The following is a 55,881-nucleotide window of genomic DNA, read 5'->3' as shown; positions in this document are numbered from 1 at the left end:
GAGGCCAGCGGACGGGAGGACTTCGGTCTCCGCCTGGCGGAGCTGCGCCGCCTGTCCAACCTCGGTACCGTCAGCCTGCTCGTCCGCGAGGAACCGACCATGGGCGATGTGCTGCGGTCCCTGATCAGGTACGAGCGGATGTACAACGAGGCGCTGCGCGCCGGCCTGCGCGAGGCCGGCTCCACCACCACGCTGCACATCGCTCTGGATCTCCCGGGAACGCGGCAGAGCCGCCAGGCCGTGGAACTGGTCGTCGGCGCCTACCATCAGGTACTCACCGACCTGCTCGGCCACCGGCTGCGGTCCAGCCAGGTCTGCTTCACCCACCCGCCCCCCACCGATCTCGGGACGCACCGCCGTGTGTTCGGGGACGATCTGGTGTTCCTGGCGGGCTACAACGGCATCGTGCTGCCCGCACGTGTCCTCGCGGCGCCCAACATCCGGGCCGACCCGGTGTTGCGGCGATACGCCCAGCAGTACGTCGAATCCCTGGCGCCTGCCCTCGACCCGTCCGACACGGAGCGCGTACGGAAGATCATCGAGGTTCTGCTGCCGACCGGCCGGTGCACGGCCGACGAGGTGGCGCGCAGCATAGGCATCGATCGCCGCACGGTGCACCGACGGCTTGCGAAGGCCGGGCAGACCTTCTCCTCCGTCCTCGACGGCGTTCGCACCGACCTCGCACAGCGCTTCGTGGCGGACGGGGGACGCTCGCTCGCCGAGGTGACGCACCTTCTGGGTTTCACCTCACCGGGAGCGTTCTCGCGCTGGTTCCGGGAGCGCTTCGGAACCAGTCCGAGCCGGTGGCGTGGTGATCGCCGACATGCGGCCGGGACGCGGCAGGCGAGATGAGGGCGGACGCTTCCTGAACCCCCCGGCGGACTCGGGCCGTGCCAGGTCGGTCGGAGGTGGTGGGTTTCTCCCAGGGCCGGCGGAGGTCCGCGCCGAGCGGCCGGGCGAGCCGGAGCTGGGTGCGGGCGACGATCAGGATCCAGGTCCAGCGGTCCGCCGCCTCGGGGGTGCGGAGTGAAGCTGCCTGAGGGCCCCTTAGAAGTCATCTCATTCGGTGAGTGCAGGCGCCCCTGAGATCCGGCGGACAGGGGCAGACCGGTCCTCTCAGTGATCAGGTGGATCTTCGAGGCGTACTTGCCCCGGTCGACAGGATTTGGACCTGCGCTCGCCGCGGGCACCGAGTTCATCGAGGGCCAGGCGGTGGAGTTTGGCCCACACCCTGGCCTTCGACCACTCGGCAAACCGCCGGTGAGCCGTGGCTCCGACGGTCCGAACGACGCGGACGGCAACTGCTGCCACGTACAGCTAGACGTGGCCACGAACACGATCGCGGCCAGCATCCCCCGGTCACCGTGCCGGCGCCGCCCGCCGGCACGTCGACGCAGCGGCCGCCGAGGTGAACCGGCTCGTCCGGGTTGAAAACGTTCTTTCCGCTGTGTCCGGCCACCTCCGGCATGCCGCTCGCGACCGACAAGGCGCCCGTTGTCGGGTGTCCCCAAATGGCAAGTCCTGCGTCTCCTTCGGTCAAGCAGCCCAGACCCGTCCAGCTCTACGGTGACACCACCGCAGAGACGCGGCCAGCCACCGGAGGGGGCACACCACTCCCTTGCGCACGTCCCCTTCGGACGGGCCGGTCACAACCGGCTCACCAGGCCCGCGTCCTTGGCTCCGCATCAACCCCTCGCCCCGGTTCGCTGCCCGCACCGCACCTCGCGCGGGTCGCCCGTGACGGGGGTGACCACCGATCCGACAGGAGACGGACCGTGCACTTCCACGACGACTCACTCTTCCCCGAGAACCAGGAAAAGCTGGTGATCCAGGCCGCTCCCTACGGGCCGGAGTGGCTGCCCGGTGACGCCGACGACCTTCCTCTCACGATGGACGAGCACGTACAGGCGGCCGTCGACTGCTACAACGCCGGCGCGACCGTACTGCACATCCACGTGCGCGAGCTCGACGGCAAGGGCTCCAAGCGGATGTCCATGTTCAACGAGCTGCTGGGACGGTTGCGCGAGGCCGTGCCGGACATGGTCCTCCAGATCGGCGGTTCGATCTCATTCGCCCCCGAGGACGAGGGCAGCGAGGCCAAGTGGCTCAGCTACGACACCCGTCACCTGCTGGCCGACCTCACTCCGGCGCCGGACCAGGTGACGATCGCGATCAACACCAGCCAGATGAACATCGTCGAGATCATGACCGACGACGACCTCGAGGGCACCTCGATCGCCAAGCCGGAGTACTACAAGGCCTATCGCGACATGGTCGTCGAAGCCGGCCCGGACTTCTACCTGGAGCACCTGAAGCGCCTGCACGCCGGCGGCATCCAGCCGCACTTCCAGCTCGCCACGCTGGCCCAGCTGGAGACCGTCGAGCGGCTGATCCGGTCCGGCGTCTACACCGGTCCGCTGATCCTCAACTACGTAGCCATCGGCGGCGGCTTCGCCGGTCGCCACCCCGCGGACCTGATCGAGTTCGTCCGCCGTACTCCGGACGGCGCCGTCCTCACCATCGAGAGCTCCATGCGGGCCGTGGCGCCGATGAACGCGATCGGCATCGCCCTCGGCGCCCATGTGCGCGTCGGCAACGAGGACAACCTGTGGCGACGCAAGGGCGAGCGCATGACCACCGTCGAGCAGGTCGAGCAGATGGTCCAGATCTCCGAAGCGCTCGGCCGTGACATCGCCACCGGCGCCGAGGCGAAGAAGATCTACCGGCTCGGGGAGTACTACGCGGACGCCGACGAGACCCTGGCCCGGCTCGGCATGGTGCCCAACCGCCGTCCCGGACAACGCGGTTTCATGCTCCGCGACGTCTGATCTCATCCGTCCGCTTCCGGGCACGCCGCCACCGCACCGGGCCACCGCGTGGTGCTCCGCTCGGCGCGCCCGGCCAAAGGGGCCGCCGGAGCAATCCCCTGACTCCGGCGGCCCCCCTCCTTCCAACCCATTCGCCGCAGCCGCCGTGCCCCCGCACACCCGGCAGGCGTCCGCAACGAACAACGGAGCACTCCCGTGGCACACGCCATCCGCTTCCAGGAGACCGGCGGTCCCGACGTCCTGAACTGGGAAGAGGTCGACGTCGGCGACCCCGGTCCGGGCGAGGTGCGGATCCGGCACGCGGCGGTCGGACTCAACTTCGCCGACACCTACTTCCGTACCGGCCTGTACCCGGCGCCGCTTCCCGCCGGGCTGGGCGTCGAGGCCGCCGGTGTGGTGGAGGCCGTGGGCGAGGGGGTGACGCACGTCGCCGAGGGCGACCGGGTGACGTACACCGGCAGCCCGCTGGGCGCGTACAGCACGGAGCGGGTGATGCCTGCCGATGCCCTGATCAGGCTGCCGGACGCGATCAGCTTCGAGACGGCCGCCGCGATGACCATGCGCGGCCTCACCTCCGCCTACCTGCTGCGCAGGATCCACCCCCTCAAGGCCGGCGACACGATCCTGCTCACCGCGGCGGCGGGCGGTGTCGGTCTCATCCTCTGCCAGTGGGCGAAGCTGCTGGGACTGACCGTGATCGGCACGGTCTCCACCGAGACCAAGGGCGAGCTGGCCCGCGCCCACGGCTGCGACCACGTCGTCCACTACCGGCGCGAGGACGTCGCCGCACGGGTGCGCGAACTGACCGACGGGGCCGGCGTGCCGGTCGTCTTCGACAGCGTCGGCGCCACGACGTTCGCCGGTTCCCTCGCCTCGCTCCGGCGGCGCGGCCTGCTGGTGTGCTTCGGCACGGCCTCCGGGCCGGTGCCGCCCATCGACGCCATGCAACTGGCCCTCAAAGGATCGCTGTTCGTGACCCGGCCCGCGCTCGCCGACTACATCGCGGACCCCGCCGAACGGGCCGAACTGGCCGGCGAGCTCTTCGCCCACGTCGCCTCCGGACGGATCACCGTCGAGGTCAACCAGCGCTACGCCCTGGAGGACGCCGCCCGCGCGCACCGCGAGTTGGAGGCCGGGCGGACCACGGGGTCGTCCGTCTTCGTCCTCTGAACACGCCTGCCCGGCAGATCACCTGACCGCCGTTCACTCCCTCACCAGGAGGAATCCCCGTGGAAAAGACCCTCGCCCCGGTGGAGAGCGCACCCGCGACGGTGCGCGCCCACTCCCTCGGCTCGATCAAGGTCGAGCCGCTGACCTGCACCATCGGCGCCGAACTCTCCGGCGTGCACCTCGGCGACGCTGCGCGCGACAAGGACCTGTTCGCCGAGATCAAGGCCCTGCTCCTCCAGTACAAAGTCCTGTTCCTGCGCGACCAGGACATCACCCGCGCCGAACACGTCGCGTTCGCCGAGCGGTTCGGCGCCCTCGAGGACCACCCGGTGGCCGGCAGCGACCCCGACCACCCCGGCCTGGTCCGCATCTACAAGGACCTCGGCTCGCCCGCCGAGCACTACGAGAACGCCCTCCACACCGACGGGACCTGGCGTGAGACGCCCGCCATGGGGGCCGTGCTGCGCTGCGTGGAGTCACCCCCCGTCGGCGGGGACACCATCTGGGTCAACATGGTCGAGGCGTACCGCCGACTGCCCGACCACGTCAAGACCCAGATCCAGGACCTGCGCGCCCGGCACAGCATCGAGGCGTCCTTCGGCGCCGTCATGCCGCAGGAGAAACGCCACGAGCTGAAGGCCCGCTTCCCGGACGCGGAGCACCCGGTGGTGCGGACCCACCCCGAGACCGGTGAGCAGATCCTCTTCGTCAACAGCTTCACCACGCACTTCGTCAACTTCCACACGCCTGGGAACGTCCGCTTCGGGCAGGACTACGCCCCCGGTGCCCACCTGCTGCTCAACTACCTGCTCAGCCAGGCTGCGGTCCCGGAGTACCAGGTGCGCTGGCGCTGGCAGCCGAACAGCGTGGCCATCTGGGACAACCGCTCCACCCAGCACTACGCCGTCCAGGACTACGGGTCCGCCGTCCGCAAGATGGAGCGCGCCGGGATCACGGGCGACAGACCGTTCTGACCCTTCCTTCAGAAGCTCGCGAGGTGATGACAATGGCGTTTTCCACCACTGAGCAGTCCCCGCCCGAGACGGCCCCCCCGCCCGTCTGGCCGGTGTCCCGGCGTTATGCCTGGGCCGTTTTCGCCTTGAGTTTCGGCCTGCTGCTGTCCGACTACATGTCACGGCAGGTCCTGAACGCCGTCTTTCCCATGCTGAAGGCCCAATGGCTGCTGTCCGACGCGGAGCTGGGATCGCTCAGCGGGGTCGTGGCGCTGGCGGTCGGCGTGCTGGCGTTCCCGTTGTCCTTGCTGGCGGACCGCTGGGGCAGGGTTCGGACCCTGCTGATCGCCGCCACCGTGTGGAGCCTGGCGACGCTGGGATGCGCGGTGTCCGCGGGCTATGGCGAGATGATGACCGGCCGGATCTTCGTCGGCATCGGCGAGGCGGCCTACGGCAGCGTCGGGATCGCGGTGGTCCTGAGCGTCTTCCCGCCCGCGCTCAGGGCCACCCTCTCCGGCGCCTTCATCGCGGGCGGCGCCTTCGGCTCCGTCCTCGGCGTCGCGATCGGCGGCGCGGTGGCCGAGGCGTTCGGCTGGCGCTGGGCGTTCGGCGTGATGGGCGTCTTCGGCCTCCTGCTCGCCGCGTGCTACGGCATCGTGGTCACCGAGAAGCGGCTGCGGCCGCGCGCGGAGACAGACGCGGACACGAGGAAGGCGGCAGGCGGCGGGGCGGCCACCGACGCCCGGCCACAGGCGGACACCGTCGACGGCGCGGCCACCGCCCCGCGCGAGCATCTGCGGGCGCTCCTGCCGCGACTGTTCTCCTCCGCCTCGGTGGTCGGCGCGTACGTCGGCAGCGGACTCCAGCTGTTCATCGCGGGCTCCCTCATCGCCTGGCTGCCCAGCTACTTCGACCGCTACTACCATCTGCCCACGGCGCAGGCCGGCGCCGCCGCCGGGGTCTTCGCCCTGGTCATCGGCGTGGGGATGATCGGCGGCGGGATCGTCTCGGACCGGATCAGCAAAGGGCGGCCGGTCAGGAAGTGGTCTGTCGCGATCGTCTGCAGCCTCGGCTCGATGGTCCTGCTGCTGACCGCCTTCCACCTCCCCACCGGCTCGCTCCAGATCATGACGCTGGCGGCGGGAGCGGTGCTGTCGGCCGGCACGGCCGGCCCGGCCGCCGCCATGGTGGCGAACCTGACCCCGGCGGCCATCGCCGCCACGGCGTTCGCCACCCTCACCCTGGCCAACAGCCTGCTCGGCCTGGCTCCCGGCCCCGCGGTCACGGGCATGCTCGCCGACCGGACGAGCCTGCTCGACGCACTCCGGCTCGTCCCACTCGTCGCACTCGGCGCCACCGTGGCCTTCGTGGTCGGCCGGCACCACTACGAGCGGGATCTGCTCCGCATCACCGGACAGTCCGGGCCGTCCGGGGCGGAGCGCACGCGAACGGAGGCGTCCTCATGACCCGCACCACAACCCCGGCGATCGTGATCGTCCCGGGTCTGCGCGACCACGTGGAGGGGCACTGGCAGACCCTGCTCGCCGGCCGGCTGGCCGAGGCGGGCCGCACCGTCCGCACGGTGCCGCCGCTGACACATGACGGACTCAGCCGCACGGCCCGCGTGGCCGCGCTGGACGAGGTGGTCTCGCGGCTCGCCGGGCCCGTCGTCCTCATCGCCCACAGCGCCGGCGTGATCACCACCGTGCACTGGGCCCAAGAGCACCGGGCCGACGTCCGGGGCGCGCTGCTGGTCACCCCGCCGGACTTCGACACTCCGCTCCCGGAGGGCTATCCCGCCCCCGATGTGCTGGCCGGGAACGGCTGGACACCGGTCCCTCGGTCGGCGCTGCCCTTCCCCAGCATCGTCGCGGCCAGTTCCGACGACCCACTGGGCGGCCTGGACTGCGTCCGTGCGCTGGCCCTGGCCTGGAAGAGCGGGTTCGTGGAGCTGGGAGCCGTGGGGCACCTCAACCCCGCCTCCGGCTACGGCCCGTGGCCGGAGGCGGAAGAGCTGCTCCGCGAACTGGACCCCGCCCCCGCCCCCGGTCACGGCTGAGCCACCGGCCCCCGGCCGGCGACTCCTGGAAAGGCATCGATGAACACCGACACCGACCCCGACCTCCTCTGGTCCCCCGGTCGCCGTGAGACGCAGGACTCCAATGTCGCGTCCTTCCTGCGGTGGCTCGCCACCCATCGGGAGCTGCACTTTTGCGACTACGCCGAGCTCTGGCGATGGAGCTCCACCGACCTGCCCGGCTTCTGGTCCGCCGTATGGGAGTTCTACGGCCTGGACGCCGTGTCCGGCTATGACGAGGTGCTGGCGGACGCCTCCATGCCGGGCGCCAGGTGGTTCACCGGCGCCCGGCTGAACTTCGCCGAACGGTGCTTCGCGCACGCCGCCCACGACCGCCCGGCCCTGGTCTTCGTGGACGAGGACGGGACCCCCGTGGAGACCTCCTGGGAGGAACTGCGCCGGCAGGTCGCGGACGTCGCCGCGGCGCTGCGCCGGATGGGCGTGGGGCCCGGCGACTGCGTGGCCGGCTGGCTTCCCAACCTGCCGCAGACCGTCGTCGCGCTGCTGGCCACGGCCTCCCTCGGCGCGGTGTGGACGGTGTGCTCCCCGGACTTCGGCATGCCCAGCGTCCTCGCCCGGCTGCGGCAGGCACGGCCGGCCGTACTGGTGGCGGCGGACGGCTACCGCCACGGCGGCAAGCGATACGACAAACGCCCGGTCGTCGCCGAGCTGGTGGAGGGGCTGCCCTCCGTACGGCACGTTCTCGCGGTCGGCCACCTCTTCCCCGCGCCGGACGAGCCGTGGGCGCCGCGGACCGACGTACGGCAGCACTCCTGGTCCGCGCTGCCGGCCGCAGAGGGGCCGCTGGAGTTCGCCGACGTACCCTTCGACCACCCCCTGTGGATCCTGTGGTCGTCGGGGACCACCGGGGTGCCCAAGGGGATCGTCCAAGGCCACGGCGGCATCGTCGTGGAACTGCTGAAGGCCCTCGGCCTGGGCGCCGACCTGCGCGCCGAGGACCGCTACCTGTTCGTCACGTCCACCAGCTGGATGGTCTGGAACTTCCTGGTCGGCGGACTGCTGCACGGCAGCACCGTCATCCTCTACGACGGCAGCCCCACGTTCCCCGACGTCCACGGAGCCTGGCGGGTCGCCGAGCGGACCGGAGCCACGATGGTCGGGGTGGGGGCCGCCTACCTCGCCGCCGGGGAGAAGGCGGGCGGGGCCCCGGCGGTCGAACTCGGTCTCGGGGCTCTGCGCTCCATCCTCCAGACCGGCTCGTCGCTGCCGCCCGGCACCTGGCGCTGGGTCCACGACCGGCTCGCGCCCGGTGTCCGGCTCCAGTCGATCTGCGGCGGGACCGACGTGTGCTCCGTGCTGGCGGGCCACTCCCCGCTGCTGCCCGTGCGGGTGGCCCGTATCCCGTGCCCCGCGCTCGGCGTCGCGCTGGCCGCCTGGGACCCCGAGGGGCGGCCGCTGACGGGGGAGCAGGGCGAGATGGTGCTGACTGCGCCCCTGCCGTCCATGCCGCTCCACTTCGTCGGCGACCCCGACGGAGCGCGCTACCGGGACAGCTACTTCGACACGTACCCGGGTGTCTGGCGGCACGGCGACTGGGTCACCGTCCATCACGACCTGTCGGTCGTCGTCTCCGGCCGGTCGGACTCCACGCTCAACCGCATGGGCGTGCGCATGGGCTCCGCCGACCTCTACGCGGTCGTCGAACAGCTCCCCGAAGTCGCGGACAGCCTCGTCGTCGGTGTGGAACGCCCGGACGGCGGCTACTTCATGCCCCTGTTCGTGGTCCCGGCCGGGGGAACCGATCTGGACGAAGCGGTCCGCGAGCGCATCGCGGCCGCCATCCGGCACCGGCTGTCCCCCCGCCACGTGCCCGACATCATCCTGCCGATCGCCGCCGTGCCCCGCACCCTGACCGGGAAGAAGCTGGAGGTGCCCGTCAAGCGCATCCTCCAGGGGGCCCGCGTCGACGAGGTGAGCAGCGCGGGCGCCGTCACGCACCCCGAAATGCTGGCGTGGTTCGCCGAGTTCGCCGGCCGTTCCGCGACGGGCGGGTGAGCCGCACCCTCACGCGGACGACGAAGACGCCTCGGTCCATACCCATGGGCCGAGGCGTCTTCGTCGTCGCCGGCTGGTGGCCAGGAAGCGCGCTCGGGTCGACACCCGACGGGAACCTATGGATCCCCGGAGTGCCGACGGAGTCGTCCGCGGGGGCGGGGGGGACAGACGTTCCAGTCCGCGGCGATGCGCAGCACCGGCACCCCCGCGGGCGGGCGGCGTGCCGGGCGTCCCGTTCAGTATCTCCCCAGTCCTGCCGGCTCCTGCCGGCCCCTCTCGCGACCCACCGGTCCTGCGCCGGGTTCCCTCTCGACGAGGGCCGGTTCCCCGAGGCGCAGGGGAACCGGCGTCATGCCGATGAAGCAGGAGGCGCGGGTCAGCTCGCCGGAGTCGAACCAGGTCCAGGCGCGGTGGCCGGTGATGCGGTCCGGCCGAAGTGCTGCAGGTCCCCGACGCGTGCGGCCGGCGTCCGCAGCCAGGCGCGGAAGTCCGGGCGAGCGGCGTCGGTCTCCCGCCACGAGCGTGCCGCCGGCACCCCGGAGACCCGGCCCTCCCGGTGGGGGCGTGGGCCGGGGTGCCGGCAGCCGGATCCGTCTCGGCGGGGCCGCTATGACAGGCCGCCGCCGAAGACGTATTGGAGGGCCAGGCTGGAGGAGGAGACGACCACCCACAGGCAGGCGCCCAGCAGCAGGGGGCGGGGGCCGGTGCGGCGCAGGGCCGTGAGGTCGGTGGACAGCCCGACGGCGGACAACGCGACGGTGATGAGGAAGACGGACAGCTCCTTGAGGCCCGGATGCACCGGGGCGGGGACGATACCGGCGCTGTTCGCCGCGGCCGCCAGCAGGAAGGCCACGAGGAACCAGGGCACCAATCCGGCCGGCCGCACCGGCGCGGAGGGGGCGGAGCGGGTGCGTCCGGCCAGGAACGCCAGGCCCAGACAGACCGGGATGATCATCAGGGTGCGGGTCAGCTTGACGACCACCGCGTTGTCGACCGCGCCGGGACCGAAGGCGGTGGCGACGGCCACCACGGACGACATGTCGTTGACGGCGGTTCCGGCGAACAGGCCGAAGACCTGGGGATCCATGCCGAGGACGTGGCCGATCAGGGGGAAGACGACGACCGCGGCGATGTTGAAGAGGAAGATCGTCGAGATGGCGTAGGCGACCTCCGCGCTCGCGGCACCGATGACCGGGGTGACCGCGGCGATCGCCGACGCGCCGCATATGCCGGTGCCCGCCCCGATGAGGGTGCGCAGATCGCCGCCGACACCGAGCCGGCGTCCGATGACCCGGGCGGCGAGCAGACAGGCGGCCAGGGAGCCGAGCATGACCGGGAGGGAGCTGCCGCCCACGTGGAGCACCTGGGAGAGCGACAGTTGCGCGCCGAGCAGGGCGACCCCGGCCTGGAGGACGGGTTTGCCGGCCAGGCGCAGGCCGGGCGTGAGGCGGGGGGCCGGTCTGCGGACGGCGGCGACCAGGACGCCGAGGACCACGGCGGTCACCGGACCGCCGAGGACGGGAAGCCGTTCGCCCCCCACCGTGGCCACCACCGCGACGACCAGGGCCACGGCAAGCCCGGGTATCCAGGACCCGCGCACCGGCCGGGCGGCGACCGCCCCGGTCGCGGCGGGGTCGTCCGGCCGGGGGCCGCGGTCCGGGCTGGACCGGGGCCCCCGGGCGTCCCGCTGCTTCCTCACGAGTGCGACTCTCGTCCGCCGCCGTGCCCCGGGGCCGCCTGCTCCGCGACGACGATCTCGCGCTTGAGGATCTTGCCGGTGGCGCCCTTGGGGAGCGCGTCGGTGAAGGTGACGATCCGCGGATACTTGTAGGCGGCCACCCGTTCCCTGACGAAGTGCCGGATCTCCTCGGCGGTGGCCTCCGCGCCGTCCCTGAGAGCCACCACGGCCGCGATCTCCTCGCCGTGGATGTCGTGCGGCACACCGACCACGGCGGCCTCGGCGACGGCCGGATGCTCGTAGAGGACCTCCTCGATCTCGCGCGGGTAGACGTTGTAGCCGCCGCGGATGACGAGGTCCTTCTTGCGGTCGACGATGAAGTAGTAGCCGTCCTCGTCGACGCGGGCGAGGTCACCGGTGTGGAACCAGCCGTCGCGGACGGCCTCCGCGGTCGCTTCCGGGCGGTTGCGGTACCCCTTCATCACGTTCTCCCCGCGGATCGCGATCTCTCCGACCTCGCCCGGGCCCACGTCGGTGCCGTCGTCCGCGACGAGCCGGGCCTCGACCCCGCGGATGGGCACCCCGATCGAGCCGGCCTTGCGGGGGCGGTCCGGGGGGTTGAACACGGCGACCGGCGAGGTCTCCGACAGCCCGTAGCCCTCCAGCACCGTGACACCGAATTCCCGTTCGAAACCGTGCAGCACCTCCACCGGCAAGGAGGCACCACCGGACACGGCGAGACGCAGCCGGGACAGGTCGTGGTCCTCCGGCACCCCGGCGGCGTTGAGCAGGGCCGTGTACATGGTGGGGACGCCGAGGAAGACGGTCACCCGGTCCCGGTGCAGGACCCGCAGCGCCGCGGCCGGCTCGAACCGTGGCAGCAGGGTCAAGGTGGCGCCGGCGACGACGGCGGCGTTGAGGGCGCAGGTCTGCCCGAAAGCGTGGAACAGCGGCAGTCCGCCGAACAGGACGTCGTCCGGCCCGACCCGGATCAGCGTCTCCACCGTCGTGACCGCGTTGGTCGACAGGTTGCGGTGGGTGAGCTCGGCGCCCTTCGGGGTGCCTGTCGTCCCGGAGGTGTAGAGGATGACGGCAGTGTCGCCACCGCCCCGTCCGACGACCTCGGCCATGGGCTCGGTCGCCCGGATCAAGGCCTCGAACTTCGCATCGGTGACCAGGCACTCCACCCCGGTCCCGGCTGCGGCCTTCGCCACCTCCGCCGCGAAGAGGGGAGCCGCCAGAACGATCCGGGAGCCGGAGTCCCCCAGGGTGTGGGCCACTTCGCGGGACTTGAGCAGCGGATTCATCGGGACGACGACACAGCCGGCCCGCAGGATGCCGTAGTAGGCGACCGGGAAGAGAGTGACGTTGGGCATGACCAGCGCGACGCGATCACCAGGCTGGACACCCCGCTCCCGCAGGAGGGTGGCGACGCGTGCGGCGGCGTCGTCCAGCTGGGCGTAGGTGAGGACTGTGTCGTCCTGGCGTACGGCGATCCGGTCGCCGTGAACCCTGGCCGATTCCGCCAGGGCTGCCGCGAGGTTGTTCATTCGTCGTCCGTTCCGTCGGGACCCGAGGGGTGGGTGGTGGGGAGACGGCAGGAGCCGCCGGTGTCGCCGGAGCCGGGGATCGAGGCCAGGTCGCGGGGGGTGACCCCGCCACGGCCGGAGCCGTCCCCGGCGTGCGGGAGGTCACCCCAGAAGTGCGAAGGGAAGTCGCGTCCCTGACGCAGGGTCAGCCAGAGCCGCAACAGGTGGCGCTTGCGTTCGGGCTCGGCGAAGTCCTCGTACTGCGTGCGGGAGTGCAGGACCGCGTAGTTGTTGACCAGCAGCAGGTCGCCGGGCCCGAGGTCGAGGTCCAGGCGGTGCCGCGGGGAGCCTGCCGCCTCGTCGACGAGGTCGAACAGCTCCACGTCGGCCCGCTCCAGACGCGGGACCCCGGAGCTGCGCTGGGCCGACTCCAGGTAGCGGCGGTGGTAGCGCATGCTGAGCTTCCCTCCGTGCCAGGTGGCGAGGGGGACTGCGTGGTAGGGGCGCTCGCCGGGGGCGTTTTCACCCCGGCGGTCGAGGTAGTGGGTGCGGTACAGCCGCTCGACGAGATCGGGGCGGCGCGCCAGGACGGCGTTGTGGACCGCGCCGGCACTCACCAGGGACATACGCGCGCCGGCGCGGGGCGGAGTCAGACACAAGAGCCCGAGCACGTCGGACCCGTCGGTGTGGAAAGGCAGCGCCTGTCTCGTCTGGTAGCCACGCGTGGACGGGTCGGCCAGGGTGCGTCCGGTGTCACGGACGTGACCGAGCATGTGACCGGCCGCGTTCTGCGACACCGGGACGCCCAGGTGCTGCCCGAGCCCCCAGAACAGGGTGCTCACCGCCGCCCTGCCATACCGTTCGACGGGGATGCGTCGGATCAGGACGAACCCCCGGCCGTTCTCCAGCACGTCGACGACGCGTTCCAGCACACCGGCCAGGGTCGGCAGCGGGAAGTCGGCGGCCCCCACCTTCAGCAGCGGGAGATCGCGCCCGCGGACCGCGCACAGCGCGGACTCGAGCTCCTCGATCTGCCCGGGCGACAGCCGCAGAACCCACTCCTCGGAGTCGGCCAGGTCCGCCCCGCTCCAGACGGCCGGCCCCGTGCAGGACCGGCGCAGTACCTCCATCGCGTTCGTGTGCACCGCGGACACATTTCTCCCCTCCGAGTGCCTGACGGATGTCCGATGGAGCGGCACGGATGCCTTGCGCCCCCGCTGTCCCGGCGCCGGATTTACGAGGGATTCACTCCATCGAGAGTGGTGCCACAGTAGGACAGCCCGTGTCGCGATGCTTGACGTGACGTGACGTCTGACTTATCAATCAGGGACACACCCCGGGGAGTGCGCCCATGATGAAACCCCTCGTCCGCAACGCCGCCCTGAGCGGCTACGTAGAACTGAGCCAGTCACTCGGCATCGACCCGCGAGCCCTGATGAAGCGGGTCGGTCTGGACCCCGCCGGCCTCGCGGTCCAGGACCGGTGGATATCCGGCGTGGCCGTGATCCAGCTGCTCGAGCTGTCGGCGGCGGCCGCCGGCCGGGAGGATTTCGGCCTGCTCCTCGCCGAGCGGCGCCGCTTCTCCAACCTGGGGCCCATCAGCCTGGTCATTCGCGAGGAACCCAACGTCCGCAGCGCGCTCGAACTCCTCGTCCGCCATGAGCACATGTACAACGAACTGCTGCACAGCAGACTGTCCGAAGTGAACGGCCTGGCCACACTCAAGGTGAACCTGGAGCCGGGGGAGACGACACCGACCCGCCAGTCCGTGGAACTCGCCGTCGGCGCCTTCCACCAAGTGCTGCGCACCTTCCTCGGCACCCGGTGGCAGGCACTGTCCGTATGCCTCACACACGGAGCGCCGAAGGACTCCGGGAGTCACCAGCGCGTGTTCGGTCCCGTGGTGGAATTCGACGCCGAATTCGACGGGATTGTCTTCTACGCCAGCGACCTCCACACCCCCAACCCCCTGGGGGATCCGATGCTGCGGGCCTACGCACGGCAGTTCTTCGACGCGATCGCGACCTCGCGGGACACGACCGTGCTGGACCGGGTGCGGGACCTGATCGAGGTCCTGCTGCCGACCGGCCGGTGTTCCATCGAGCAGGTCGCCGGCAGTTTGGGAGTCGACCGCCGGACCGTACACCGCCACCTGGCAGCCTCGGGCCAGACGTTCTCCTCCGTCCTCAACGCGACGCGCAGCCAACTGGCGGAACAGCTCGTACCCAACCCCAGGCGTTCGCTGACGGAGATCTCCGGTCTGCTCGGGTTCTCCGCGCCGAGCGCCTTCTCCCGCTGGTTCCGCGAGCAGTTCGGCTGCAGCGCGCGGGAATGGCGCACCCGACGCGCTGAACAGGGCCCGGAGAGACGGTGACCCCGGGGGAGCGCCGGACGGGGCATGCGGGTTGCGCCAAGACCAAGCCCGCGCCGCAGCAATCTTCTGCAGCGTCAGCCCTCAACGCCCCGACCTCATACACCCGTCGAGCAGCGGGCTGGCTCGCAGCAGCCGCAGCCGACCTCCAGGCCCCGGCTGGCAAACTCGCCCTACAGCCCCTGCTCGACCGACTCACGGCCGGCGACCGCTGCAACACTCGACTCGCCGCCAGTGCAGTCACACCATCCGCAGCCGACTCGTCGACGTCGTCGGTGGGGACGTGATGTACGAACCGTCCGGCCACCAGCTCGCAGAAGACGACGTGGTCGAGCCTTCCTCGCCGCCGCGGCCCGCCTGGTCGTCGGCCCTAGCGCGCCCGACCACTTCCACGCCCTCGCTGACGGCCCAGCAAGTTACGAGCTGGGACGCGCCACACAGGGTCGCCGTACCTCATGCGTGATGAACTGTGGCCCGGCTTCGAGACGTTGATCTCGTCTCGGACAAGAGAGAGGGGGAGGGACCGTGGTCCTTGGTGGGGGGACGTGGCAGCGACTGACCGCCGTGGTACTCGTCATGGCGGTGGCGGCCGGGTGTACGGGGCAGGGCGAAGGCGCGGGCGGCGGAAACGGCGAAGACCTGCTGCGGAACCACGACTGGACGCAGATGCCGGGCACCACCGCGGGGAACGGCATCCTGCGGGTCAGCGCATTGGATCGGCACATCGTGGAGCAGGACTCCTCCGGCGGTCAGCCCAACCCCCCGCTGAACCTGGCCGGCCCGCACCTGAGGTCCGATGGCGACTTCACCGTCACTGCGCGCATGTCCGGTGTGGGTGACGATGACGGCGACTCATGGCTGCGGCTGTACGGACGGGTACCGGTCATCTACGACGAGTGGCGGCAGGAGCGGCCCTCGCTCCGCGTCGGCGTGACCGCTGACGGACAAGTGAAGGTACAGATATGGGACGGCGAGGGCGATGAGCCGGCCACCTCCAAGGAGTTCGACTGCGGCTGCTCCGGGACGGTGACGCTCGCCGTGTCGAGCATCGGTGACACATTCCGCGTAAAAGCGGACGGGCGACCGCTGGGAACCGTGCAGGACCCGGGGGTGTTCGCCGAGGGCACTGTCTGGTTCGGTCTGGAGGCGGACGCGGGCGAAGACGAGCGCCGCGAGGGATGGCGTCTGACGCAGCTGATCGCGCGGGCAGAGAGCGGTGACTCGCTCCGCGTGATCAAGGCGCCGCAGCTACGCCAGGAGCAGTCCGACGACTCGCTGCGTGCACGCGCCGCAGACGTGGGGCGGCCGTTCGACGTCGGCGCCGCCCTGGCCGAGAACCCGCTGCTCACCGACTCACGCTACCGGGCGCTCGCGGGGAGCCAGTTCTCCATGCTCACTCCGGAGAACGCGTTCAAGCCACAGTTCCTCCACCCACGCCGGGGCGTCTACGACTTCCGCGACGCGGACCTACTCGTACGCTTCGCCCGCGCAAACGACATGAAGGTGCACGCGCACACCCTCGTCTGGCACGAGGCTCTGCCCAACTGGATGCGGGAGAACGACGACCCCGAGGAGGTGCGCCGGACCATGCTCCGGCACATCGCCATGGTCGCCGGGCACTTCAAGGGAAAGGTCGCGGAATGGGATGTGGTCAACGAGCCCATGTCCGACGACGAGAAGAGCTACACCAACGAAGATCTCGGTCTGCGCTCCGAGCAGAACCCGTGGTTCGAGGCCATGGGCGAGGAGTACGTCGACGAGGCGTTCAGGGCCGCCCACCGGGCCGATCCGAAGGCACGGCTGTTCCTCAACGAGTACGGGATCGAGGAGGAAGGCGAGCGGTGGGACGCCCTTTACGATCTGGTCAGGCGACTCAAGGAACGCGGCGTACCGATCGACGGTGTGGGTTTCCAGAACCATGAGTACGCACCCGGCGACCGCATCGACCCGGAGACCTTCCGCAGCCATGTGCGGGATCTGGCGGAGCTCGGGGTTCAGGCGCGGGTGTCGGAGATGGACGTCCCCATAGGTGAGGACGAGCAGGACGGGCGGCAGACCCAGGCAGATGAGATGGCGGGCAAGCTGCGGGTCTGCCTGGAGGAGCCGAACTGCACCTCGTTCTCCACGTGGGGATTCACCGACCGGTACGGTTCCACCGCCGACACCAAGATCTATCCTCCGCGCACGGCAGATTCCCTGCCGTGGGACGCGGCCCTGCGGCCGAAACTGGCGTACGAGCGCCTGCTCGAGGCCTTTGACGAGGCGTGAGGAATCAAGGTGCGATCTCTCGGTTTGGTGTCGATGGAACTGGATGGCCCCTCGTCACTCGCTGACAGACCTGTTTGGGATCATGCCCGCATGGACTTTGACCTCGCCCCACCCACCGGCGTTGGCCCGTTGCGGATCGGCATGACTCGGCAATTGGCCAACGCGGCGCTGGACTCACTCCGCGATCTCTCCGCGGTCTCGGCGTCCGACCGTCCGGGGCAGCACGTCTTCCGTCCCAGTGGACTGATGATCAGTATCCACTGCACGCGAGACGTGCTCGAAGCCATCGAGCTCGGGAGGCCGTCGACTCAGACGGACCGAGTCGTCTTCCGGGGCCTGGACGTGTTCGCGCTCCCGGCCCGCGAGCTGGTGCAACGCATGGGCGAGTACACCTCGATCGAGGCAGACCCTGACGATCCAGCGTCCTTCGTCGCCTCTGACCTGCTCCTGAGCTTCTGGCGCCCGTTCGCGGCGGACGACGAGCCAGAGGAAGAGCAGGGCTATTTCTTCAGCTCGGTTCTGCTGGCGCGGCCTGGCTACTACGACACCCCTGCTCAGGCTGCGGAGCGACGCCAGCAGAGTTCGTGACGGGCCCGTCAGGAGGCCAGTAGGACTCGTATCCGCAGGAGGCCGAAGCCAGCCCGACCGTACATCTGGCGCTTGATCATTTTGATTCGATTGACGTGGCCCTCAACGACGCCGGAGCTCCAGGGCAGTGCGAGGCTGGCGGTGACGGCGGCGGAAGATGCCCACCACCAGGCAAGATCACCGACGTAACGAAGCACTACTAGGTGCGGTTCGAAGAACTCACCGTGCGGTACCCACAGGGGTCACCGAGCGGCGGGGAATGCCTACTCCTTGACCTGCTTCGGGTCGATCGGAATCTCGCGTGCCGTGTTCTCGGCGCGCTCCTCGGCGCCCAGCTTCAGCGTTGCGGTTCCGCAGCAGCGGTCGTACTGGTTCTGCCAGTCCGTCATGAACGCGTCATAGCTGGACTGGCCGACCAGCTTCAGGTCCGACTCGTCGTTGTGCCAGACGCCGTTGCTCGTCCAGTTCGCGGAGCCGACGAACACGATTTGGGAGTTGACCGCACCCGCGTAGCTGCCGCTGACCGTCATGTACTTGTCGTGCGTGTAGTGCAGGGCGTGGCCGTTCGCGTCGGTTCCGCGGCTGGTGTCGTGCACGGAGATGTTCGGCCGGTCCTTCAGGTAGTTCTGCACGCTGCTGTCGACCTGGCCGGCGGTGAGGAGTATGCGGATCTTGACGCCGGTCTGTGCGAGGCTCACCAGCTTCTTCGGCAGTTCGAGATAGTTCCGGTCGCCCGGCTGCCCGTGAGAGGTCCATTCGAACATGGCTATGTTGATCGTGGCCGGCGCCTTGACGTTGTTCAGAAAGTCGACCCAGGTGTCGCTCTTGGAGCGTGCTTTGGGCCACTGGTAGGAGGGCGGGGACAGTGTCCTGGCCGCCTGGCCGTCGGTGGAGCTGTAGTAGTCGGGCATCAGCGGGCCCGGACCGTTGAGCGCCCCCTTGGCCATGGCGGTGAAGTAGCGGACGTAGGAGTTGTACAGGTCGACGTTGCCCATGACGGTGGCGCTGCTGTTCCACGCGGTATTGGCCTGGGCGGGCGTGGGGTTGGCGCTGCTGACGGTCACGGTCCTGTTCGCGTCGCTCCCGCCGCTGAACATGTAGAACTTCGCGTGCAGGGCGGAGCCGGAATAGTGCGTCAGGCAGCCGCCCGGGCACAGCGCGGCGAAGCTGGAGGCTTGCGGATCGTTGCCCAGCTCGGTGACCAATGACTGCCAGATCGCGTTGTCGCTGTGCACGTCCATCAGCGCCTTGACGATGACGCCGCGCTGATGCGCGGCGATCAGGGCGTTGGCGAAGTCCGGGCCCGGCTGCGTGCCGCCGATTGAGTACATGGCGACGCGTATGGTCTGCCCGCAACTGGCGCTGTTGATCGACTCGATGATCGGGCCCATGACGTTCATCCGGGCGTCGGGGTTCTCCGGGTCGTTGAAGCGAGGACCCGGTGTCGAGGTGAACGTCCGGGACTCGCAACTGAGGGGAGGCTTGGCCTTCTTGACCGCAGCGTGCGCCGGGGTCGGCGACAGCGCGGTGACGGCCAGTGCACTGATCAACGTGAGCGTTCGCTTCATGGACGGGCCTTTCGCTGGGCTGTTGCCGATGACGAGTCGGGCGTTGCTGTGCTGATCGCCCCATGGGTGGTCGCCGAGGCGAGCCCGGCAGCCGGCGTTCGCCCAGAACGTCGCACAGCCCTCCCCGTTCGACCTCCGCCGTGCGGTCGTGACGGAGTGGGCCGCGCCGGCCGAGCCCCCGGCGCGGCGTGAAAGCCCCCGGTCAGGGGCGCTGCCGCGACGTTCGCGGTAAGGACGTGGACGCGTGTCGGGAGCGGGGCCGGGAATGCGCCTGTACTCGGCCATGCGTTGGAATCCTGCGATGGGACCGGGGCAACCCGGTCGATGAAGTGCTGGTCCGTCGGAGCCTGCCCAAAGTTGTTCCATGTATGACCCACTGATCCACTGTTCGGCAAACAGGAGACTCACGAAGGCGTCGAAGGGTTGCACGAGGAGGCAGGAAAGCAGGTACGCAGGCAGGGAAGTTGGAAGTGGGGACGGGCCACGGGAGCGGTGCCGTTCACGAGCGCATGAGGCAGCCGAGTGCGGCATGACGGATGACCAACGAGGCCCCGGAGCAGAGCGATCGAGACCTTCGGCAGCTCGATCGACAGCCCGGGGCCTCGCTCGTTGCGCTGGCCGGGGTCACCTGATCGGGGCCCGCCTCGCGCGCTCGCATGCGTGCCGGGGCGCCGACCCGCTCGGTCCGCGGGGGCTCGCGGGCACGGCCGCTATACGCTCTCGAGGAGGAGCTGGGAGCCGGCTGTGATGAGGCCGGGGACCGTGAAGTCGAGCTTCACTGTGCGCGTGGCTCCGGTGGCGAGGGTGTAGGTGCCTATGGTGTTGCGGGGGACGGTCGGGCGGACGTAGACGGTCTGGAGCTGGGAGGCCGCGCCGTCGACCGAGACGGCCATCGCGCCATTCCAGGTGTTGCCGGGGACGACGGTGGAAGCGGTGACGCTGGAGCCGAAGACGAGCCGTGCGGTGCGGGGCCCCGAGGACGGGTTGCGCAGGGCGATCTCGACCAAGTAGCGGGCGCCGTAGTTGCCCCAGCTGCGCTGGGAGGAGTCGCGGAGGGCGGCGGTGGCGGGCGCTGTCTGGTCCAGGGCGGCCACCTGGCGCTCGGTGGTGTTGAGGGCCAGCCCCAGGTGGCTGCCGGCGGCCGGGACGTCGATCGCGATGCGACCGGTTGTCCATCGGGATGGTCGAGGCCGCCGTCGACGGAGAGTTCGGTACCGGTGACGAAGCTGCTTTGGTCGCCGGCGAGGAAGACGGCGGCCGCCTCGTCGGGCGGAACGTGCACACTCGTTCTGTTCGCTGGCTGTACCGCCGCGTCAGGCCTGCGACTTGCTCGACGAACGTCCGCCCGCCCGCAAGAGGGGTCTTCGCATTGAAGCGCCGGACACGAAGACACAGCCCCCCGCCGTCCCACCACCGGGAGGTCAGCTGGGAACCGCAGGTAGGACCCGTATGCACCCGTCCCGAAGACGTACGGGCTTACGTGCTCGTCGAAGATGACAGGCTCCTCGGCTACGGGGAATTGTGGCTCGACGCCGAGGAGAACGAGGCGGAGCCGGCCCGGCTCACGCGACCGGTCGTGGCCGTCTTCCACACCGGCACCCGCACCGGCTCCTGTCGGTGATCATCAACCCGGCAGACACATCCGATCGACCGGCGGAATGGGCAAGCGGACAGGCCCTAGCCGAGGCGCCTCTGCCGCCGGTAACGGATGATCAGGAAGGTGATCGCAGTCAGCTGGGCGAAGGCCCAGATGCCGAGCTCCACTTCTCCCATGCCCCCGCCGAGTGCTATCAGCGCCAGGGCGAAGACGGCGATGACCGCCACGAGGTTCACGATCAAGTTGCGCAAGGTTCCTGCCCCCATCCACGTCGACTCGCGCTGTGACGAGGATGATCGCAGCCGGCGGGCTCCGCGTAAAGATCTTGGCCGACAGTCATGCATCGCACCCGGACATACCGTCTGGGAGACGCGTCCGGATCGCGCTTGCCGCACCTGCGGCCAGTGAGCATTCTCGGCGTTGCCGCCCAAGGGGTGAGGACGGCTTCGGGACCGGTCATGGCGGCGACGTAGGCGTGGGCGGTGTCGATGGACATCCCGAAGCCGACCGCGATCCGGGCCAGGTGTCGTGATGGCGCAGGTGCACCAGCGCGACGGGCGCGCGCTGGTGCGGCGGGAGTTCGCACCTGCGGTCACCCTCACGGGTGAACGACGAGCATCGTGACCCACTCGACGAGGGTGTGCGGAAGGTCGAGTGCGGCAGGACAGAGCACCAACAGGGCTCCTGTGCCGGTGTGTTGGGACTTCGAACACCTCCACCAACGGAACGGGATCCTCGTGCGTTGCGCCCCTTCCTCGACCTGACCGGCGCCCCCGATCCGCGGCCACGCTGAGAACGCTCAGTGGGTGACGTGGAATTCGTTGCCGCCGGCGTCGAGGAACTCGCCGGGTCCGCGGTCGCTACGGGTGACTTCCAATCGTAGCCTGTTCCGTGTCGTTTTCGGCGCCGCAGGCGGCCCCATCACCAGCGAGACCGTGCTGGTGGGCGTCCGTCGAAGCCGGACGCCCCAGTCGTGGGACTCGACCGCGTGCCAGTCGGCCTGGGACTGCCAGAAGGACGGCTGCACGTAGCGGTCCTCTTCGGCCACGTCGAGGCAGAGCGCGACGAGTCCAGCGTCTGCACGTACTCCGTGATGCGCGGGACGCAGCACGCAGAGCTCGTTGCCCTCCGGATCAGCCAGCACATCCCAGGGGACGTCCCCTTGGCCGATGTCGACCCGCGTCGCACCGAGTGTGAGCAGGCGCGCCACCTCGACCTCCCAGTCCGGCCCCCCGGCCAGGTCGAGGTGGAGTCGGTTCTTGCCCGCCTTCGGCTTGGCCGTCGGCTCGAACCGCAGCCGCAGGCCGTCCGTCCGGCCCCGCGTCGCGTCCTGCCAGACGCGGTCCATACGCGCGACATCCAGCGCGTCGATCACGATCCCTGTCAGCATTCCGTTCCCCAAGCTGTCGAAGGCGAATTCGAGGAACCCTTCCCCGTGCTCAGGCGACCTTGTCGCACAGCGGCTCGACCGAGCCGTGCAGCAGGTCCAGGGTCTTGTACCCGTCGGCCGATACCTCCAGCGTGTACGTGCCGTCCACGGTGTACAGGCCGCGCGCCACGTTCCCCCCCCGTCCTCGCCGAAGCCGGCCAGGATCGGACCGGTGACGTACCAGGTCTGCGAGCGGTCCGCGCGGATCACCACGATGGCCCGGCCGCTCGCGTCCGCGTCGTAGGAGACACCGGTCCCTGAGTTGATCACCCGGACCACCAGCGTGCCCTTGTACTCGACCATCCGAGTGCCGTCCCTCCTCCTGTTGGAGGCCGGCCGGCCCGTCCCCACCGCCCGCCTCGCCGACCTGCTGAAGCACAGCGACGCAGCAGCGGAGCGTCCGCACGCGGTCCCTCAGAGCGTGAGTACCGCTCGTGTGGAGAAGTCTTCGTACATATCCTCTCCGTCCGGTCCGTACACGAACTCGGCCATGTCGGGGTTGCGGTTGGCGGTCGCCAGGGGGAGCCAGGCCAGCAGGTGGCCGTAGCCGCCGCACACCGACTCGCCCCCGTCGCCGCCGTGGACCGCGGTGACATCGCTGGTCAGCTCGGCGCGGTAGGTGTCGTAGGCGATGTGCAGGCCGAAGGCGTTCAGTTCGTTGTGCGGGCCGGTGTCGTAGCCGTAGGGAATGCGGTCGAGGGGACAGTCGTCGCCCCACCGGAAGAGGGTGTCCGCCCCGGCGCCGCAGGCGTGTTCCCACTCGTCGGGGCTGGGCATCCGCAAACCACGGATGGAGAGGGCAGCCGGCAGGTTGGCCGGAGGTTCGGTCAGGGACTCGTCCTCCACGGCCATGAGAACGGTGTCCAGGTGAACGCTGCGGGGAGCGCTGAGGATCCGCGCGAGGTGGGTCCGCAGATCGGGCCCGTAGCCGTAACCCTGCTCCCGGCTCTCGGCGTAGTCGGCGGCCTGCTGTGCGGTCGGCTGCCAGGTGTTGAGGTCGAAGCCCAGGGACACCTGCCCTCCGGGTATCAGTGCGAACTCCTGCCTGTCCCGTTCGACCCGGACGCGGTGCAGCGGTGAACCGAGGTGATCGCTGGCCTCGAAGAGTGACACTCGGCCGCCCACGTGGACAGCGGCATTTTGGGCGATCCTCCGGGCGGTGACCTCGTCGAAGGTCCGCCACAGGTCGAGAGTGAGATCAGCGAGCGACATGGCCGGCAGTGTGGCACGCGGCACTGACACAGCACCGAAGGACGAAAGCCGCCAGGCGAGGGCACCTCGAAACGCGCTGCGCCGCAGCACCGTTGCCCACCGGGCCCGCCTCCGGCAGAGCGAAGCCCTTCGTGTAGGCGAAGCGGCCTGTTGCTTCCGTGGGCTGTCGTGGGGCGGGGTGGTGCCGGGTCTCGGGGTGACCTGGCACCACCCTTCCGCACCTTCGTCCCCGCCGCGCGGCTGGCCTGCTCCCCGCACCCGCGGGGATGATCCATCTCCATGCCGAGAGCTGTGGCGACGAGTTTGGGGTCAAGGGTGATCAACCAGCTCGGCGAGCCGGGTGCTCCGCAGGGTCCGCGGTGGGACGCCACAGGGGTCGAGGACGTCGCTGACATAGGCGGTCGAAGCTCCTACCCGGCCGGATTCGGTGATCTTTGTGACGATCACGTTGGGGTTGTCGTGCTGGCTCCCGCGGTGGGCCAGGCATCGTTGAAGCACCGACCAGCTGGCCGGGGTGATCTCCATCAACGGCCCCAGCTGCCCGCTGAAGGACCGCCTCCAGGCCATCGATCGAGAGAACGACGTGACCTGACCAGCTGCGATCAGGACACCGGATCCTCGCCAGGCGGGATGAAGGCGTCGGCGCCATGGGCATCCTCGACATGCCCCTGAGCATCGACCGTGATGGCCGTCGCCCGCCCCTGGGACGTGATGAGCCAGGCCAGTACCTGTTCCGTCAGCGGCGTTCCCCCTGGGCCCTCGTCCTTCCAGTGCACCCGCCACCCTCCACCAGGCACCGCGGCCACGACCTGGTCAGCTCGCTCCAGGTGGGAGAAGTCCTCGTAGTCCGTCACCGGACGCAGGGCACCACGCTTGGGATCGACGACCAAGGCCGTTCCGGACGTTTGGTCCCAGCCCTCCACACCCACCATGCGGCCGACCTCGGTGTCGGTGCCATTGAAGATCGCGGTCCAGCCGGTCTGATTGAAATAGCGAAGAGACACCGCTCCATCATCTCGAACCACGACGCCCACGCTTCACAGGTCTCCTTGCTCTGCACGTTCATCCGTACGCGGCTCTGCACATAAGCGAGTACGCCGACACCCGGCAACACTTGACCTAAGCCAGCAGCAGGAGCTCACGGTGGCTCTTCCCCGGCCGTCAGCCCGGACAGCCGATGAGCCCGGTCAGCCTGCAAGTCCATCTGCGTGAGATCGGCGTTCCTCCACAGCGCGGCAGAACCTCCGCGATCCGTCGGCTCGTCCTCCAAGTCCCGGCCCCCGTCATCGCGAAAGCACTCGGCTACCACGACAGGACCGCCACCCGCCTGGTCACCGAAGCTGGCGGAACCTGGACGCTCCTGGTGATCACTCGCGGTGACCGCCAGGAGAGGTTCGGCCGTTGCCTCACACGACCGATGCGCGGAAAGGGTCAGTGGGAATGATCTCCGCCTCGTCGAAGAGCTGCTCCAACGCCTCATGCCCCTGATGCCTGCGGAACTCGATCTCGGCGGCCGTCACAGGCAAGGTCCACAGGATGCGGGCATGCCCCCCGGGTAGCGGACAGTGTTCAAGGTCAGGTCCGTGGAGATAGGGCAGGCTGATCAGCAGGTGGTCGCAGTTCGAGCCCGGCACCCATGGTTCACCGATCGGCATGCTGTGCTCCAGGTCGAGCTGATGCCCACCACAGTGGTAGTACGTGATCATGGCCATGAGGTCGATGAACTGCTGGTCGCGGACGTGGGCGGTCATGACGAACTCAAGCCCATGACCGTCCTTCTCCATCGCAGCCCAGCACCCGGCGGTCACATAGGCCCAGCTATCGCTGCGCGGACCGGGGCCGACAACGAGAACCCGCAGGTCGAGCAGAACCTCGCGCCGGTCCGGTCCCAGGTCGCAGATGACGACCTCAACGGAATGCCCCTCGAAGAAAGCACGGACATGTGACTCAACGGCCTCCACGGCCAGCAGCCTTGCATCACTCACCGCGCGATCATGCCAGACCCAATGAACCGGCCCGACTTCTCACCAGCGTCATGGTCCGTGGGCCTCAGCCGCGAATACGCGACATGCGGGCCTACCAGTCCCGAGGCCGATCCCGGGTGCTTGGCAGTGCGACCACGCCGGTCGAGGAGATCGAGCTACACGCGTGCGCCCTGCAGTGGGAGAACTCGCTCGGCGCAACGTTGCCGCCGACGGATCGGACACGCATGCGGAGCCGAGAGTATCAGCGCCGGAATCGGCCAAACACGCGCCCCTGGGCGCCGCCTGACTGTTTGTCCTCGGTGGGCCCCTCAGGCTCGCGTACATCCACGAGTTCCGCCACCGAGACCCGAAAGTCGGCGGAGACATATCCGTGGCTCTTTCTGAAGAGGACGCGGAGTGCCCCATCGGGCGCACGGTAGATCTCCCGCGTGTGATCACGCGCGTATCCGTAGCGGTTGTGTGTCCGGGCCACTTCCAGAGCCAGGTCCCACGCCGCGCTGGCCTCATCACCCGCGGGGATCGTTTTGGCGACCCGATAGTTGTAGTCGCCGCCGACCGACTCCGACTGCTCGATGAGCACGAACCATCCTGTGGCCGTCATCAACATCCCCCCGCACCGCAACCGTAGGCGACCAGAGCCTACTGCCTCAGCCGTGGAGCCTGATCTTGCTGGTCGGGGTGGGTGCGGAGACGGCTGCGGCCGCCGTCGACCATCGCGAGTTGTGTCGACAATCAAAGATCATGCGGTGGCCGCAGGTCACAGCGTAGTGCCTGTCCGGTGGCGGGCGACGTTCGAGGTGGTTGCTGGTCCGCCGAAACCGGGGAAGTGGCGAACTCGCCTTCTACCGCTGCTTCTCACCGCACCCGGTCCCGCGGTCCGATCTGGTGCGCGTGGCAGGGGAAACGGCTGGACAGTGGAGGAGACCTTGCAGGCTGGCAAGAGCCTGGCGGGCCTCAACGAACACCAGGTCCGCCGCTGGACCTCCTGGCATCGGTGGGTCACCCTCGCCATGGTCACCCACGCCTTCCTGGCTCGGCTGGTCCACCTGGCGACGCCGGTACCAAGCCCGCGCCCGCGACTCGCACTACCGACGACGGCATGCAGCCGCACGACCATGAAGATCACGATCTACGGCTGGAGTACTACTCCACTTGACGGGGTGATGTCGGCTGGCGTGGGCCATCGGTCATCTGCGCCGTGGCCACCGACATGGGCCGACCCGCGGTGTGCATACTGTGACCGGCAGAGGAGCCGTCCTCCGACCGAACGGCGATGGGTGGGGCCGACAGCCACGGGCCGGGCCGGACGATCAAGGAGACCAGCGATGGATGTCAAGGAAAGCTGGCACCGCTACGGGCTTCGCCCCGTCGGCGCGGATCTCGACGAGGTCCGTGCACTCCTCAGAGAGCACACGGCGCGTGAGAGACGCGCCCAGGGCGAGGGCGACACAGAGCTGATGAGGCTCTGCTGCTTTCAGCTGTTCAACAGCGGCGACCTCGACGACGTGCTCCTGGTCTGGAGTGCGAAGCAAGCCAGCTTCGACGCAGCGTGCTCGATCGACATCGAATTCCTGCTTGGGAACGGGGTCGACGCGACGAAGGCCTACCTTTCTGCCAACCGTGCACCTGCTGCTGCGGCGGCGCTGGATCGACTGAGCGAGCTCGAGGCGGACGGTGAATTCGAGGACTTCTCAGTGGAGGAGCGCTCCGCCTCCTACGATCGGTACTACGGCGACTGACCAATCTGCAGCGCCGGTCAGTCGTCCGTGATGAGGCCCGTGCCTGCAAGGCAGTTGTCGACGAAATCCGGGCGGTACTGGATCTGCTTGAGCCTGTGCTTCACGGCCCTGGTGATCTGGCCCGGGTCGGCTGCGGCAAGGTTGCCGAGGTCGCGTTTGACCAGCGACCAGATGCCCTCCTGCTGGTTCAGGTCCGGCGCGTAGGTGGGGAGTTGGAACCCGGTGAGCCAGGCGGCATGCGTGGCGATGAACTCCCGCATCCCGGCCGTCAGGTGGAGGCGGACATTGTCCCAGACGAGTGCGATCGGCCCGCCGAGCTGGATGCGGGCACGCACCAAGGGCCGAGACGGTTGTCGGCGTGCCCACGGAGAACGACGACGGCTGCGTGTGGAGTGCCCGCGGTCGGGAGGCTCGGCCCGAGACCAAACGTGGGGTTGGACATCGGGCCGAACGGAGAGCTGCGAGGATTCAAGTGCCTAGCGAAATGAGCATAGAGCTGATCATCAGCCCCGGCAGCGAGCACGTGCGAGTGCAGCTGGCGGAAGCGGCTGCCTGGAGCGTGTACGCGGCGGAGCTTCGCGGAGTGCTCGGAGCCGCGATTGAGGGGAGCGGAGCGGACCTCCTGGAGGTGGGCGGGCTGCTGGTGAGCGAGCCTCTTCCCGAAGAGCACCGCGGCCTGCGCAACGGTGCGGAGGTCCGGCCGCCGCAAGCGATAGCTCTCGTCGATGGGATGGCAGCCGGGCGTGGGCCGTATTGTCAGCTCACCGCACCCGGGAGACTGCAGATCGAGTCGGGGTGGGACGGAGCGGTTCACCTCTTCACGACACCAGCGGTGGCCGCCAATCTGGCGGGATTCCATGGTGAGGGCGTGACGTTCGTGTGGCGAGACGCGGCTCCTGAACCCATGGAGGTCTCGGACCCCATCGACGCCGTCGCGGACGCGGGTTTCTGGGCGAGGGTGTTGGAGGCGTCCGAGCGCCTGACCCTGGTCTGCGAGCGCTGGGCGTACGGCGCCTACGGGTGCAGATGGTTCCGCGTGACGCCGGATAGCACAGCCGAAGTTGCCCTACTGCTGCGGCCGCGCTCGCTGGTTTGCGTGGCCGCCGAGCCGGAGTTGCATCCCAGAACGGAGCTGCTGCAAAGCGGCTTCACCGCATTCGTGGCCCCGCTGCAGCACGGCGAACTGGCTCACCGGCACTACCCCGGTGGGGCCGACACACTCTCCGAGGTCTCGGAGGATGGTTTCTCGCTCATGCTGGCCGATGCGGCGCTGGGCTTCTGGTGCGCCGTCGTACCGGACACGGACGGGGTGGCCAGGGGGCAGTGGGAAACTCCGGGTGATTAGTTGAGGTAGAGAATTCCCGACGGGAACGACCTTGCAACGGAGCACTCCCTCCCGCCACGGTGGCCAGCTCGAAAAGGGTCCCTTTGTGTCGTGCACGGCAGGGGCCGGTCCCTGTGTGGCGTGTCGTTTCTCCGGTACGACCAATCCCCCCACACGGGAGGCGCACAGTTCAAAGCCGGCACACGCCGCCGACAACGTGCCCTTGGCCGACGCTGTCGCCGGCCACCGAGTCCCGTGACGGCTACACCCGAAGCGCCTTCAAGCACTGGAACGCCGGTGATGCCCCGGCCGACGGCTGCAACACCCGCAACAAAGTGCTGCTCGAGGAAGCTGTCGAACCGCCGGCCGTCGGCCCCGGGCGTCGCCTGACCGGCGGCCGGTGGTGGCCTTACTACGACGCGACCTGGGTGACCTCCCCGGGCGTCCTGGACATCGACCACACGGTCCCCCTCGCCGAGGCATGGGACAGCGGCGCCTCCGCCTGGACTCCCCCCCGACGCGAGGCCTACGCCAACGACCAACAAGCACCGGCCAGCCTGATCGCGGTCACCGGCCGCTCCAACCGGAGCAAGGCCGACAAGGCCCCCGCCAAGTGGCTCCCGCCGGCCGCCGAAGCGTACTGCCCGCTGAATGGGTGGGCACCAAGCTCCGCTGGACCCTCACCGCGGACGACACCGAGCTGGCCGCCCTCAGCAAGGCAGCGGATACCTGCCCCGAACGGACGGTGACCTACGAGCTGGCCCCGTAGCCGTAGGGCCCGCCGCCCTGCACCTGGCGACGGGTCATCCACGGTCATGCTCGCCGTGATCCGCCCGCCTCTCACGCGTATGCGCTTCGGTCCAGGAAACGCCGAAAGGTCCGCAACTTCAGGAGTTGCGGGTCCTGCTGCATGCCGATGGCCCGCCTCGCACCGGCCACCCTCGCCGCCACCTTCACCACATCCCTAGCCGGATCCGGCGCATACGCGCTGATGGCTTTGGCGAATCCCGGGCCCATCGCGCCCCACTGGAGGCTGGGCCTGGCTTGCGGCCTCGGGGGTCTGATCGGCGGCTACCTCGGCGCACGGCTCCAACCCCGCCTCCCCGAAACCCTGCTCCGCCTCCTGCTCGGAACCCTCGCCGCCGCCCTCGGCACGGTCTACACCGCCCAGGCCCTTGCCTGACCCCGAGTCCAGGAACTAAGGGCAACCGGCGGTGGGGGCAGCCACCGCGCTCGGTGGCTGCCGGTCCGCCTTCCACGCGGTCATCCTGCGGCGGACCTCGGTGTCATGGGCAAGGGACGGTGCCCATCGCACCGTGGCAGCCCTCAAGGTCCCGCAGGCCAGCAGCCGGTTTCCGCGCTGCTCCCCGAACCCCTCGGGGGCCGAGCCGGTCACAGGTCCTGCCTGCGCGGCCCGGGATTCACCACCGAGCTCCACGACGACCGCATCCTCTACGCGATCGAGGAGGCACAGTAGAGGAAAAACAGTAGCGGTCCCACTCGTACCACCTAGCGACCTCGGTTTCAGCGTGCTCAGTGTGTCCTTGGGGACTGTGGAGTCGAGGCCCCTCCTCAAGTACGTGGGAACGCTTCGCAGCCGATCGACGAAGGCGTCCTCGTCGCGCCGAATTTTTGCATTGACGCGCGGCAGTGACGAGACGGTTGGTCCGCGGACCCGGGCTGAGGCTGCATCGAGATTGATCATGGTCCGGTCGGTGCCGGGGCGAGCAGATGGGCCGGCCGCCGGAAACTCGCCTGCTGCCTCATCACTCACCGACAGACTCGCTTCCTGCGTCAGCTGTTGTCGGTAGGCTGCAGGTATGACTGAGTCGGCGGCCCACAGGCCCGGGTGGCGCATGCCGCGAGAGATGCATGATGTCCACGAGTTCCTGGACCAGGTCCGACTCCGCCCGGGAATGTGGGTTCGCCAAAGCTCTCTTCAGCATCTGGAATCCATGCTTGTCGGCTACGCAGTGGCCTGCGAGATCCACGACAGCGATGAGAGCTTCGACTTCTTGAACGGTGGCCCCTTCCCTCAATGGCTGTGGAAGCGGATGAACATGGCGTACCCCAGCAATCTGGGCTGGGCTGTCGAAATCGAACGGGCAGCCGACACGGCGGGTGCACCCCCCATGGAGATGTTCTTCTCCCTCTTGGACGACTTCCGCGCTGAACGAGGTAGACCGCAGAGCACGCAGGATAAGTAGCGATCCCCCGACAGTGAACCCCCAGCAGTCCTATCCGACGCTGCGCCAGGCGTTGTTCGGCCGACACTGTGGACGATCACGTGGTTCCCCAGTTGCTAGGGGTGTGAGGAGAACGGCATCGGTTCTCGGCCGGGGGCCCCGCAGCCGCCGCGTGGCGGTGGGCTCACTAGGCTGTGCACGTGATGCGCGACTTGATCCCCGCGTTTAGCACAGCGAGTCGCAGACGAATGCTGGATGCTGGCTGGCGAGAGCGTTCGGGTGATATCTACATGTTTGCCCTAGGGGATGGTTTCGATGCCTGGCTCGGGCTCAACCGCGCCTCAAGGCATCATCCCTTGGAGATCAACCCGGTCGTCGGGCTTCGCTATGACCCCCTCGAGCGTCTCCTCGCACAGCTCTTGGGCGAACGACCTGAGCCATCGGCAACGATCGCCCGACCAGTCAGATATCTGACGCCCGATAACACGTTCCTGCAGCTCAGGGTGGCCACCGAGGACGATGCGGAGTCGGCATCGGAGGAACTTCTGGGGCTGGTAAACAAGTACGGCTTGTCGTTCGCGCGGACCCATGCGACGCCAGAAGCGCTGATCGAGGCGCTGAAGGCCGGCGGCAACGTTCCGAATCCTTAACGGACGCGGTTGCTGCTGCCGACCCTGCTGTTTCTGCAGGGTCGGCATGAAGCGGCTCGCGAGTCCCTGACCGTCGGGCTCGGTCGCTATCCCGACGATGCCGTCGGCCCAGCCGCGGCCCAGTTCCACCGCTTTGCCGCAACCTTGGTGCCGTTGCTTGCCGATCAGCGTCCCGGACTCACCTGACCGGAGCCCGTCGTGTTTGTCCGTCGGATTTCTGGGCCGCCTGTTCGGACGGTAGCTGGGACCGTTCATGATGACCTGGTGGCTGGTGTTGATGAGCCGGTCCAGGAGTGATTCGGCGACGACAGGGTTGGGGAAGAGGGAATACAAGTCGCTGGGTGCCCGGTTGCTGGTGACGATCAGGGACCGGCCTTGCCGCCCAGAGACCAGTTCGTAGAGGTCATCGGCACGGGCCGTCGTCAGCTGGCGCATGGCGAAGTCGTCCAGGATGAGCACGTCGGGGCGGACCAGCTCGCGCATCCGCTTCTCCCAGGTCCGGTCCGCGTGGTCGCCGGCCAGTTCGGCCAGGATCCGGCTGGTCTTCGTGAAGCGGACGTGGGGCGCCCTCGCGCACCTACGGGCAGGCGCCCGTCTGTGTCCAAAGCTCTGAGAGTTGAGAAACCCACGGTCAATCCCGCGTGGTGCAGCACAGCAGGCCGGTGGCCCGCGTCAGGCATTCCCGACGATTCAATGGCGAACCTGTCCGCCTCCGGCGTCGGAACTGGCCCTCCCACAACCGCGCTGCAACCGCGGAGCTCCAAGCGCTGTACTCGTTGCGTATGCGGGTGTTCCAGCCTTCAGTCGTTGTGGTCGCTGCTGACCCGGCGACAGGGGCTTCCGGCCTCTTGACGTTGGTCCCCGCCTGGGCGGATCGTGACGGTTCGCTCACGTTCCACCCCGAGAGGGGGCAGGTATGGCGCTCACCTGGCGCTACGTCGTGCAGCCCGGCGGCGACTTCTGTCGCGTCGCCAATGTCGACGGCAGCGTCGACAACACCAGCGACGAAGAACTCGCCCGGCTCTGAACAGTTTGATCGCGGTCTCGGGGAGTTCGAACCGGTCGAAGGCGGACAAGGATCCGGCGGCCTGGCTTCCGGTGCCGGCGGACCAGTGCGTGTATGCCGCGGACTGGGTGGCGGACAAGCTGCGGTGGGAGCTGACAGCGGATGCTGGCGAGCGGGACGCGCTGGTGCGCCTTGCCGAGGCCTGTCCGGGTGCTGCGGTGAGCTACGAGCAGGTGCCGTAGCCGCTCCGGCTCTCCGTGAGGCCCCGCTCTCCGTACCGGACAGCGGACCCCACAACGGCGTACCGGACAGCGGACCCCACAACGGCAGCCGCCGACGACAACCACCACAGCCGCATCTTCGCCAACTCCTCGCGAAGGGGACGTCGATGACCACCGCCCGCCCGTTGCTCCAGGGCGGCGGCGCCGATCACCTCGTTCTCGGCCTGGCGTAGGCACCTCACCCTCCAGCGAGCACGGGAAGGCCGGAGGAAGGCCCAAACCCCCGGGGTGCGCGACCGACGCGTGCCCCGCCTTTGAAGGAGAAGATGGGGGCTCCCCGGTAGCGGGAGCCGGTGGAGGCCGGTCAGGGCCCTCGCGGGGGTGTTCGGCCGGTGGTGGCGAGGTTGGCTGTCTGGGCGGCGTAGCGGGCCCGTCGCTGCTCGGTGAACCGTCCGGGCTCGGCGGCCTTGATGTCGGGGATCGGCATGACGGGGGAGGACACCTTGCCGCCGGTGAGGAGTGGGTGCAGCCGGTAGACGCAGTCTTCGAGACTCCAGGCCAGTCCGCACTCGCGGAGTTCCTTGAAGCCGCGGTTCACGGTCAGCTTGCTGGCGCCCAGCTCGGTGCACATCTCGTTCTGGCGGATGGTGGTGGTGCCGGTGTCCGGGTCGCTGAGGTAGAGCACCTGGTCAACGACGCGGCGGCGGTAGGCAGCCCTACCAGCTGCGGCTACGCTGGGCGCTCACGCAATCACTCTTCGAGAAGTTCTGGTGGCCATGTCATCCACGTCGGGCAGTGGTGGGTTCTCCTTCAGCAGCTCGTTCGGGGGCTCCGGCGCAGGCTCGAGTTCCGGCTCCTTCGGGGGCTCCGGCTCCGGCTCTGGCTCCGGATCGGGGTCCGGCTCCGGCTCCTTCGGGGGCTCGGGATCCGGCGGCAGGAACTCTTCGGGCGGCTTGGATCCCAGCCGCGGGATGGCCGTTGGCGCCTCATGTGAGGCGGCCGTGGCGGGTGAGCTGTCGGTCGAACGCGGTGCGGATGTCGGTGGGGAGAGGTTGCCGGCACGGCCCGTGATCAACAGTCCTGCGGCCGTGGCAATCTGCAAGTGAGCATGACGAGTTGCGTCGGAGGTGGCCGCGGGTGGCGGCGATGTCCAATGCCACCGCAGGCGGCGTCGGCTGGGGGTGGAGCTTCGCCGGCTGCGCCTGGCCAGCGGGCTGAGGAGCCCGGAAGTGGCTGAGTGGCTCATGGTGTCCCAGCCGAAGATCAGGCATATGGAGAACGGCAACCGGGCCGTCAGCCCTCGTGACGTACGTGACCTGTGCGCTCTTTACGGGGTGACGGACCAGCAGGTCATCCACTCCCTGATGGTCTTGGCCGGGGCATCCGGGCAGCGGAGCTGGTGGCACTCTTACGGTGGCATCCCCCAGAGCGTCTACATCGCCCTGGAGACGGACGCCGCATCCCTCCACACCAACGACCCCATGCTGGTCCCCGACCGGCTGCAGACTCCCGGCTACGCCCACGCCGTCCTTGGGGAAACGACCGCCGAACTCACGGCCGAATAGGCCGCAACCCGCCTGAGGTGCGGCTGCGGCCCCAGCACCGGATCTACGACCCGGCCCGCCCACTGCACCTGTCGGTCGTCCTGGACGAGTCGGTGCTGCGCCGCGTGTTCGGCAGCCCCGAGGAGTGTTCCGGGAGCCCTCTAAGGTTCTGAACATGGCTGTCATCGATGTCCGTAACGGTTCTAAGGGTTGGCTCATCATGTGGCTTGAGCCACTGGGTGAGGATCGATGGCTCAGGCCGGGCGAGACGTTCCGGGTTCGATCCGACTACAACGGCGATGAACTGGCCTTCGCCATAACATGCTGGGTGGATGACAACGACCGGTCGGCGGCGATCGAGAACGTCGCCGTTTGGATCGAGAATGGTGACGGTGACGTAGAAGTCGTCGACAGGGCAGGCAACCTCATCGAGTGCGGCCATCAGAGGCCTGTGGAAGGCGACAGGCGACGGCGAGCCGCGCCCGAGGAGACGCAAAGCGCGCGGCAGCGCGGTAAGCGGTAGAAGAGATCGCAAGCCTCGCTGCCGCATTGAGGGTAAGCCAAGCCCAAGTGAGCCGCCGTCAGTCCGGCTCGGCCGCTTGGAGCCTGGCCGACTGCGACGTCGTCGCCGCGCAGTATGGCATCGGCGTCCTCGAACTGCTGGCCGGGCCTACCCAAGCCACCGAGTCGCTCTGCTCGATGGCACTGTCACCGTCGCCTCGGTCAGTCTCTGGCTCCGAGCCTGATCGCGATCAAGGAGCTTCAAGGTCCCAGTTCGGCGCGCAAGCGATCGGGCCAGTTTTCGTAAGCCAATTCAGCCGCGACCAGCAGGTCGCGCCAGTCGGTCATAGCGAGTCGTATGGCCTCACGAAGCCGAGGGACGCTCCTTTGGGCGATCAGCACGACCGCAGCTTGCACGCGTTCGCTCGCGAAGTGCTCCGCGTCATAGCCCGCGGTGTCCGGGAGCTCGTTGAGCAACCGCATGATCTCCCGCGCAGACCCGGGTTCAGGGAAATCGCGCCGGATTCGACGTTCAAGTCGCGTGCTGATCGCCACTGCACCAGCCCTCTCGATCGGTGAGGCTTCGCGCCCTATACCATCGTGGCCGAACGAAGAGGAATGGTGCGATGATCCGCCGGACACTGCCATAGCGCCCAGCACGCTGGCGATCCTTTGAACGGTGCCGCACGTCCTCTCGCACGGCTGCTCGTTGGGCTGGGCATGACGATGTACGACACCGCCACCCGGCCAGCCCCGAAAGCGGAGAGCCAACTGCCTGGCCTCGGGCGCCACCCGGCTGCGGGGGCTGGCGATGCAAGGGCTGTGCTTCCTGGTGCCGCAAACACGCCCACACCGCCTCGTGCACGGAATGCGGCCACCGGGCGGTCCTGTGCATGCCGCTGTCACCGCATGCGCTGCCGCCGAACCGCCGCCCAGCACCGTCATCGGTCCCAGGGCGAGCAAGCAGTCGCTCGTCGTGGACATTGCGAACCGACCGCATCCGCCGCCAAAACGCCATATCCGCCACCTCGAACAGCGTCTCGCCGAAGCGCTTGGCGGGCAGATCTGGCAACAAGTGGGCCTGGGCGGACCCTCCGATCATGACGCCTTGCAGAAACGTGCCAACCAGCTCGAACAGCACGTCACCGAGCTACGGCAACAACTCTCCGACCGCGACGATGACCGCGACGCCGCTCGCGACGCCAACCGGCACCTCATGGCCAACACGGCCAAGGACTAGCTGTGAGAGGCCGTGCCCCCCTCAGGCCCGGTCCGTCAGGTCCTCAGCGAATACCTGAGACAGGGGCTGCGGTCCCACGTACTGCTGACAGTTGCATTGGCCGGCCTCGTAACGCAGCGGCTTCTTATTCTCGTCCCAGGCCGTCGGCACCTCGACACCTTCATGGCACCGGCCCTGCTTGTCGTGCTTGGCGAGATGGTGCGTGCAACCGCACACGGCCTCCGGCGGCTTGTGCGCCGCTTCGATGGCCAAACGTTCCTGCTTCGCCGCCTCCAGCAACTCCAACTTGCGCTCATGCCGATTGCGCAGCGCGGTGCGGATGTTGTCGGCCGCCCACGCGAAGCCACCCGTCCAGAAAATGATCAGAACCCACCAGAACCAGTCCATGACTGTCCCCTCCCCCTGTTCTGCTGTGGGTCAGCATAGATGGCTCGTCGGAAGCGTCGTCTATTTCACGCAGGCGTCTTCTGGTAAGCCGCATAAGTGCACGACACCTGTCGCATATGCCCGCCACCGCTTCCGCCCGCCCGAGCAGGAACAACCCGACCGGAGCGAACACCTACGGATCAGTGGCCGTACGGAAGGGCACGCCTCGAGGCCGCGACGCCGCCGGAGACGGGGGACGGCCTCGAGCAGGACCGGGACCGCGGCTGGTTCCGCCGGCGACCCTGCCCCGGCACACCACGGGCCCCGGGGATCAGCGTCCTCCGGGCCCGGTCCGCGCCCCGGGCCTGGCTCGCGACCCGGGCCTACACCCTGTGAGCCCGCCGGGAATGCCTCGGATCGGAGCGGACCCGCGCGGACGAAAAGTCGGCGATGTCGGTCGGCGCCCGCGCTGAAAAGCGCCTCACGATGGCCTTGCGCGTCAGTGAAGTCGGGGCTGAGGCGCGGCCTTCTGCAGTTTTTGACGCGCGGCTCTTCTGAGGCTCTGAGACCACTGCGCACGCTTAACGCCTTCGGGCAGTCTCGTCAACTCGGCGTGGCTGGCGCCCAGCGCGCGGGCGAGCGCCTGCACCGCGAGACTCTGCACAAGATCATCGTTGTGCTCACCTCGGCCTTCCTCCGTGAGCTTCAGCAGGGTCCGGAGGAGTTCGGCGTCGAACCCGTCGTGCAGGATGGCCCCTGCTCCCGAGACTGCAGCCAGAAACGCATCATCATTCGTATCCCACTCGGGGGAGCCCAGTAGCTCGAGGATCTGCCTCCGGTATTTCATCCCCACTTTCCAGTGCGCCGTGAGTACTTGCACGGCGAGCGCCGAGATCTCGGGGTCCTCGGGATAGATCAGATATGTGGCGATCAGCGGCTCATATTCGGGTCCGCCCGCACAGGCCACCGCGTGCAGCCTCTGATAGAGCTCCCGGCCAGGTCGACACTCGGTGACTGTTTGGTCGATTTGTTGCACCTCTCGCGGCGGGATGGTGCCGTCTTTCGCCCGCGCGATCAGCTGCTGAGCATATGCATGTGTCCCACTGTCATGCTCCGTCTCACTTGATCCTGGGAACGAACTCTTCGGAGCGATCTAGCATTCTGCTGGCCCGCCGGGTCGAGCGGGAGGGCGGAGTCGCCGGCAATCTCCGCGAAGTAGGTGCGGGCGAATCGGGGGCTGATCCGGGCCATGCCCGGATGTTGGCAGCCGGCTCTAACAACGCCTACTCCGCACCCGCACGCCTACACGAACCTCCTTACAGGTGCGCGAACGGCCCTATTCGCCGTCCTCGAAGCTGCGGATGCGCACGGACCGCTATGGGCGCTACTCATCGGCCGAGGGCTGATCGGGCCACTGCACGACCGCATCTGAGCGGAGGCCTGTCAGTACAGGCTCCGTCGTGCCGCAGCTCCGCCGCTGATGCGGCGAAGCTGCGTTGCGTACGTCAGAGGATGACGATGCAGATCACGACGGCGACCCAGGTCGCAAGGAATACCGCGATCTGCTTGCCGGTCAACTCTTCCATCGGCTGTCCCGCATGTTTCAGCACCTGCTGGCGGCGTAGCCACCCGGCGAAGGGGATCCGCAGGATTGCCACGGACAGGGAGCCCGAGATGAACAGCTGCAGTGCCTGCTGTGCCCCCTCGCCGGATGCGCGCAGTGACGTGTAGAGCGCGGTGGCGAGCGTGACGGCCGACGCCGCGATCAGCTTGTCTCTGGTCTTGTCGGCCAGGGACTGCATCGCGACCGCCAGGGCGAGGCCGGACACGATCGCGGCGATCCACCAGTGCGTAAGCGAGAAGTGTGCGGTGAGCATCGCCGTACCTACCAATCGAGGACGTCGCCGAGGCTGCCAACCACGCCGCCTACGACTTCGGAGACCTGGTGCCGACCTCGTCGGCGGCACCAAAACGCAACTGCCTTCGCCATCCAGCAACTGCTCGCCGAGCGCTGCGCTGCAGCCTGCGTGGCTCGCACGACTCGAGAGCGGGCGAGCCCGGCGTCCGGCTGCGCTTCTTCGCCGACCCGCGCCAGGAGCCCAACGCGTAGGCGCCACGCGAGGTCAGAAACTCCAGCGGTGGGGCCGCCACGCGTTCTCACCGCTGGCGCTGCAAGCCGGGCAACCTCCGTGACAGGTCACCGACTCGGAGGCCCGGCCGGTTCCCCGAGCGAACACCGTGGCGGTCTCGCCGTCAGGAGACGTCCGTGCCGCGTGGGTGCGGCACGGACCTCCTGGCGAACCTACTAGCGCCCCTTTTCGGGTGAGGGCGAATAGGAGCACGTCTCATGACCGCCAGGACAAGGTCACAGAACTCCCGCCGTTGTGGGACGGCACCTTGGGGCTATTGGAGGAAGCTCTCGATGGGTGCCGCGTTGTATGTCGTTGCGCCTGTCGTGGTGATGCCGCTGGCTGAGCCGGGCAGGCGCACAGTGTCGACGCCGCTGACGAACAGGTCGGCCGTGTTGTCACCGTCGATGTCGCGCAGTCGGACGAGGCCGCCGAACCGGTCGTCGGCCATCAACGGGCCAGGCACGCCGGGGCTGTTGCGGGCAAACCACTGCGAGCCGGTGCCGGACAGACGGCTGGACCGTCCCTTGAAGATGTGCACGCCGCCCGCGTTGTCCTGGCCGTCGATCTCTTCGTCTCGCACGCCGACCGCGAGGTCGGCGTAGCCGTCGCCGTTGACGTCGCCCGCGGAGACGGAGGACCCGAAGTTGTCGTAGTTTTCCGGGGACCCGGCGACACCACTCGTCGACTGGGTGAGACGGGTGCTTTGGGAGGGGCCGGCGGAGGAGCCGTACCAGACGCTGACACGGCCCTTGTGCGTGGAGTACATCGCTGTGCCGACGGCGATGTCGCCGTAGCCGTCCTTGTCGAAGTCGGCGATGACGCCGTCTCCGCCGCGCTCGGTGCTGCCGCCGTTGCCGGACTGGGACTCCAGGCGCAGGCTGCTGCCCGGGGTGAGCGAGCTCGCGCCGCCCTTGACGAACCAGACGTCGGAGGCGACGTATTCGGAGCTGACCACGTCACCGATGATCGCGAGGTCGGTCTTGCTGTCGCCGTTGACGCTGCCGGAGATCAACGCCGTGGCATAGAAGGACGACGTCGTCTTTTCGAGCTTGGTCACGGTGCCGGTGGTGCCGGTGCGCGTGAAGGGACCGCGGTAGACGTACGTCATGGCCTCGTTGATGACGGCCAGGTCCTGCTTGCCGTCGCCGTTGAAGTCGCCGGTCGCCAGATCCTTGCCCATGGCGTTGTAGCGGCCCGGGTTCTTGTTCGGGAGAGTCGTGCCCGTGGACAGGCCGGAGGCGGAGCCCCAAAGGAGCGTCACGGCGCCCTGGTCGGCGCCTGCGGAGCCGTTCTCGCCCGTCGCCGCCACCGCGAGGTCACCGAATCCGTCGCCGTCGAAGTCGGCCGCGGCCTTCACCTCGCCGAACATGTCGTCGGCTTCGTCGGCGCCGGGTACGCCGGGGCTCGCCTGGGTGATGCGCTGCCGCGTGCTGCCGGGTCCAGTGGCGGTCCCGAAGACCACCGTGACGCCGCCGCCCCCGCCCGCGCTGAAGCTCGAGTAGGCGTAGTCGCGGTAGCCGTCGCCGTTGAAGTCGTCCCCGTTCTTGGCGGGCGCGGCACTCGCTCCTGCGGCCGGCAAGGTAAGGGGGATGAGGCCCGCTACCAGCAAGGTAGCAAGCGTAGTTGTTGCGCGGTTGGGCATATGTGCCGGAATTCCTTTATGAGTCGCGAAGCCGGTGAGGTTACAGAAGCCCTCCCGGCGCCGAGGGGCTCGTGGCCAGTAGTAGGCGGGCTCGCCACACGTCATTCACCGATGTGGTTTCGGGTGACGCACCGAGTCCGCGGACAGGAGACCGGCAAGAGGGCTAAACGGTTGTACGCGCAAGCAGAGAAAGGCTCGCTTGTACCGTCCGGCTTGCCGAGCGGTACCGGGCCGCCGTGCCGGCCGAGGCTGGGTGCCTTCGCACCGGTCAGGTCCGCGCACAACGTGTCCATCTCGGCGCGGTCGGCCGGATCGGACACAGACGTGCGCTGTGAATGCGGAGCGCCGTCCCGGGCGGCGGGCGTGCCGGCCTGTCGGTACGGCGTGGCACACTCCTTCCTTGATCGTGGGGGCGCACGTCCCTCGTAGCCTGGGAGGGGACGTCTGTGCAGAGATCGAAGTGGGTTGCTGTGGTGATAGCGGTGATTGCGCTCGGAGCCGGGGGCTGCGGTGGTGGCGACGCCGGAGCTCAGGACGTCGCTGCCGCGGTTTCACCATCGTCACGGCCCGGTGGTACCGGACCGCTCACGAAGCAAGCTGTGCGCACGGACTTGGACGCCTCGGCCGCCGCCGCGGGCGCCCCGGTGAGCGACCCAGGGTGGGGCGACGGATACCGCGACGCCCCGCCGGGCTCGCAGCTGGCATGCGGCGTCCCCTACAAGGGCTTCGGCACCCATGCCGCCCCGGTCGACGCCGCCCGCTTCACGGCGATGGTGGCCGAGCTGCATGAGCGTGAGTGGCGGCAGTCCGGGAAGCGCACGGAGGAAAAAGGCAGGGACGACGGCCAGATCGTCCTCGTCCGGACAGTCCTCAAGCAGCGCGGCTGGACTCTGGTCGCCGAGTACCGGGCCCGATTCGACAAGGAGGACGGCGTCATCACTGCAATCGCCTTCAAGGACGGGTGCATGAAGAAGAACGGCGCCCATGCGGATCTGGCGGCCTGACCGGCCGTCCTGGTCTGCCGCTGATGCCCAGGGGGAGTGGAGCCGCGTCCCTCGGCCGTACGTTGGGCGACGAAGGACCGCCGCACAACACAAAAATTAAGCTGCGAACCATTCCGGCCAATCGCCAGTGCGGGTGGGCTCGGGCGAGGTGGGTGAGGACCCGGTGCCGTGGACCCGGTGCCGTCACGGTTACGGGTCCTCACCGTTCGCGCCGCGACCGGTGCGCGGGTGCCCGGTGTACGTGGCCGGGGGGGCAGACACGTCGTTCGGGCCGGGGCGGCGGGCATGCGGGCCGGCCGCCTGCCCTCCACGGTGCGCGCGCCTTCCAGGTGTCGCACGTTGTGTCCGTACGTCCGGGTGAGGCCCGCTGGCGCACCGTAGGTGCAGTTACGCGCAACTCGCCCGCTGGTACCGCACCGGCACGGAGCTGGCATGACGTGAAGGAGCTGCCTGCCTGATGGCTGGCGCGGAGCGCCGGAACTTTTAGTGGCCATCGACCTCGGGCAGAGGTGCAAGCCGCTGGTGACGCAGGCCCGCAGGCCTATGCAGCCACGCCCGGGCCTGGCTAATAGCTTGTCGTTTAGCGTCGGCTCGGAGCGGATGTGCTTCACTGGCCGGGGTGACATGCTTCGCGACATGGGGTCGCACACGAGTCATACGAAGAGCTTGCCGCGTCTGGGAGATGTCTGTCCCGATCTCGTGAAGGACGTCGTTACACTGCTGCGCGAGGCGTCTCCGGGGGATCCGATCGCAGACTCGATCGCGGACTTGCCCTTCCTTGGTGTGTGCCGTGGCTATGTGCTAACCGCTCCAAAGGGAGCGTCTACCCCGTCAGTCATGGAGCTGGAGCGGGGAGATGAGGCGGTCTTCCTGGTGGGCATTGACCCTTCCCACTCAGGCGTCACCTGGGTGGATGTCCTCGACGGACGCGACTTGCCACTCACCTTGCTGGGATAGTCCTGCTGCGTCTGGGTTTGGCCCCACCGGTCGCGAGGGCGCAACCCACGTCGTGGCCGATGGCGAGCCGGTGGTTCTTCAAGCCCGGCGGTCGCCCTGGCCCGGGCCGGGACGGTTTCGGTGCGCCGGCCGGGGGGTTGGTCTTCGCGCGAAGAGGGCCCCGTAGGTGCAGGGCACGCAGCTCGCTGTGGCCAGTCACCCGAGGCGCAACTGTTGATGATCACTGTCACCTGCGGGCCCCGGACCGTGTGTGGCGTGTCGTTTCTCCGGTACGACCAATCCCCCCACATAGGCGGCGCACAGTCGGGAGGCGATCGACCTGACGGCGCTGCGGGCCTTGAGGGACGCGCACGGACGTGGATGCCCTCGATCTCATGGCCAAGCGGCTGCACCACCCCGGTGCCGCCTTCACCACGGCAGCCGACCGAGCCCGCGCCACCATGGACCGCTACGCCGAACAGGACGAGCCGAGGCGGCGGAAGACGTCCGGTGCGTCAGGGCGACCGCGTGGGCACCGCCCGCAGGAGCCCGAACCGCACCGAGACCGGGAGGCCGGCCGCTGAGTTGTCCGATGCCGCGCACCCGATGCCGTGAGTGCGCACCGACGCTGTCCGGGATCCATTCCACCGAGTTGAGGTCCACCGGCCCGGAAGTGGACGACGTCGTGGGGGAGTGCGTGGGGCACCGTCACGTTGGCTGACCGCGAGCGCGTACGTCCGTGGGTCACGGCTTCTTCCGCGAGCATCTGGACCCGGCCGCTCGGCGGCGCATCCTGCGCGCTGGGGGCGTTCGGTAGGGTTCCAGGGTGCCGGCTGTCTGGTCGGTGCCTTCCTGGGGGGGATGACGAGACGAGGAACATGCCGGAGCAAGCGAGTCCGCCTGCCATAGCATCGAGCGAGCCTGTGGCCGCAGTGGTCGAGGCAGCGCGGATGGCGACGGTGCGCCGTTACAACATTCTCGACACTCCGCCGGACGGCGCCTACGACAGAGTCGCGGCGCTGGCGGCACGGTTGTTCGAGGTGCCGGTGGCGACGGTGACGATCGTGGACGAGGACCGGATCTGGTTCAAGGCCGCGCACGGCCTGGAAGGCGTCAGCGAGATCGGCCGCGATCCGGGCCTGTGTGCCTCGGCGGTGCTCACCGATGACACCACGGTCATCCCCGACACTCTGCTGGACCCGGTCGCCTGCTCCAACCCCCTGGTCGCCGGCCCGATGGGGGTACGGTTCTACGCCGCCGCTCCGATCGTCACCGCCGACGGGTACCGGCTGGGCACGGTCAACATCCTCGACACCCGCCCTCGCGAGATCAATGAGGCCGATGCCTCCACCCTCAGGGACCTGGCCGCGGTAGTGCGTGACCAGTTGGAGCTGCGGCTGTCGGCACTGAGCGCGGTACGCGCCGAGCAGGAGCGCCGCAAGGTCGAGCAGGAGAAGCGCCAGGCGGAGGAAGAGGCCCGCCAGCGTGCGGAGCGGGACAAGGCAGCTATCGCCGCGTTCGCCTCTACCCTGCAGCGCACCCTGGTGCCCCCGGCGCTGCCTGCGGTACCGGGCCTGGAGCTGGCCTGCCATTACAAGACCGCCTCCCCGCAGGAGGTGGGCGGTGACTTCTACGACGTCTTCCCCGTGGGCGGGGGCCGGTGGGCGTTCTTCCTGGGCGACGTGTGCGGCAAGGGCGCGGAAGCCGCCTCGATCACCTCACTGACCCGCTACACGCTGCGGGCCGCGGCCCTCGTCGACGCGGACCCCACGGCCGCACTGAAGGCCCTGAACAAGGCGCTGCTGCTCGACCCGGCGGTCGGCACTCGCTTCTGCACCGCCGTCTTCGGCCTGCTCGACCCCGCCCGGGACGGCGGTTTCACGGTCACGCTGGCCACCGGCGGCCATCCGCCCGCCTACCACCTCAGCCCTGCCGAGGGAGGCGGTGTACGGGTGGAGGCGGTCCGCGCCAAGGGCGGCATGTTGGTCGGCGCGTTCGCCGAAGCCGCCTTCGCCTCACGCACCCTGCACCTGGCACCCGGCGAGGGACTGCTGCTGTACACCGACGGGCTGACCGAGGCCCGCACCGCCGACGGCCGCATGCTCGCCGACACGGGCCTGACCGACTTCCTGGCCCGGCGCCAGGCGCCGGTTGGTGCCGGCGCCCTGATCGGCGACACCGTCGCGCTCCTGGACACCCTCCCCGACACCGAACGCGACGACGTGGCCCTGCTGGCCCTGTCCGTCCCCACCCCCGATGCTGCTCCCTCCGGCATCACCACCACCGCTCACAGCGCCGCCGCCCCGACCGCCGACGTCTCCGTCGGGCAGGAGAACCCACGCCCATGACCGACGCATTCCACATCGACATCCCGCACACCGACGGTGCCCTGGCCGTGATCACCCTCTCCGGCGAGTTCGACATCGCCGCCGCACCCGCCGTACGGGCCCGCGCCCTGGAACTCATCGCGAACGGCCACCCTGACCTGGTCGCCGACCTCTCAGGCGTCACCTTCTGCGACTCCTCAGGACTGGGCGCCCTCATCGGCATCTGGCGCTGCGCCAAGGACGCCGATGGCTCCCTGACCCTGGCGGCCATCCCCGACCGGCTGGGTCGCCTGCTCAGCGTTACGGGGATGGATGCCTTCCTGCCCGCCTACTCCAGCGTCGACGCCGCGCTCGGCGCACGCCAGGGCAATCGCACCACCGCCTGAAACCGCCGATGTACGGCTGCGCCGCCGAATTTACGCCGCTGCTGGAAGGCTGCGACCGCCTCGGCGACGCCGGTGCCGACGAAGCAGAAAGCGTCAGACGTTCAGGTTCGTGACGGAGAGTAGGAGATCGCCAACAAGACTGAGAAGGTCGCCGAGCAGGCCCGTGTGAAAGTCCCTTCCTTTTAGTAACGGGCCCTGAGTGCGACTCGACAGCGCCATGCGTCACGGCAGGAGGGCCCAACCACCTGTCCGGACCGCTGGAAACACCCGCAAGCAACACGAGCCTGGTCGGCGTAGGCTTCACAGAACTTGTGCCAGAGCCGGAGCTCAGGACCACGTCCGCGAGGACCTGATCGCCCGGGCCGCCCCGCAAGAGATCGAGCAGGCCCAGCGCAGCGACGCCTACGAGTGGGAGGGTCTGCCGCTCAGGGTCTGCCGCTCGCCCGGATCATCGCCGCCAGGCTGCGAGGCGAGCTGGCTGCGCGCCGTCTGGCGCTGCTTGCCGCCGCCCCGGACGTGACCACTCATCCGATCCACCCGGCGTGGGAACTGCCAGCCGCGCTCTACCTGATCCCCGGCGTGAGCGCCGCACAGACCACGGCCAGAGACCTCTTGGCCGGGTGGGCCGCTGCCCGAGACCTGCGCGACCCCCTGATCACCTGGGCGGTGACCGGCACGGATCTCACACGGACCGACGTCCAGCAGATCGCCAGCGTCTCCCGCTCCACAATCAACCGCCTGCTCCCCGACAACTGACACCGGGCGTCTGCCGGTCCAGCCCTGGCCGGGCGTCGGCTCTGCCGGGTACCAGCCGTAGGCGGCCATGCCTTCTGCCGTCCATTCCGTCAGCAGCCGGGGCGCCTTCGCTGGCCCGGGCCAGGTCGTGGCCGCCGCCGGTGGCGAAGAAGTCGATGACAGCCGCGGCCGCCGGCTTCTTGGCATCGCAGACCTTGCACAGCTCCAGCACGATGGGCTTCCCTAAGGCGTCCTTCTTCGGCATCGCCGCGGTGGTGAGCAGGTGCTGCTGCCCGCAACGCGAACAGCCCGGCAGCTCTTTGGAACGCACAACCTGCCTCATACAACGCCTCCTTGCGCAAAGCGGTGATCCTTCACCCAAGACCTGTTGATCCACGGCGTCTACCCCACCGACGTCCTCCACGCGCATGCGGGGTCCCAGCTCCACCAGGCGCCGTACGATGATCATGTGACTGCCCGTCGACCGCTTGGCGCAGGCCCTGAAGCGTCCGCGATCCGCGCGGCTCAGGCCGATCTGCACACGTCTCTGCCCGGAGTCCGCCTCACCGACATCGACGGGATGTGGGCCTGCGGTGTCCTGGGCACGCCTGCTGTTGTCCCGACAGGATCCCGCCGCTCCCTCGGAGCCGGCGGGAAACCCGACGAAAGCGCTCTGGGCCAGCAAGCGTCTCGTGAACGGTGATGGCAGTGGCTGGGTGTGAAGGCGCTTGGCAATTCGGTGACTCCGGCCTCACGCTGTCGAAGATCTAGGGCAACGCTGCGACCTCGCTGTCACGCGGTGGCGCTCCACAGGAGCGGTCACTTGCCTTCACGGTTATCGCCGGATGCGTCGTCTGTTCCTGACGACTGGGCTTCCGGGGCTTCGGAAGTGTCCGACTGCTCGACCGCTTCATCAACGGCTTCGTCATGACCGCTTGGCTGGTTCAAGCTGGCGGCGATATCCAGCTTGGGCATGGAATCCGCGGTTTGCCGGGCGAGGCGCTGCACTGGGTTGTTGATCAGCGCGGCAACCATCTTCCGCGCGAGACGCTGGGCGGGGGCGTTGGACAGCGCGGCCTGTCGAGCGGCGGCCTGCAAGGCGAGCTGGTTGGTGGCCGTGTCATGCGAGTTGACAAAAGCGCCTAAATCCTCGTCGAGGCCCCAGCTCCCGCAGCAGTCGGCGACAGCGTGAGAGTGATACTGCGCGTGGCAGGCGAGTGTGAAAGTCCGCAGGGGGGAGTGGCAGCGCCAGAGAAGCCCCTGGTGGCCGGAATTCATGACTCGGTGGGAGGCATGGGTCGACGGCGGCTACCGCCAGCACCTCGTCGAGCACGCCGCCGCCCTCGGCATCGACATGGAAATCGCTCAAGGCAAGCCCGGGACCCAAGGGTTTGCCCCCATCCCGAAGCGGTGGGTGGTCGAGCGGACCTACGGCTGGCTTACGCTCCACCGCCGCCTGGCCCGCGACTACGAGACCCGACCCGCCCGCTCGGAAGCCATTATCCATATCGCGATGGCAGACCTCATGGCCCGCCCGCCGCCTCACCAGCGAAAACATCATCTCCCAGCGCGACCCAGCACCACAGGCCAAACAGCCAATTCCGGGATAAAACAACGGGAGAAGACGACCTCTTATCACTCGCGGCCTGCTGGTCGACCTGTCCGGCAGCCCGAAGGGGACAACTGCATCACCCCGGTCCAGTCGCCGAGGCCTGCACGCGGGAGGACCTGGCCGAGCTCGCCGCCGCGGACACCCCTCTGGGCCGCGACAAGGCCGTAGTCCGCCTCGGCGTCCGGGCAGCGTCTGAGGAGGCTGGCGTGCCGGTCAGGGAGTTGAGGCGGTTCGCGCGTCGGCGGCCGCGGGCCAGCTGCCCTGGTCCATGGTTGCCAGCGCGTTGGCCGCGGCCTCACGTACTGGCTGGGGGAATCCTTCTGGATGAGATGGGGGTGCAGCAGCTCCGTGGTGCCTCATCCGGCGGTGAGAACGTCCAGAGGCCCCGGTAGCCTTCAGCCTTCACGAGTCTCTTCAAGCGGGCGGGGGGAAGATGCACATCTTGTACTTCTTTGTTGGGACGGCCTTCATGGTGGTCGGGGTCTTCAGTCTTGTGGGTGCCTTCGCGACCTGGAACTCCGGCAGGAGGGATCCGGACTACCCGCCGAATCCCAAAAGCGTTGTGAAGTGGAGCGGTTTCGGGGCCGCGTGCCTCGGGCTCATGGCCCTCTTCTATCTGCTGTGAGCATCTACGCGGTGCGTGTTCCTCGGGCCGGTGATGGCGGAATTAGCACGATGCACTGTCCTGCCTTTGCCACCGTGATCGGGAACAATGCCTCAGTTTGACCTTTAGATGTGGAGCCGCTTCGGTCGAGCAGGTGGGCTGGGGGAGCCTGGCATGCTTCGGAGCAGGGAGGCCCGCGATAGCCCCGAGAAGAGGCCGTTGCGCCTGGCTGATGTGTGCCCTGATCTTGTTGGCGAGATAGTTGCCCTGCTGCGGGACTCACATCCGGGAGACCCGATCGCGGACTCGGTTTCGAGCCTTCCCTTTCACGGGATCTTCCGCAACTACGTGCTGACCGCTCCAGAGGGGACGCCATCGCCGTGGGTCATCGAGCTGGAGCGTGAACAGGAGACGGTGTTCCTGCTGGGTGTTGATCCGTCTCAGTCTGTAGTCACGTGGGTTGAAGTGCTGGACGGGTGAAATCCGTCTGCTGCATTGTCGCGTCAGTCCTGACTGACGAGTCTGGGCTTCGTTGCCTTTTGGTCGTGGGTTGGACGGCTGTAGGCCTTGCCAGTGGCGAGGACCCGGCCCGCATTATGGTGGGGTGCCGGGCAGCGGCTCTTCGAGCCGGGTGGCCGGCCGGGACCGGGCTGAGACCGTTTCGGTGCACCAGCCGGAGAGAGCCGGTCTTCGCGGCAAGTTCCTGACCCCTTGTCACCGGCAACGGGCGCAGGCCCCACGAGGGGGTGTGGGGTGTGACCAGATATCTGGCCTCACCCCACACCCCCTTGAGGGATCGGGCAACTCGTGTCGCCGTCGCTTCCACCCGCACGCATGGAACTTGGGTCGCGGGAGGTGTGGTGTCAGCGACGGGTGTTGTGGTGGCCGTGGTTGTTGCGGTCGCCGTTGTGGCGGCCCCAGGCGACGCTGTCGACGTAGCGGTCACGGTCGTTGCGCAGGGTGGTGATGTCGGAGCGATTATCCCAGACGTAGTTGCAGCGGTCCTGGAACAGGTCGCTGCTGGTGTCGCGGCCGACGCCGGTGTGGGTGCGGACGGTGGAGCGTCCGCCCAGGCGGTAGTGGTGGAAGGTGTAGGTGTGGCCGTCGCCGTCCAGGGTCACGCCGTGGCGGGAGGTGCTGGTGAGCTCCACCCATTCCTGGTTCAGGAGCCGGCTACTTCGCCCCGCCTGCAGCCTCCGACCGCGGACAGGCCTTCGGGCGTGCCCTGTACGCCGGGCACCGCCTCACCGGAGACCTCCCCAAGCCCCCCTCAACAGTGACTACACCAGCGAGGAGATCGAGCAGGCCCACAACCGCGACCCCCGCTCCGGACTCGTCGAACGGCATAGGGCCTCGTTCAGGTGGAGCCGCGAGAGCGACATTGCCCGCACAGCCGCCCAGATGATCGCCAACGGGAAGATCATCGGATGGTTCCAGGGCGGCAGCGAACTCGAACCCCGCGCCCTGAGAGCCCGCAGCACCCTCGCCGACCCCCTGACCCGCGACAGCGCCAACGCCCTCAACACGAGTAACAAGCACCGCGAACCACTCAGGCCATCGCACCAGCCGTCCTCGCCGAGGACGCCGCCATGACGCCGTGGTGCTGCCGGCACCGGCCGGTCCGCTCGCCGGAGTGCCGAGACGTTCAAGTCTGAGGTGCTCGCCAAGCTCAGGAGCTGAGGGGGAGCGAACCGTCGAGAAGAACCTCCGGCCGGACCACACCGCCGACTCCTGCCCCGCCCACTGGAGGTAGGGGGAGCAGTTCTGCTCGGGTAGGTGGGAGCCGTCGCGAGACGGTCGTCTCGACGCGGCGGACTGGCGGTGCCACCACCGTTCTTCGGCTGCGCCGTTGGGGGGAGGGGGGAGCTGATGGCGAGGGCGGCGGGGTAAGGACCTGCTGGCCAAAGGTGCTACGCACCGATGCGCGAGCACCTCGGATGACGGTCGGGTCGGCTCGAGTCCCGGTCGGGGCGAACGTTCTTCTTGGCGTCTTCGCCATGGTGCCCCTGCACAGCGCCTGGTGGCTGCTGAACCACCGGCTGTTCAGGGGCGGGTTCGTCGACGGGCAGCCCAGCACGCTCTTCGCAGTCTGCGGAGCCGATTGCGACCGGGTGGGGCTGGCAGGACTTGCGCTGGCTGTCACCGGCGCGCTGGTCCTGCTGGCGGTCCTCGTCGTTGATGTCCTGATCCCCTCTCATCGCCGCAGGCCGCTGCGCCCGTGGCTCATGGGCACGCTCCTCATTCCCCTCCCGTATGCCTTGTTCCAAGCCGTCTCTGTCGCTCTTTCCTGAATCGGGGTCACATTCATGAGCGCTGGCATTGCGCGCCGCACCGTGCTTGGGCCCGGTGCGGCCTTGGCCGGCGGCGCCGCTCTGGCGTCGATCGCGGGCACCACCTTGCTGGCTCCTGCCGCCCAGGCCGCCGACGCCGGTCCAAATCCGGAGCGGAACCGGGTCCTGACCGCGAGACCGTCCGCGAACGATTGGGAGACGGAAAAGGTCGCCGACGGCGGCGGCTGCGGTGAGGTTCTCGACGTCGCTGATGAGGCTGACCTCCTCCGGCTTCTGGAGGGGCACAGGCTCGCGGCATGTGCGGAATCAGCACCGCAGTCGTAGCGACCTGTCCGGCTGTCGGCCCCGCATGCCGAGCATCACGCACGGGCACACCCTTGAGGTGGAATGCTCGGCGGCGCCACTCCCGGAAGCCGTCACAGCCCCGCTGGCCCAGCTGGAAATAGAGATCGGGAAGCTCGCGAAGTCCTCGCCGCTGGCGGCGATCCGCGCGGCCCGGCGAGGGAGGTCCTCGCGGTGCAGACCGCGTACTGGCCGGCCCGCGACGCGCTCAGGGACGCAGACCTCGGTCAGGCCGCCGCGGCGCTCGGTCGGGACGAGCGCGGGGGGCGGGCCCTGCTGGCCGCTTCGGCGCTCGCCTGGGCAATCCCTGAAGTCGCCACCGAATACCGATACCGCTACGTCGGGTCCTACGCGAAACTGCGGTAAGTCCCATCAACTCTGCCTTCCCCAACGAACCTGTTGGGGAAGGATCTCCGCCGCCTCCGTCCAGGAAGACAATGCCGTGGCCGCTTTGGATCTGGATAGCAAATTCCTCACCCACGCCTCGGAGGCTGCCTTCGACCTTGGCAATGACAATCTCCGTGTAACCGCCCTCACCCTCCGGTCCCGCACCGTTGAGTTCACGCAGACAAGTGGTCCAGTCGAACCACCCGTCTACTTCGAAGGTGGGCCGCCCGGCACCGATCGCGAGGCACGACGTACGTACGACTGGCAGCCGGCCGCTGACGCGCCCCCCTGGATGAACATGGCTTGGCTACTGGAGGACTTTGCTACCTGGATCGGCCCGATGGCTGATGACCGCATCAGCATCCTAGGCATCGAAGCACCCGAACCCCACTGGTGTGACGTGCTGGTCCTCGACGGCGACAGCCGCTACCGAGTCCGGATCCTACTGGCCAACCGACGCGGCATCCTCGACTTCCCTGGAATGTATCTGCGGGACATGTTCGCCGAAGGACGCTACCGCAAATACCTCACAGCGAATCATTCACTCGTCGACCTCCGTGACATTCTCTGATGTTCGCCGACGTGGTTGTTGCTGCGCGGGGTGGTGTCTGATTCGCGGAAGCCTGATTTCGTCAGGTTCTCGCCCTGACCGGAGATTCTCCGGCACGAACCGAGCCGCGCCGCAAGACCCCCCACTGCGCCATACGTTGAGAGTGGCGGGGGGTGTGGTTGCCCCCTTCGCCCTCTCCTGAGCTCCCGAGGGTAGGTCGCGCCGGGAGCGCTGTTGCTGGTTGCCTCCGGGGTCAGCTCGCCACCTAACTGCCGTATACAGTAGTCGCGTTGAGAACTTGCCCATGTGTATATCCTTCGCCCGGAGGGCGGCGCGAGGTGTCCGGCCGCGACAACGGGGGGATTCACATGGCAAGGGGCCACGACCGGCCGCGGATGACCGCCACGGGGAACGACCACCGGGTCACCCCGGCCGAGCTCTTCTTCGACTTGGTCTTCGTGTACGCGCTCACCCAAGTCACGGCCCTAATGGCGGCCGGTCCTTCGCCGCTGCGGGTGGTGGGCGCGATGGTCGTACTCGCACTGCTGTGGTGGTGCTGGTGCTGCTTCACCTGGCTAGGCAATGTCGTGAGGGCCGATTCGGGGTCGATGTTCACCGTACTGGTCGCGGTGATGGCGGTCGTCCTGATCGTCTCCCTGACCGTACGCCCGGACATCTTCGCCGCCAGGTCCGAAGGGTTGCCCACGGCGCTGCTGTTCGTGCTCTGCTACGGAGCGGTACGGCTGTTGCACCTCGTGTCGTACTGGATCTCGGGGTCCGGCGACACGGCGCTGCGGCGAACGCTTCGCCGCACGGCGCTGCTGTCGGTGGCACCGCCACTTGTGCTCCTGCTCGTGGGTACCGCGTTCTCGGGCTTCTGGCAGATCATGCTGTGGCTCGGCGCAGTCGTGGTCGACTACCTCGGCGTGTACGTCACGGGCGCTTCGGGCTGGCGCGTGAACTCGCCGGGGCACTTCGCCGAGCGGTACGGGCTGATTGTCATCATCGCCTTGGGTGAATCGATAGTGGCGATGGGCGGGGGTCTGGCCGGGTTCCCCATCACCGTTCCGGTGCTGGCCGCCACGGCAGCGGGGTTGCTGATCTCCGCGGGATTGTGGCGCCTATACTTCCGCCAGGTCGGGGAGGTGGCGGAGCACCGGCTCCGCCTGCTGGCTGGTGACGACAGGACACGATTCGCCCGGGACGCCTACACCTTCCTGCACCTGCCGCTGGTCGCCGGAGTCGTCCTCATGGCCCTGGGGATGAAGAAGGTTCTTCACCAGGTGGCCGACAGCGGGCACTACGATCTGGCGGAGCCGCTGCACGGTCTGGTCGCGTGGGCGCTCACTGGTGGCGCGGGACTGTTCCTGGTGACGACGGCGGCAATCCTGGCGCGCGCAGAGGGCCGTTGGTCCGCGGCTCTGCTCAGTGGCGGCGTGATCTGCCTGCTGGGCGGTGCGGTGGTCGCTCTCGTTCCCGCGCTTGTGGCGCTGGGGCTGCTGAGTGGCCTCGTCACCGGCCTGGTGGTGTTGCACAGCCGGTCGGTGGCGGCCCTCACAGCGGAACCGGCGGCAGCCTCGCAGGCGTAGCACCGGCCCGTGCTGCCTTATCCACGCCCGTCTCCCCTGCGACCATTGCCGGGCGTTACGTCGATGCGGTAGCCGACGCCGGGCACGGTAGCGATGATCTAAGGTTCCCCGAGCCGCTTGCGCAGCGCCGACACGGTGATGCCCACGGCGTTGGTGAAGGGGATCCGCGTTCCGCCCTCGGCCTCCCTGAGGACCTCGAGCACGGCGAACTGTTTCCTGGTCAGGCAGGGCGACGTAGCGGCCTTCCCGGTAGACCACGCGGCGGAACGGAGCCAGCCGCAAGCCCGCGATTCATTCTCGTCCTGCGCGCGTCCGGTTCATGCCCCGGCATCGTCTCGGCGGCCAGGACGTCCGGCTCGACTGGCAGCGAGCCTGTAGTGGTAGGTGGCCGGCAGCCGGTCGGACCGGCTCTGTTCGGCCCAGCAGCTTCCGCCGATGGGCCGGATCAAGTGTGGGCCGAACTCATCGAAGGCGAATACCCGGTCCGGGAAGCGGTCCAGGACGTGCTCGATAATGTCCAGCTTCGTTTTCCGTTCGGGGTCCGCGGGAGACGAGCATGGTGGCGTCCGCGTGCCCGGGGCCACGCTTGGACCGCGCCCGCACGCTTACCATGCTCCCGTCCCGGGAGCATGGTAAGCGTGCGGGCCGACGATGCCCAGATGCCCTCTGGTCTGGATGACATGGCCGTGCTCGGTCGCCATCGTGGGACGGGATGAGATTTTCAGCGAGACCTGACATCTTTCAGCGAGAACTGTCACCACCTGGGCTGCCGACCTTCGGAAGTCACCCTTGCTGTGAATCTGGCCAACTCAGGCCGATCATGAAAGTCTCAAGTCACACGCTCACGGCCCTGCAGAACCGAGGTCAAGTAGGCCAACAGGCATGACAGGTTATACCGACGCGGCACCCATGGGCTTGATTGGCTGAAAATCTCTCTGTCCGATAGTTGGGCTGCACTCCTAGGATCCGCGCAGTCGACCTCAGCCATGACTTCTGGAGCCCTGGCGATTAGGGCTAGGCGGACAGTGCTCGAATTTCGGCCGGTACAAGCGATGGGCTTGGCCCAGATCAGTGGAGGAACAATGAGAACGAAGATGCGGGCGGCAGTTGCTTTGACCGCCGCGGCAGTCAGCTGTGCTGGCGCGCTCACATTGAGCCCAACTGCTCAGGCCTCAGCAGCAACTCCTGCGGCCGTCATGGGTGGATGCGGCTCGTTGACCCCCTGCGGGGAGGCCACGAACCTCACGCCCTGGGGGATGCACATCACCACCACTCTCGGGACGGGAACGTCGGGCTACTGCGACGTGTGGAACAAGGATGGCGGCTCCACCCCTTCGTTTTGGCACGCGAAGTGTGACCAGCGGTACCTAGCACCGGGCGCCCACTACGGGGGCGGGAACATCGACGTTGACGCTTTCACGTTCAACGACCGGGGCTACTACATGACCTTCTCCACCCGGACCTGGCACGCGGCGGGAACCTGGACCAAAATTACGAACCTGCAGGATGCAAAGTGCGACGACCGGAACGGCGTTCCGGAGTGCTGGATCAGCTGAATAGTCCCGAAGGTGCAATAGGGCTGGCCGGAGGCCGAGACCTGCCGGCGATTTCTCATCGACATTCGGTGCCAACTACCCCTGACGAAAATCGTCGTTGCTGCAGGTCAGCGTCTACATGTAGTTCCATCCGTGACTGAAATTCACACGTGCGACGGGGTCCGCGTAGGTGACCACTCCCCGTACGCCGTGGCCCGCGGCCAGACGCAGAGCCCCCGCGACCGTGAAGCTCTCCCCGTTGCTCGCCACCGAGGGGGACAGGCACACCCTCGACATTTCCAGCGCCTCCGTGTATGGCTCCTTCTGCGTATCGGAATCGCTCGTTAGTTCGTCGATGCAGAGCAGGTCGCCCCGGCCGTAGCGGGCGATCGTCTTCGAGAGCTGCTTCTCGTTGGCGGCCTCGACCAGTTCGTTGACGAGTTTGGTGGCCAGCACGTAGCGGACCCGGAAGCCCTGCATGGCGGCCTCGGTGCCCAGTGCGATCAGCAGGTGAGACTTGCCGGTGCCGGAGTCGCCGATCAGACAGAGCGGTTCGCCCTTCTTCACCCATTCGCAGGTCGCGAGCGTGTTGACGGTGGCCGGGGCGACGTTGGGGTTGGCGTCGAAGTCGAAGGCCCGCAGGCTCTTCTCCCGCGGGAAGGCAGCGGCCCGGATGCGGCGTTCGGACCGGCGCCGGGCCCGGTCGTCGCACTCGGCCAGCAGCAGCTCTGCCAGGAAGGCCCGGTAGGACATCTGCTCGCGGGCAGCGCCGTCGGCCAGATCCTTGAACTGCTGACGGGTGGTGGGCAGCCGCAGCATGCGGCATGCCTGGTCGATGGAGGCGGTGGCGGCTTCTTCGGTCAGGCCATGCTTGCGCATCATGATCCTTCTTTCTCGCCGGCCGTGCGGCCAGGCCGTTGGAGGATTTGGTCGTAGTGGGCCACCGAGGGGAGCGGCCGATTGTCGGGCAGGAGATGGGACAGCTTCCAGTCGGCGAGGAAGGTCACCGACGCGGTCGGCCCCTCGTCCTCCGTCGCCTGCTCCGTCCCGGGACGGGCCGGCGGGGTCGGCCCACCGTCCGAGTCGGCGAGTTTGCGGGCCTCCAAAGCGACCGCGTCAGCGGTCAGGGCCCCGGCCCGGTAAGCGGCGGCCAGGCCGGCCACGACCTGCTCGTGGTCCATGTGCCGTGCCAGCAGCAGTACTTCGATCAGCGCGCGGGTGCCGGCGGCGTCACCGTGGGCGGCCTTCGCCGCAGTCCACCACTTGTCGTGGACGGGCGTGAAGCGCCCCGCGGAGCGGGCCTGCTCCAACGCGGTCGATCCGGGAAAGGCGCCTGGCTTGCGCAGCAGGGCTTCCAGGTAGTGGTCCAGGACCAGGCAGGAGCCATTCCGGCCGCCGAGGCGTTCATGCCGGGTGACCACTTGGCGGCCGTCGTAGACGACGAGGTCGTTGGCGTCTGGCTGAACCGGTTGACCCTAGGAGTGAACCAGCGTCCCGTCTCGAAGGGCTCCGTTGGCAGCGGCCGTAGCAAGTGCTGTTCGTCCGCGAAGTAGTCGCCGATGGTGCGGGTGCGGCCCCGCAGTCTCCGGGCTTCATCAGCCTGTTCCCACTGGTCGACCATCGCGTTGAGGTCGGTGAGCGAGGCGACTTCGGGGATGGGGACGAAGTTTTCTGTGTGGGGGTGGGTTGTCGGTGGGGGTTTGAGTGGGGCTTGAGTGGGGTGCGGGGGTTTTACGAGTGGCTTTGGTGAGGGTGGGGGTTGT

54 protein-coding genes and 10 pseudogenes (1 of these 64 only partly in view) are annotated in these 55,881 nt (G+C 68.5%); 37 read left to right on the top strand and 27 right to left on the bottom strand.

Annotation, left to right across the window (positions count from 1 at the left end; all coding sequences use genetic code 11):
* Window positions 1–852: the 3' portion of an AraC family transcriptional regulator gene (locus tag ACZ4NT_RS34725; protein ID WP_467729137.1), read on the top strand. Its footprint begins 174 nt before the window's first position; only the last 852 of its 1,026 coding nucleotides appear in the window; its start codon lies off the left edge, out of view; its stop codon occupies window positions 850–852.
* Between the two features lie 218 nt (window positions 853–1,070).
* On the opposite strand, the pseudogene ACZ4NT_RS34720 reads toward ACZ4NT_RS34725, so the two are convergent.
* Window positions 1,071–1,409, bottom strand: a pseudogene (locus ACZ4NT_RS34720) (transposase); the annotation flags it as partial.
* 366 nt (window positions 1,410–1,775) lie between these two features.
* On the opposite strand from ACZ4NT_RS34720, the gene ACZ4NT_RS34715 reads away from it, so the two are divergent.
* The 6 genes from ACZ4NT_RS34715 to ACZ4NT_RS34690 all read left to right on the top strand — a co-directional run bounded on the left by ACZ4NT_RS34715 (window position 1,776) and on the right by ACZ4NT_RS34690 (window position 9,044).
* Window positions 1,776–2,828, top strand: coding sequence for a beta-keto acid cleavage family enzyme (locus tag ACZ4NT_RS34715; RefSeq protein ID WP_121407686.1), 1,053 nt, complete (start codon window positions 1,776–1,778; stop codon window positions 2,826–2,828).
* 195 nt (window positions 2,829–3,023) lie between these two features.
* Window positions 3,024–3,998, top strand: coding sequence for a quinone oxidoreductase family protein (locus tag ACZ4NT_RS34710; RefSeq protein WP_467729134.1), 975 nt, complete (start codon window positions 3,024–3,026; stop codon window positions 3,996–3,998).
* 59 nt (window positions 3,999–4,057) lie between these two features.
* Complete coding sequence (locus ACZ4NT_RS34705) at window positions 4,058–4,972, top strand: TauD/TfdA dioxygenase family protein (protein ID WP_402374618.1); 915 nt, start codon at window positions 4,058–4,060, stop codon at window positions 4,970–4,972.
* Between the two features lie 32 nt (window positions 4,973–5,004).
* Window positions 5,005–6,417, top strand: a complete 1,413-nt coding sequence (locus tag ACZ4NT_RS34700; protein ID WP_467729132.1) for an MFS transporter — start codon at window positions 5,005–5,007, stop codon at window positions 6,415–6,417.
* On the top strand, window positions 6,414–7,010 hold the full coding sequence (locus ACZ4NT_RS34695; protein WP_121407682.1) for an alpha/beta fold hydrolase: 597 nt from the start codon (window positions 6,414–6,416) through the stop codon (window positions 7,008–7,010). Before ACZ4NT_RS34700 ends, ACZ4NT_RS34695 begins: the two co-directional genes overlap by 4 nt.
* A gap of 39 nt (window positions 7,011–7,049) precedes the next feature.
* On the top strand, window positions 7,050–9,044 hold the full coding sequence (locus ACZ4NT_RS34690; protein ID WP_467729129.1) for an acetoacetate--CoA ligase: 1,995 nt from the start codon (window positions 7,050–7,052) through the stop codon (window positions 9,042–9,044).
* A gap of 607 nt (window positions 9,045–9,651) precedes the next feature.
* Here the strand turns inward: ACZ4NT_RS34690 and ACZ4NT_RS34685 are convergent.
* The 3 genes from ACZ4NT_RS34685 to ACZ4NT_RS34675 are packed head-to-tail and all read right to left on the bottom strand — an operon-like array spanning window position 9,652 to window position 13,405.
* Complete coding sequence (locus tag ACZ4NT_RS34685) at window positions 9,652–10,743, bottom strand: YeiH family protein (protein ID WP_467729127.1); 1,092 nt, start codon at window positions 10,741–10,743, stop codon at window positions 9,652–9,654.
* A complete protein-coding gene (locus ACZ4NT_RS34680) occupies window positions 10,740–12,272 on the bottom strand; it encodes a long-chain-fatty-acid--CoA ligase (protein WP_467729125.1) in 1,533 nt (510 codons plus the stop codon). The genes ACZ4NT_RS34685 and ACZ4NT_RS34680 overlap by 4 nt, the downstream gene beginning before the upstream one ends.
* Window positions 12,269–13,405 (bottom strand): TauD/TfdA family dioxygenase, encoded by a 1,137-nt coding sequence (locus ACZ4NT_RS34675; RefSeq protein ID WP_467729123.1) that lies wholly within the window; start codon window positions 13,403–13,405, stop codon window positions 12,269–12,271. The genes ACZ4NT_RS34680 and ACZ4NT_RS34675 overlap by 4 nt, the downstream gene beginning before the upstream one ends.
* A 197-nt stretch (window positions 13,406–13,602) precedes the next feature.
* Here ACZ4NT_RS34675 and ACZ4NT_RS34670 point away from each other — a divergent pair, with 197 nt between their 5' ends.
* The 3 genes from ACZ4NT_RS34670 to ACZ4NT_RS34660 all read left to right on the top strand — a co-directional run bounded on the left by ACZ4NT_RS34670 (window position 13,603) and on the right by ACZ4NT_RS34660 (window position 17,478).
* Window positions 13,603–14,625: an AraC family transcriptional regulator gene (locus tag ACZ4NT_RS34670; protein ID WP_467729121.1), complete on the top strand. Its 1,023-nt coding sequence runs from the start codon at window positions 13,603–13,605 to the stop codon at window positions 14,623–14,625.
* A 522-nt stretch (window positions 14,626–15,147) separates the two neighbouring features.
* Window positions 15,148–16,890, top strand: coding sequence for an endo-1,4-beta-xylanase (locus tag ACZ4NT_RS34665; protein WP_467729119.1), 1,743 nt, complete (start codon window positions 15,148–15,150; stop codon window positions 16,888–16,890).
* Window positions 16,891–16,980: 90 nt separating this feature from the next.
* Entirely contained in the window at window positions 16,981–17,478 is a 498-nt protein-coding gene (locus ACZ4NT_RS34660; protein ID WP_467729117.1) for a hypothetical protein, read from the top strand.
* Window positions 17,479–17,741: 263 nt separating this feature from the next.
* Here ACZ4NT_RS34660 and ACZ4NT_RS34655 read toward each other — a convergent pair whose 3' ends face one another.
* Both ACZ4NT_RS34655 and ACZ4NT_RS34650 read right to left on the bottom strand, forming a co-directional pair.
* The gene (locus ACZ4NT_RS34655; protein ID WP_467729115.1) at window positions 17,742–19,046 is read right to left on the bottom strand and encodes a phospholipase D-like domain-containing protein; all 1,305 of its coding nucleotides are present in this window, start codon (window positions 19,044–19,046) and stop codon (window positions 17,742–17,744) included.
* A gap of 710 nt (window positions 19,047–19,756) precedes the next feature.
* Window positions 19,757–20,200, bottom strand: coding sequence for a DUF3370 family protein (locus ACZ4NT_RS34650; RefSeq protein ID WP_467729149.1), 444 nt, complete (start codon window positions 20,198–20,200; stop codon window positions 19,757–19,759).
* 326 nt (window positions 20,201–20,526) lie between these two features.
* Here ACZ4NT_RS34650 and ACZ4NT_RS34645 point away from each other — a divergent pair, with 326 nt between their 5' ends.
* The gene (locus tag ACZ4NT_RS34645; protein ID WP_183117134.1) at window positions 20,527–20,667 is read left to right on the top strand and encodes a hypothetical protein; all 141 of its coding nucleotides are present in this window, start codon (window positions 20,527–20,529) and stop codon (window positions 20,665–20,667) included.
* 56 nt (window positions 20,668–20,723) lie between these two features.
* Here ACZ4NT_RS34645 and ACZ4NT_RS34640 read toward each other — a convergent pair whose 3' ends face one another.
* The 7 genes and pseudogenes from ACZ4NT_RS34640 to ACZ4NT_RS34610 form a co-directional block, all read right to left on the bottom strand.
* The gene (locus ACZ4NT_RS34640) at window positions 20,724–20,894 is read right to left on the bottom strand and encodes a hypothetical protein (protein WP_183117201.1); all 171 of its coding nucleotides are present in this window, start codon (window positions 20,892–20,894) and stop codon (window positions 20,724–20,726) included.
* A gap of 179 nt (window positions 20,895–21,073) precedes the next feature.
* Window positions 21,074–21,319 (bottom strand): annotated as a pseudogene (locus ACZ4NT_RS34635) (helix-turn-helix domain-containing protein); the annotation flags it as partial.
* Window positions 21,320–21,442: 123 nt separating this feature from the next.
* Complete coding sequence (locus ACZ4NT_RS34630; RefSeq protein WP_467729113.1) at window positions 21,443–22,033, bottom strand: VOC family protein; 591 nt, start codon at window positions 22,031–22,033, stop codon at window positions 21,443–21,445.
* 453 nt (window positions 22,034–22,486) lie between these two features.
* Window positions 22,487–23,284, bottom strand: coding sequence for a hypothetical protein (locus tag ACZ4NT_RS34625; protein ID WP_467729111.1), 798 nt, complete (start codon window positions 23,282–23,284; stop codon window positions 22,487–22,489).
* A 602-nt stretch (window positions 23,285–23,886) separates the two neighbouring features.
* Window positions 23,887–24,318, bottom strand: a complete 432-nt coding sequence (locus ACZ4NT_RS34620; RefSeq protein WP_467729109.1) for a hypothetical protein — start codon at window positions 24,316–24,318, stop codon at window positions 23,887–23,889.
* Between the two features lie 372 nt (window positions 24,319–24,690).
* Entirely contained in the window at window positions 24,691–25,269 is a 579-nt protein-coding gene (locus tag ACZ4NT_RS34615) for a suppressor of fused domain protein (protein ID WP_467729106.1), read from the bottom strand.
* Between the two features lie 241 nt (window positions 25,270–25,510).
* Window positions 25,511–25,849, bottom strand: a complete 339-nt coding sequence (locus ACZ4NT_RS34610; protein WP_147464403.1) for a hypothetical protein — start codon at window positions 25,847–25,849, stop codon at window positions 25,511–25,513.
* 215 nt (window positions 25,850–26,064) lie between these two features.
* Here ACZ4NT_RS34610 and ACZ4NT_RS34605 point away from each other — a divergent pair.
* Window positions 26,065–26,388: pseudogene (locus tag ACZ4NT_RS34605) on the top strand (IS701 family transposase); the annotation flags it as partial.
* Between the two features lie 206 nt (window positions 26,389–26,594).
* Complete coding sequence (locus ACZ4NT_RS34600; RefSeq protein ID WP_467729104.1) at window positions 26,595–27,008, top strand: hypothetical protein; 414 nt, start codon at window positions 26,595–26,597, stop codon at window positions 27,006–27,008.
* Between the two features lie 17 nt (window positions 27,009–27,025).
* On the opposite strand, the pseudogene ACZ4NT_RS34595 reads toward ACZ4NT_RS34600, so the two are convergent.
* A pseudogene (locus ACZ4NT_RS34595) lies at window positions 27,026–27,346 on the bottom strand (transposase); the annotation flags it as partial.
* Window positions 27,347–27,492: 146 nt separating this feature from the next.
* Between ACZ4NT_RS34595 and ACZ4NT_RS34590 the strand changes: the two are divergent.
* From ACZ4NT_RS34590 to ACZ4NT_RS34575, 4 genes and pseudogenes are all read left to right on the top strand, one after another.
* On the top strand, window positions 27,493–28,353 hold the full coding sequence (locus ACZ4NT_RS34590; protein ID WP_467729102.1) for a hypothetical protein: 861 nt from the start codon (window positions 27,493–27,495) through the stop codon (window positions 28,351–28,353).
* Between the two features lie 115 nt (window positions 28,354–28,468).
* Window positions 28,469–29,101: pseudogene (locus tag ACZ4NT_RS34585) on the top strand (HNH endonuclease family protein).
* A gap of 141 nt (window positions 29,102–29,242) precedes the next feature.
* Window positions 29,243–29,515 (top strand): annotated as a pseudogene (locus ACZ4NT_RS34580) (TSUP family transporter); the annotation flags it as partial.
* 637 nt (window positions 29,516–30,152) lie between these two features.
* Window positions 30,153–30,539 (top strand): hypothetical protein, encoded by a 387-nt coding sequence (locus tag ACZ4NT_RS34575; protein WP_467729100.1) that lies wholly within the window; start codon window positions 30,153–30,155, stop codon window positions 30,537–30,539.
* Window positions 30,540–31,369: 830 nt separating this feature from the next.
* Here the strand turns inward: ACZ4NT_RS34575 and ACZ4NT_RS34570 are convergent.
* Window positions 31,370–31,729: pseudogene (locus ACZ4NT_RS34570) on the bottom strand (ATP-binding protein); the annotation flags it as partial.
* A gap of 471 nt (window positions 31,730–32,200) precedes the next feature.
* Between ACZ4NT_RS34570 and ACZ4NT_RS34565 the strand changes: the two are divergent.
* On the top strand, window positions 32,201–32,416 hold the full coding sequence (locus ACZ4NT_RS34565; protein ID WP_467729099.1) for a hypothetical protein: 216 nt from the start codon (window positions 32,201–32,203) through the stop codon (window positions 32,414–32,416).
* Between the two features lie 343 nt (window positions 32,417–32,759).
* On the opposite strand, the gene ACZ4NT_RS34560 is transcribed toward ACZ4NT_RS34565, so the two are convergent.
* Window positions 32,760–33,080, bottom strand: a complete 321-nt coding sequence (locus ACZ4NT_RS34560) for a hypothetical protein (RefSeq protein ID WP_467729097.1) — start codon at window positions 33,078–33,080, stop codon at window positions 32,760–32,762.
* Window positions 33,081–33,624: 544 nt separating this feature from the next.
* Here ACZ4NT_RS34560 and ACZ4NT_RS34555 point away from each other — a divergent pair.
* Genes ACZ4NT_RS34555 through ACZ4NT_RS34545 form a run of 3 tightly spaced genes read left to right on the top strand, consistent with a single transcriptional unit; the run spans window position 33,625 to window position 34,462 of the window.
* Complete coding sequence (locus ACZ4NT_RS34555; RefSeq protein WP_467729095.1) at window positions 33,625–33,960, top strand: helix-turn-helix domain-containing protein; 336 nt, start codon at window positions 33,625–33,627, stop codon at window positions 33,958–33,960.
* A gap of 17 nt (window positions 33,961–33,977) precedes the next feature.
* Window positions 33,978–34,112: a hypothetical protein gene (locus ACZ4NT_RS34550; RefSeq protein WP_467729093.1), complete on the top strand. Its 135-nt coding sequence runs from the start codon at window positions 33,978–33,980 to the stop codon at window positions 34,110–34,112.
* 2 nt (window positions 34,113–34,114) lie between these two features.
* On the top strand, window positions 34,115–34,462 hold the full coding sequence (locus ACZ4NT_RS34545; protein ID WP_467729091.1) for a hypothetical protein: 348 nt from the start codon (window positions 34,115–34,117) through the stop codon (window positions 34,460–34,462).
* Between the two features lie 239 nt (window positions 34,463–34,701).
* Here the strand turns inward: ACZ4NT_RS34545 and ACZ4NT_RS34540 are convergent, their stop codons facing one another.
* A complete protein-coding gene (locus tag ACZ4NT_RS34540; RefSeq protein WP_467729089.1) occupies window positions 34,702–34,995 on the bottom strand; it encodes a hypothetical protein in 294 nt (97 codons plus the stop codon).
* Window positions 34,996–35,416: 421 nt separating this feature from the next.
* Between ACZ4NT_RS34540 and ACZ4NT_RS34535 the strand changes: the two genes are divergently transcribed.
* Window positions 35,417–35,680: a hypothetical protein gene (locus ACZ4NT_RS34535; RefSeq protein WP_467729087.1), complete on the top strand. Its 264-nt coding sequence runs from the start codon at window positions 35,417–35,419 to the stop codon at window positions 35,678–35,680.
* 21 nt (window positions 35,681–35,701) lie between these two features.
* On the opposite strand, the gene ACZ4NT_RS34530 is transcribed toward ACZ4NT_RS34535, so the two are convergent.
* From ACZ4NT_RS34530 to ACZ4NT_RS34515, 4 genes are all read right to left on the bottom strand, one after another.
* Window positions 35,702–36,067 carry a hypothetical protein gene (locus ACZ4NT_RS34530; protein WP_467729085.1) on the bottom strand — a complete coding sequence of 122 codons (366 nt, stop codon included), beginning with the start codon at window positions 36,065–36,067 and terminating at the stop codon, window positions 35,702–35,704.
* 478 nt (window positions 36,068–36,545) lie between these two features.
* Entirely contained in the window at window positions 36,546–37,082 is a 537-nt protein-coding gene (locus tag ACZ4NT_RS34525; protein WP_467729083.1) for a hypothetical protein, read from the bottom strand.
* 469 nt (window positions 37,083–37,551) lie between these two features.
* Window positions 37,552–37,923: a hypothetical protein gene (locus ACZ4NT_RS34520; RefSeq protein ID WP_467729081.1), complete on the bottom strand. Its 372-nt coding sequence runs from the start codon at window positions 37,921–37,923 to the stop codon at window positions 37,552–37,554.
* A 526-nt stretch (window positions 37,924–38,449) separates the two neighbouring features.
* The gene (locus tag ACZ4NT_RS34515) at window positions 38,450–39,787 is read right to left on the bottom strand and encodes an FG-GAP and VCBS repeat-containing protein (protein ID WP_467729079.1); all 1,338 of its coding nucleotides are present in this window, start codon (window positions 39,785–39,787) and stop codon (window positions 38,450–38,452) included.
* Between the two features lie 632 nt (window positions 39,788–40,419).
* Between ACZ4NT_RS34515 and ACZ4NT_RS34510 the strand changes: the two genes are divergently transcribed.
* The 5 genes from ACZ4NT_RS34510 to ACZ4NT_RS34490 all read left to right on the top strand — a co-directional run bounded on the left by ACZ4NT_RS34510 (window position 40,420) and on the right by ACZ4NT_RS34490 (window position 45,229).
* Complete coding sequence (locus tag ACZ4NT_RS34510; RefSeq protein ID WP_467729077.1) at window positions 40,420–40,824, top strand: hypothetical protein; 405 nt, start codon at window positions 40,420–40,422, stop codon at window positions 40,822–40,824.
* 1,313 nt (window positions 40,825–42,137) lie between these two features.
* Complete coding sequence (locus ACZ4NT_RS34505; RefSeq protein WP_467729075.1) at window positions 42,138–42,344, top strand: hypothetical protein; 207 nt, start codon at window positions 42,138–42,140, stop codon at window positions 42,342–42,344.
* Window positions 42,345–42,683: 339 nt separating this feature from the next.
* Entirely contained in the window at window positions 42,684–44,108 is a 1,425-nt protein-coding gene (locus ACZ4NT_RS34500; protein ID WP_467729073.1) for a PP2C family protein-serine/threonine phosphatase, read from the top strand.
* Window positions 44,105–44,473, top strand: a complete 369-nt coding sequence (locus ACZ4NT_RS34495) for an STAS domain-containing protein (RefSeq protein WP_467729071.1) — start codon at window positions 44,105–44,107, stop codon at window positions 44,471–44,473. Before ACZ4NT_RS34500 ends, ACZ4NT_RS34495 begins: the two co-directional genes overlap by 4 nt.
* 408 nt (window positions 44,474–44,881) lie before the next feature.
* Complete coding sequence (locus tag ACZ4NT_RS34490) at window positions 44,882–45,229, top strand: hypothetical protein (protein ID WP_467729069.1); 348 nt, start codon at window positions 44,882–44,884, stop codon at window positions 45,227–45,229.
* Here the strand turns inward: ACZ4NT_RS34490 and ACZ4NT_RS34485 are convergent.
* Both ACZ4NT_RS34485 and ACZ4NT_RS34480 read right to left on the bottom strand, forming a co-directional pair.
* Window positions 45,204–45,551, bottom strand: a complete 348-nt coding sequence (locus tag ACZ4NT_RS34485; RefSeq protein ID WP_467729067.1) for a DUF6300 family protein — start codon at window positions 45,549–45,551, stop codon at window positions 45,204–45,206. The two genes, ACZ4NT_RS34490 and ACZ4NT_RS34485, sit on opposite strands and share 26 nt — an antisense overlap.
* Window positions 45,552–46,027: 476 nt before the next feature.
* Window positions 46,028–46,486, bottom strand: a complete 459-nt coding sequence (locus ACZ4NT_RS34480) for a hypothetical protein (protein ID WP_467729065.1) — start codon at window positions 46,484–46,486, stop codon at window positions 46,028–46,030.
* Window positions 46,487–46,496: 10 nt separating this feature from the next.
* Between ACZ4NT_RS34480 and ACZ4NT_RS34475 the strand changes: the two are divergent.
* From ACZ4NT_RS34475 to ACZ4NT_RS34465, 3 genes and pseudogenes are all read left to right on the top strand, one after another.
* Window positions 46,497–46,818, top strand: a pseudogene (locus ACZ4NT_RS34475) (transposase); the annotation flags it as partial.
* Window positions 46,819–47,262: 444 nt separating this feature from the next.
* Complete coding sequence (locus ACZ4NT_RS34470) at window positions 47,263–47,445, top strand: hypothetical protein (protein ID WP_467729063.1); 183 nt, start codon at window positions 47,263–47,265, stop codon at window positions 47,443–47,445.
* A 153-nt stretch (window positions 47,446–47,598) separates the two neighbouring features.
* Window positions 47,599–47,904 carry a hypothetical protein gene (locus ACZ4NT_RS34465; protein ID WP_467729061.1) on the top strand — a complete coding sequence of 102 codons (306 nt, stop codon included), beginning with the start codon at window positions 47,599–47,601 and terminating at the stop codon, window positions 47,902–47,904.
* A 383-nt stretch (window positions 47,905–48,287) separates the two neighbouring features.
* Here the strand turns inward: ACZ4NT_RS34465 and ACZ4NT_RS34460 are convergent.
* Window positions 48,288–48,605, bottom strand: a pseudogene (locus ACZ4NT_RS34460) (lamin tail domain-containing protein); the annotation flags it as partial.
* Between the two features lie 220 nt (window positions 48,606–48,825).
* Between ACZ4NT_RS34460 and ACZ4NT_RS34455 the strand changes: the two are divergent.
* The 6 genes from ACZ4NT_RS34455 (at window position 48,826) to ACZ4NT_RS34430 (ending at window position 52,583) form a co-directional block, all read left to right on the top strand.
* A complete protein-coding gene (locus ACZ4NT_RS34455) occupies window positions 48,826–49,017 on the top strand; it encodes a carbamoyltransferase C-terminal domain-containing protein (protein WP_467729059.1) in 192 nt (63 codons plus the stop codon).
* A gap of 404 nt (window positions 49,018–49,421) precedes the next feature.
* A complete protein-coding gene (locus tag ACZ4NT_RS34450) occupies window positions 49,422–49,715 on the top strand; it encodes a hypothetical protein (protein WP_467729057.1) in 294 nt (97 codons plus the stop codon).
* Window positions 49,716–49,730: 15 nt separating this feature from the next.
* Window positions 49,731–50,039, top strand: coding sequence for a hypothetical protein (locus ACZ4NT_RS34445; protein WP_467729055.1), 309 nt, complete (start codon window positions 49,731–49,733; stop codon window positions 50,037–50,039).
* 192 nt (window positions 50,040–50,231) lie between these two features.
* Window positions 50,232–50,423 carry a hypothetical protein gene (locus ACZ4NT_RS34440; RefSeq protein WP_467729053.1) on the top strand — a complete coding sequence of 64 codons (192 nt, stop codon included), beginning with the start codon at window positions 50,232–50,234 and terminating at the stop codon, window positions 50,421–50,423.
* A gap of 76 nt (window positions 50,424–50,499) precedes the next feature.
* A complete protein-coding gene (locus ACZ4NT_RS34435; protein WP_467729051.1) occupies window positions 50,500–51,015 on the top strand; it encodes a hypothetical protein in 516 nt (171 codons plus the stop codon).
* 347 nt (window positions 51,016–51,362) lie between these two features.
* A complete protein-coding gene (locus tag ACZ4NT_RS34430) occupies window positions 51,363–52,583 on the top strand; it encodes a low temperature requirement protein A (RefSeq protein ID WP_467729049.1) in 1,221 nt (406 codons plus the stop codon).
* Between the two features lie 17 nt (window positions 52,584–52,600).
* On the opposite strand, the pseudogene ACZ4NT_RS34425 reads toward ACZ4NT_RS34430, so the two are convergent.
* Window positions 52,601–52,874, bottom strand: a pseudogene (locus ACZ4NT_RS34425) (response regulator transcription factor); the annotation flags it as partial.
* A gap of 965 nt (window positions 52,875–53,839) precedes the next feature.
* Between ACZ4NT_RS34425 and ACZ4NT_RS34420 the strand changes: the two are divergent.
* A complete protein-coding gene (locus tag ACZ4NT_RS34420) occupies window positions 53,840–54,139 on the top strand; it encodes a hypothetical protein (protein WP_121407666.1) in 300 nt (99 codons plus the stop codon).
* A 114-nt stretch (window positions 54,140–54,253) separates the two neighbouring features.
* On the opposite strand, the gene ACZ4NT_RS34415 is transcribed toward ACZ4NT_RS34420, so the two are convergent.
* On the bottom strand, window positions 54,254–55,000 hold the full coding sequence (locus ACZ4NT_RS34415; protein ID WP_467729047.1) for an ATP-binding protein: 747 nt from the start codon (window positions 54,998–55,000) through the stop codon (window positions 54,254–54,256).
* Window positions 54,997–55,539 (bottom strand): hypothetical protein, encoded by a 543-nt coding sequence (locus ACZ4NT_RS34410; RefSeq protein WP_467729045.1) that lies wholly within the window; start codon window positions 55,537–55,539, stop codon window positions 54,997–54,999. Before ACZ4NT_RS34410 ends, ACZ4NT_RS34415 begins: the two co-directional genes overlap by 4 nt.
* Window positions 55,540–55,881 lie beyond the last annotated feature (342 nt).

This window comes from Streptomyces sp. NPDC026417, assembly GCF_055567695.1.
The sequence above is the reverse complement of the archived record's forward strand: the minus strand, read 5'-3'. Positions and strand labels throughout refer to the sequence as shown.

Bases quoted from the DNA above. Each gene is read 5' to 3' on its own strand.
- ACZ4NT_RS34700 (WP_467729132.1), top strand. From the start codon at position 5,005: ATGGCGTTTTCCACCACTGAGCAGTCCCCGCCCGAGACGGCCCCCCCG.
- ACZ4NT_RS34695 (WP_121407682.1), top strand. From the start codon at position 6,414: ATGACCCGCACCACAACCCCGGCGATCGTGATCGTCCCGGGTCTGCGC.
- ACZ4NT_RS34690 (WP_467729129.1), top strand. From the start codon at position 7,050: ATGAACACCGACACCGACCCCGACCTCCTCTGGTCCCCCGGTCGCCGT.
- ACZ4NT_RS34680 (WP_467729125.1), bottom strand. From the start codon at position 12,272: ATGAACAACCTCGCGGCAGCCCTGGCGGAATCGGCCAGGGTTCACGGC.
- ACZ4NT_RS34670 (WP_467729121.1), top strand. From the start codon at position 13,603: ATGATGAAACCCCTCGTCCGCAACGCCGCCCTGAGCGGCTACGTAGAA.
- ACZ4NT_RS34660 (WP_467729117.1), top strand. From the start codon at position 16,981: ATGGACTTTGACCTCGCCCCACCCACCGGCGTTGGCCCGTTGCGGATC.
- ACZ4NT_RS34655 (WP_467729115.1), bottom strand. From the start codon at position 19,046: ATGAAGCGAACGCTCACGTTGATCAGTGCACTGGCCGTCACCGCGCTG.
- ACZ4NT_RS34630 (WP_467729113.1), bottom strand. From the start codon at position 22,033: ATGCTGACAGGGATCGTGATCGACGCGCTGGATGTCGCGCGTATGGAC.
- ACZ4NT_RS34625 (WP_467729111.1), bottom strand. From the start codon at position 23,284: ATGTCGCTCGCTGATCTCACTCTCGACCTGTGGCGGACCTTCGACGAG.
- ACZ4NT_RS34600 (WP_467729104.1), top strand. From the start codon at position 26,595: ATGGATGTCAAGGAAAGCTGGCACCGCTACGGGCTTCGCCCCGTCGGC.
- ACZ4NT_RS34590 (WP_467729102.1), top strand. From the start codon at position 27,493: ATGAGCATAGAGCTGATCATCAGCCCCGGCAGCGAGCACGTGCGAGTG.
- ACZ4NT_RS34575 (WP_467729100.1), top strand. From the start codon at position 30,153: ATGACTGAGTCGGCGGCCCACAGGCCCGGGTGGCGCATGCCGCGAGAG.
- ACZ4NT_RS34545 (WP_467729091.1), top strand. From the start codon at position 34,115: ATGGCTGTCATCGATGTCCGTAACGGTTCTAAGGGTTGGCTCATCATG.
- ACZ4NT_RS34530 (WP_467729085.1), bottom strand. From the start codon at position 36,067: ATGGACTGGTTCTGGTGGGTTCTGATCATTTTCTGGACGGGTGGCTTC.
- ACZ4NT_RS34520 (WP_467729081.1), bottom strand. From the start codon at position 37,923: ATGCTCACCGCACACTTCTCGCTTACGCACTGGTGGATCGCCGCGATC.
- ACZ4NT_RS34495 (WP_467729071.1), top strand. From the start codon at position 44,105: ATGACCGACGCATTCCACATCGACATCCCGCACACCGACGGTGCCCTG.
- ACZ4NT_RS34485 (WP_467729067.1), bottom strand. From the start codon at position 45,551: ATGAGGCAGGTTGTGCGTTCCAAAGAGCTGCCGGGCTGTTCGCGTTGC.
- ACZ4NT_RS34480 (WP_467729065.1), bottom strand. From the start codon at position 46,486: ATGAATTCCGGCCACCAGGGGCTTCTCTGGCGCTGCCACTCCCCCCTG.
- ACZ4NT_RS34465 (WP_467729061.1), top strand. From the start codon at position 47,599: ATGCTTCGGAGCAGGGAGGCCCGCGATAGCCCCGAGAAGAGGCCGTTG.
- ACZ4NT_RS34455 (WP_467729059.1), top strand. From the start codon at position 48,826: ATGATCGCCAACGGGAAGATCATCGGATGGTTCCAGGGCGGCAGCGAA.
- ACZ4NT_RS34450 (WP_467729057.1), top strand. From the start codon at position 49,422: ATGGTGCCCCTGCACAGCGCCTGGTGGCTGCTGAACCACCGGCTGTTC.
- ACZ4NT_RS34445 (WP_467729055.1), top strand. From the start codon at position 49,731: ATGAGCGCTGGCATTGCGCGCCGCACCGTGCTTGGGCCCGGTGCGGCC.
- ACZ4NT_RS34430 (WP_467729049.1), top strand. From the start codon at position 51,363: ATGGCAAGGGGCCACGACCGGCCGCGGATGACCGCCACGGGGAACGAC.
- ACZ4NT_RS34420 (WP_121407666.1), top strand. From the start codon at position 53,840: ATGCACATCACCACCACTCTCGGGACGGGAACGTCGGGCTACTGCGAC.
- ACZ4NT_RS34415 (WP_467729047.1), bottom strand. From the start codon at position 55,000: ATGATGCGCAAGCATGGCCTGACCGAAGAAGCCGCCACCGCCTCCATC.